The 42,918-nt window shown below is 32.7% G+C and carries 36 protein-coding genes (1 of these 36 cut by a window edge); 19 read left to right on the plus strand and 17 right to left on the minus strand.

Going from position 1 to position 42,918, the window contains the following annotated elements; genetic code table 11:
• Together BSF42_RS20280 and BSF42_RS20285 are read left to right on the plus strand one after the other, a co-directional pair.
• Nucleotides 1-382: the 3' portion of a GNAT family N-acetyltransferase gene (locus tag BSF42_RS20280; protein WP_095954918.1), read on the plus strand. It extends 104 nt beyond the left edge of the window; only the last 382 of its 486 coding nucleotides appear in the window; the start codon falls outside the window, past its left edge; the stop codon is at nucleotides 380-382.
• Nucleotides 383-584: 202 nt separating this feature from the next.
• On the plus strand, nucleotides 585-1,844 hold the full coding sequence (locus tag BSF42_RS20285; RefSeq protein ID WP_095954919.1) for an aspartate kinase: 1,260 nt from the start codon (nucleotides 585-587) through the stop codon (nucleotides 1,842-1,844).
• A gap of 72 nt (nucleotides 1,845-1,916) precedes the next feature.
• On the opposite strand, the gene BSF42_RS20290 is transcribed toward BSF42_RS20285, so the two are convergent.
• Nucleotides 1,917-2,231 (minus strand): helix-turn-helix transcriptional regulator, encoded by a 315-nt coding sequence (locus BSF42_RS20290; protein WP_172426731.1) that lies wholly within the window; start codon nucleotides 2,229-2,231, stop codon nucleotides 1,917-1,919.
• 165 nt (nucleotides 2,232-2,396) lie between these two features.
• Between BSF42_RS20290 and BSF42_RS20295 the strand changes: the two genes are divergently transcribed.
• The 5 genes from BSF42_RS20295 (at nucleotide 2,397) to BSF42_RS20320 (ending at nucleotide 7,159) form a co-directional block, all read left to right on the plus strand.
• Complete coding sequence (locus tag BSF42_RS20295) at nucleotides 2,397-2,612, plus strand: hypothetical protein (protein WP_141248488.1); 216 nt, start codon at nucleotides 2,397-2,399, stop codon at nucleotides 2,610-2,612.
• A gap of 346 nt (nucleotides 2,613-2,958) precedes the next feature.
• On the plus strand, nucleotides 2,959-3,588 hold the full coding sequence (locus BSF42_RS20305) for a hypothetical protein (RefSeq protein ID WP_095954923.1): 630 nt from the start codon (nucleotides 2,959-2,961) through the stop codon (nucleotides 3,586-3,588).
• A gap of 19 nt (nucleotides 3,589-3,607) precedes the next feature.
• Complete coding sequence (locus BSF42_RS20310) at nucleotides 3,608-4,123, plus strand: peroxiredoxin (RefSeq protein ID WP_095954924.1); 516 nt, start codon at nucleotides 3,608-3,610, stop codon at nucleotides 4,121-4,123.
• Nucleotides 4,124-4,150: 27 nt separating this feature from the next.
• The gene (locus BSF42_RS20315; protein ID WP_141248489.1) at nucleotides 4,151-4,969 is read left to right on the plus strand and encodes a DUF6625 family protein; all 819 of its coding nucleotides are present in this window, start codon (nucleotides 4,151-4,153) and stop codon (nucleotides 4,967-4,969) included.
• 21 nt (nucleotides 4,970-4,990) lie between these two features.
• Entirely contained in the window at nucleotides 4,991-7,159 is a 2,169-nt protein-coding gene (locus BSF42_RS20320) for a peptidase domain-containing ABC transporter (RefSeq protein WP_095954926.1), read from the plus strand.
• A gap of 410 nt (nucleotides 7,160-7,569) precedes the next feature.
• Here BSF42_RS20320 and BSF42_RS20325 read toward each other — a convergent pair whose 3' ends face one another.
• Nucleotides 7,570-9,810, minus strand: coding sequence for an outer membrane beta-barrel family protein (locus BSF42_RS20325; RefSeq protein WP_095954927.1), 2,241 nt, complete (start codon nucleotides 9,808-9,810; stop codon nucleotides 7,570-7,572).
• 113 nt (nucleotides 9,811-9,923) lie between these two features.
• On the minus strand, nucleotides 9,924-10,982 hold the full coding sequence (locus BSF42_RS20330; RefSeq protein ID WP_095954928.1) for an AraC family transcriptional regulator: 1,059 nt from the start codon (nucleotides 10,980-10,982) through the stop codon (nucleotides 9,924-9,926).
• Nucleotides 10,983-11,185: 203 nt separating this feature from the next.
• Here BSF42_RS20330 and BSF42_RS20335 point away from each other — a divergent pair, with 203 nt between their 5' ends.
• The 3 genes from BSF42_RS20335 to BSF42_RS20345 all read left to right on the plus strand — a co-directional run bounded on the left by BSF42_RS20335 (nucleotide 11,186) and on the right by BSF42_RS20345 (nucleotide 16,522).
• Complete coding sequence (locus BSF42_RS20335) at nucleotides 11,186-14,620, plus strand: hypothetical protein (protein ID WP_095954929.1); 3,435 nt, start codon at nucleotides 11,186-11,188, stop codon at nucleotides 14,618-14,620.
• Nucleotides 14,621-14,683: 63 nt separating this feature from the next.
• On the plus strand, nucleotides 14,684-15,238 hold the full coding sequence (locus tag BSF42_RS20340) for a hypothetical protein (protein ID WP_095954930.1): 555 nt from the start codon (nucleotides 14,684-14,686) through the stop codon (nucleotides 15,236-15,238).
• Between the two features lie 213 nt (nucleotides 15,239-15,451).
• Nucleotides 15,452-16,522 carry a glycosyltransferase gene (locus BSF42_RS20345; protein ID WP_095954931.1) on the plus strand — a complete coding sequence of 357 codons (1,071 nt, stop codon included), beginning with the start codon at nucleotides 15,452-15,454 and terminating at the stop codon, nucleotides 16,520-16,522.
• A 3-nt stretch (nucleotides 16,523-16,525) separates the two neighbouring features.
• On the opposite strand, the gene BSF42_RS20350 is transcribed toward BSF42_RS20345, so the two are convergent.
• The 3 genes from BSF42_RS20350 to BSF42_RS20360 all read right to left on the minus strand — a co-directional run bounded on the left by BSF42_RS20350 (nucleotide 16,526) and on the right by BSF42_RS20360 (nucleotide 19,991).
• On the minus strand, nucleotides 16,526-17,836 hold the full coding sequence (locus tag BSF42_RS20350; RefSeq protein WP_095954932.1) for a porin: 1,311 nt from the start codon (nucleotides 17,834-17,836) through the stop codon (nucleotides 16,526-16,528).
• Between the two features lie 163 nt (nucleotides 17,837-17,999).
• Complete coding sequence (locus BSF42_RS20355) at nucleotides 18,000-19,085, minus strand: cell wall metabolism sensor histidine kinase WalK (RefSeq protein WP_095954933.1); 1,086 nt, start codon at nucleotides 19,083-19,085, stop codon at nucleotides 18,000-18,002.
• A gap of 222 nt (nucleotides 19,086-19,307) precedes the next feature.
• Nucleotides 19,308-19,991: a response regulator transcription factor gene (locus tag BSF42_RS20360; RefSeq protein WP_095954934.1), complete on the minus strand. Its 684-nt coding sequence runs from the start codon at nucleotides 19,989-19,991 to the stop codon at nucleotides 19,308-19,310.
• A gap of 235 nt (nucleotides 19,992-20,226) precedes the next feature.
• On the opposite strand from BSF42_RS20360, the gene BSF42_RS20365 reads away from it, so the two are divergent.
• From BSF42_RS20365 to BSF42_RS20380, 4 genes are all read left to right on the plus strand, one after another.
• A complete protein-coding gene (locus tag BSF42_RS20365) occupies nucleotides 20,227-22,977 on the plus strand; it encodes a TonB-dependent receptor (RefSeq protein WP_095954935.1) in 2,751 nt (916 codons plus the stop codon).
• A gap of 141 nt (nucleotides 22,978-23,118) precedes the next feature.
• The gene (locus BSF42_RS20370) at nucleotides 23,119-24,318 is read left to right on the plus strand and encodes a hypothetical protein (protein WP_095954936.1); all 1,200 of its coding nucleotides are present in this window, start codon (nucleotides 23,119-23,121) and stop codon (nucleotides 24,316-24,318) included.
• 197 nt (nucleotides 24,319-24,515) lie between these two features.
• Nucleotides 24,516-24,854: a T9SS type A sorting domain-containing protein gene (locus BSF42_RS20375; RefSeq protein ID WP_095954937.1), complete on the plus strand. Its 339-nt coding sequence runs from the start codon at nucleotides 24,516-24,518 to the stop codon at nucleotides 24,852-24,854.
• A 139-nt stretch (nucleotides 24,855-24,993) separates the two neighbouring features.
• Nucleotides 24,994-25,974 (plus strand): acyl transferase, encoded by a 981-nt coding sequence (locus BSF42_RS20380; RefSeq protein WP_172426732.1) that lies wholly within the window; start codon nucleotides 24,994-24,996, stop codon nucleotides 25,972-25,974.
• 146 nt (nucleotides 25,975-26,120) lie between these two features.
• On the opposite strand, the gene BSF42_RS20385 is transcribed toward BSF42_RS20380, so the two are convergent.
• Nucleotides 26,121-26,465 carry a hypothetical protein gene (locus tag BSF42_RS20385; RefSeq protein ID WP_095954939.1) on the minus strand — a complete coding sequence of 115 codons (345 nt, stop codon included), beginning with the start codon at nucleotides 26,463-26,465 and terminating at the stop codon, nucleotides 26,121-26,123.
• A gap of 367 nt (nucleotides 26,466-26,832) precedes the next feature.
• A complete protein-coding gene (gene tyrS, locus BSF42_RS20390) occupies nucleotides 26,833-28,128 on the minus strand; it encodes a tyrosine--tRNA ligase (protein WP_095954940.1) in 1,296 nt (431 codons plus the stop codon).
• A 191-nt stretch (nucleotides 28,129-28,319) separates the two neighbouring features.
• Between tyrS and BSF42_RS20395 the strand changes: the two genes are divergently transcribed.
• The gene (locus BSF42_RS20395) at nucleotides 28,320-29,321 is read left to right on the plus strand and encodes an NAD-dependent epimerase/dehydratase family protein (protein WP_095954941.1); all 1,002 of its coding nucleotides are present in this window, start codon (nucleotides 28,320-28,322) and stop codon (nucleotides 29,319-29,321) included.
• Here BSF42_RS20395 and BSF42_RS20400 read toward each other — a convergent pair.
• Genes BSF42_RS20400 through BSF42_RS20410 form a run of 3 tightly spaced genes read right to left on the minus strand, consistent with a single transcriptional unit; the run spans nucleotide 29,316 to nucleotide 31,890 of the window.
• Complete coding sequence (locus BSF42_RS20400) at nucleotides 29,316-29,804, minus strand: DUF4296 domain-containing protein (protein WP_095954942.1); 489 nt, start codon at nucleotides 29,802-29,804, stop codon at nucleotides 29,316-29,318. The genes BSF42_RS20395 and BSF42_RS20400 overlap by 6 nt on opposite strands.
• Before the next feature lie 9 nt (nucleotides 29,805-29,813).
• Nucleotides 29,814-31,154, minus strand: coding sequence for a dihydroorotase (locus tag BSF42_RS20405; RefSeq protein WP_095954943.1), 1,341 nt, complete (start codon nucleotides 31,152-31,154; stop codon nucleotides 29,814-29,816).
• A gap of 10 nt (nucleotides 31,155-31,164) precedes the next feature.
• Nucleotides 31,165-31,890: a polyprenol monophosphomannose synthase gene (locus BSF42_RS20410; protein WP_095954944.1), complete on the minus strand. Its 726-nt coding sequence runs from the start codon at nucleotides 31,888-31,890 to the stop codon at nucleotides 31,165-31,167.
• Nucleotides 31,891-31,996: 106 nt separating this feature from the next.
• Here BSF42_RS20410 and BSF42_RS20415 point away from each other — a divergent pair, with 106 nt between their 5' ends.
• The 3 genes from BSF42_RS20415 to BSF42_RS20435 all read left to right on the plus strand — a co-directional run bounded on the left by BSF42_RS20415 (nucleotide 31,997) and on the right by BSF42_RS20435 (nucleotide 35,603).
• A complete protein-coding gene (locus tag BSF42_RS20415; protein ID WP_095954945.1) occupies nucleotides 31,997-32,665 on the plus strand; it encodes a DUF4271 domain-containing protein in 669 nt (222 codons plus the stop codon).
• 14 nt (nucleotides 32,666-32,679) lie between these two features.
• Nucleotides 32,680-33,429, plus strand: coding sequence for a uroporphyrinogen-III synthase (locus tag BSF42_RS20420; protein ID WP_095954946.1), 750 nt, complete (start codon nucleotides 32,680-32,682; stop codon nucleotides 33,427-33,429).
• A 1,703-nt stretch (nucleotides 33,430-35,132) separates the two neighbouring features.
• Nucleotides 35,133-35,603 carry an Lrp/AsnC family transcriptional regulator gene (locus BSF42_RS20435; RefSeq protein ID WP_095954949.1) on the plus strand — a complete coding sequence of 157 codons (471 nt, stop codon included), beginning with the start codon at nucleotides 35,133-35,135 and terminating at the stop codon, nucleotides 35,601-35,603.
• A 446-nt stretch (nucleotides 35,604-36,049) separates the two neighbouring features.
• Here the strand turns inward: BSF42_RS20435 and BSF42_RS20445 are convergent, their stop codons facing one another.
• The 3 genes from BSF42_RS20445 to BSF42_RS20455 all read right to left on the minus strand — a co-directional run bounded on the left by BSF42_RS20445 (nucleotide 36,050) and on the right by BSF42_RS20455 (nucleotide 39,477).
• Entirely contained in the window at nucleotides 36,050-36,736 is a 687-nt protein-coding gene (locus BSF42_RS20445; protein WP_095954951.1) for a zinc metallopeptidase, read from the minus strand.
• 107 nt (nucleotides 36,737-36,843) lie between these two features.
• The gene (locus BSF42_RS20450) at nucleotides 36,844-37,473 is read right to left on the minus strand and encodes a response regulator transcription factor (RefSeq protein ID WP_253251129.1); all 630 of its coding nucleotides are present in this window, start codon (nucleotides 37,471-37,473) and stop codon (nucleotides 36,844-36,846) included.
• A 15-nt stretch (nucleotides 37,474-37,488) separates the two neighbouring features.
• Nucleotides 37,489-39,477 (minus strand): sensor histidine kinase, encoded by a 1,989-nt coding sequence (locus BSF42_RS20455; protein WP_095954953.1) that lies wholly within the window; start codon nucleotides 39,475-39,477, stop codon nucleotides 37,489-37,491.
• 169 nt (nucleotides 39,478-39,646) lie between these two features.
• Between BSF42_RS20455 and BSF42_RS20460 the strand changes: the two genes are divergently transcribed.
• On the plus strand, nucleotides 39,647-40,048 hold the full coding sequence (locus tag BSF42_RS20460; protein ID WP_095954954.1) for an MmpS family transport accessory protein: 402 nt from the start codon (nucleotides 39,647-39,649) through the stop codon (nucleotides 40,046-40,048).
• A gap of 71 nt (nucleotides 40,049-40,119) precedes the next feature.
• Here the strand turns inward: BSF42_RS20460 and BSF42_RS20465 are convergent, their stop codons facing one another.
• From BSF42_RS20465 to BSF42_RS20475, 3 genes are read right to left on the minus strand one after another with little or no spacing between them, the layout of a single operon-like run.
• Nucleotides 40,120-40,713, minus strand: coding sequence for a hypothetical protein (locus BSF42_RS20465; protein ID WP_095954955.1), 594 nt, complete (start codon nucleotides 40,711-40,713; stop codon nucleotides 40,120-40,122).
• Entirely contained in the window at nucleotides 40,700-41,173 is a 474-nt protein-coding gene (locus BSF42_RS20470; protein WP_095954956.1) for an RNA polymerase sigma factor, read from the minus strand. The genes BSF42_RS20465 and BSF42_RS20470 overlap by 14 nt, the downstream gene beginning before the upstream one ends.
• A gap of 1 nt (nucleotide 41,174) precedes the next feature.
• On the minus strand, nucleotides 41,175-42,020 hold the full coding sequence (locus BSF42_RS20475; RefSeq protein ID WP_095954957.1) for an alpha/beta fold hydrolase: 846 nt from the start codon (nucleotides 42,018-42,020) through the stop codon (nucleotides 41,175-41,177).
• Nucleotides 42,021-42,918 lie beyond the last annotated feature (898 nt).

Consider the following 42,918-nt stretch of genomic DNA (forward strand, 5'->3'; position numbering starts at 1 on the left):
AGAGGATTTAATACATGACGGTTTTGGCGAAAATCCATTATTTCATGTTTTTGTGGCAGAGATTGAAAACGATCAGCAAAAAGAAATTGTTGGAATTGCTTTATACTATTACCGCTATTCGACCTGGAAAGGAAAGACAATACATCTTGAAGATTTAATTGTAAAAGAAAAGATGCGCGGCACTGGTTTGGGTTCTGCACTTTATGCCGAAATCATGAAGCAGGGAAAAAGAGACAATGTACGAAGAGTAGAATGGAATGTTTTGGACTGGAATACTCCGGCAGTAAAATTTTACGAGAATTCTGGCGCAAAAATCCTAGAAGAATGGAGGGTTGTTCAAATGGATGAAGCGGGAATTAATTCGTTCTTAGAAAAATTATAAAAGTAGTGTGCCACAGATTAAAAGGTTTTTGCCACGAATTTCACGAATTTTCACTAATTAATTCGTGTCAATTTTTGAAATTAGCGGCGAACCAGAAAAGATTTAAATCCTTTTAATTGAAATAATTCGTGGCAAAAAAATTAAAAAATATTAGGTTTCGACTTGAATCTGAAATCTAAAATTAAAAAATCTAAAATTAAAAATGAGAGTATTTAAATTTGGTGGCGCATCTGTAAAAGATGCAGATGGAATTAAAAACGTATATGACGTTTTACAGAAAGTGGGTTATGAAGATGTGATTTTGGTGGTTTCGGCGATGGGAAAAACTACAAATGCTCTTGAAGTTGTAATCAAAAATTATTTTGAAAAATCGGCAGAATTAAATTCTTCGGTACAAGAAATTAAAAAATACCACAATCAAATATTATTAGATTTATTTGAAGATGAAAATCATGAGGTTTTTGCAGCGGTAAATGCACAATTTGCAGAACTGGAATATTTTTTATCACATAATAAATCACCAAATTACAACTTCGTTTATGACCAAGTAGTAAGTTTTGGAGAATTGATTTCGACGAATATTCTAAGCTATTTCATGAATTTCATGGGAATTCAGACGCAATGGCTTGACGTTCGTAATTTCATCAAAACAAATGCAAACTACAGAGATGCAGAAGTAGATTGGGAAACGACGCAGCAGCTTATTAGTAAAAATGTTCCAAGAAAAACATTAAATATTACACAAGGATTCTTGGGTGCCGATGAGAACAATTTCACTACAACTTTAGGTCGTGAAGGTTCTGATTATACTGCGGGAATTTTTGCTTATTGTTTAAACGCAGAAAGCGTAACAATTTGGAAAGATGTTCCTGGAGTTATGAATGCAGACCCGCGTTATTTTGAAAATGCAAGTTTGTTAAACCAAATTTCGTATCGTGAAGCAATCGAATTAGCATTTTATGGCGCAACGGTTATTCACCCAAAAACTTTACAGCCGTTACAGAAAAAAGAAATTCCATTGTACGTAAAATCTTTTATCAATCCGTTATTGAAAGGAACTTGTGTTTCTAAAGGCGTTGATCTTGAACCGCAATATCCATGTTTTATCGTAAAAAGAGAACAACTTTTAATTTCTCTCTCCTCTATTGATTTCTCTTTCATTATGGAAGAAAACATAAGTGAGATTTTTGGATTATTCCACGAATTCAAAATCAAAGTAAACTTAATTCAAAACTCTGCGATTAGTTTTTCAGTTTGTGTGGAAGATAAATTTGGAAATTTCCCAGAATTGAATGCCATTCTTTCTAAAAAATTTAAAGTAGAATACAGCGAAAATGTGACTTTATATACCATTCGTCACTTTACAGAAGAAGCCGCTCAAACGGTTGAAACAAACAAAGAAGTTTTATTGAAACAAGTTAGCCGTGAAACGATGCAGATTGTGACTAAAGAACTAAATTAATTCTTTATAATCAGGTAATTATTTCAATTCAAATATATTTCAGAAAGGCTTCACCTAATTGTGGAGCCTTTTTTATTTGTTATCCCTCCTCTGTTTAAGATATTTTGCAATTTTTTTTAACTCCTTTAAACGATCATCAAACAACTCTTCTATATCTTGAGATGTCTCATCCACTACTAAAGCATCTTCTTCTTTAAACAGTTGTTCTGGTATAATATTATAGAGATCACATATCTTCTTAATGTAATTTGCCCATGAGCTTCCTTCTCCTCTTTCCATTCTTGCATACGTAGATTGAGAAATGTGCAAATAATCTGCTACTTGTTCCTGCGACCAATTTTTAGACAAACGCAATTTTTTTAACCTATTTCCTATAGTTATATTCATAAACATCATTTCAAACAAATATAAATATAAGAATTATTTTACAATTATGCGAATTTCGATTTTTAATAGTCAATTTTTGACTAAGAGGTTTTTCATTTTCATTCTAATTTTGTTTGCATTATAAACATAAATTAACAAATCATGCAAAAATTAAAAACAACGAAAATGAGCCTTGCTAACATTGAAGGCAAATTAACTTTAGAAGAAATGGAAAATGTTATGGCTGGAAGTGGCTTTTTGACAAGCTGTGCAGGGGCATCAGTCGGTTTAGTAATAGGATTTGCTGGACTAGTAGCAGGTGGTGCTTCCGTTGTTGGCGCAGGAATTGGAGCAGTTGGCTTTATTTATGCTTCAGCACAATGGGGAGCAAGTTGTCGCTAAAAAAGATTATTCATTAATGATTTAAAGTTTTTAGTTACAATTGTAATTAAAAACTTTAAATCTCATACCCTAAATTATGAAAATAAGAAAAAACATCTTGTTGCTATTACTCATTATAGCACTATTTTACCTAGGTCTAACTTTAAGTTGGTTATTTAAAAAGGAAGATTTTAATGATATTAAATTTTCGAATTTTAAATATTCAATCGCTCCGTTTCTATCCTCTATAGCAATTTTTATAGGATATATAAATGAATTAAATAAAAATAAATAATAAATTTTGACTTACTAAATATGGCTTAATTAAATAAAAGAAATTTCCACATTTGACTTAGTGCATTCATAGATGAAAAACCTATTTTTAAAATATTTAATAATATCCCTAGCATTTACATTAATTTCAGAAATAACAAACAATCTATTAAATGTTAACGGATTACTGCGTTACTTTCTTTCTGATTATCTAACTTTAAAAGAATTAAACAACTATTTTGAATTTCAGAATAAATGGCATTGGCTAACTTATTTTTTTATTCCCATAATAATTTTACTTAAAACTTCAATTATTACTTTAATACTTTATATTGGTTTATTTCTAAGTAGTAAAGATTTAAAATATAGCAAGATATGTTGCATTGTTATCAATGCAGAATTCATTTTTTTATTAGTACCCATAATTAAAACTATTTGGTTTTTATTTTTTCAAACCAATTATTCATTGTTAGATATTCAGAATTTTTATCCTCTATCTGCATTAAATATTGTGGGTTATAAAAATTTAGAAAGCTGGTTCATTTACCCTTTTCAGATTCTCAATTTGTTTGAGCTTTCATATATTATTTTTTTAGCATTCCAAATTGGCAAATTAACTCAAACAAACACTGACTATGGGTTAAAAATAGTTCGCTCAAGTTATATTCCAGTTTTATTCTTATGGGTTGCAACAGTAATGTTTTTCACTCTTAATTACAGTTAATTTTTAAAAAAGAAGAAAAATGAAAAAGCCGTTAAAAATATTTTTGTCCCTAACTGTTTTGATTCTTTTATCCTTTCTAATAACTAAAATAATTTTTAGAATAAATCAAAAAAATGAAGTTGCAAAAAACATCAAAATAATACCTGAATTTTCATTTCAGGATATTAATGGAGTTTTATTCAAAAATCGAAATTTAAAGGAAAACGCAGCTACGATATTCCTATATTTTAATACTGAATGTGAGTTTTGTAATTCAGAAACCGAAATAATACAGAAGAACATTGAGAAATTTGAAAATATAAAATTGATATTTATATCAATTGAACAGCCAGAAAAGATTAAAAATTTTGCTCAACATTATCAATTATTAAAATATGATAACATTCATTTTCTCTGTGATAAGCAAGCTAGTTTCGGCACTAAATTCGACGTTACTGCTTTACCTACAATTTTAATTTACAACAGTCAAAAACAATTAATCGAAAAAATAAAAGGTCAGGTAAAAATTGATTATTTATTACAAAAAATAAAATAAACAATGACAAAAACAACTTCTATTGCGATGCTTACTTGTTGGTATGGTGAGTATCCTTGGTATTTTCCATATTTTATACATTCATGTGCTTACAATCCTAGTGTAGACTTCATAATCATAACAAATAATCTCAATCCTATTGCAGATAAGCCTGAGAATGTAAAAATTGTCTATAAAACCCCAGATGACATTCGCAACTTAGCTTCAGAAAAACTTGGCTTTTCTGTCAATCTCGAATACCCATACAAACTATGTGATTTCAAACCAGCGTATGGTTTTATTTTCTCAAACTTATTAAAAGATTATGCTTTTTGGGGTCACGGAGATATTGATATGGTTTATGGTAATATACGAGAATTCATGACCGAAGAACTACTTTTAGAATATGATGTTGTAAGTAGTCGGCATGATTTTATAACAGGTACATTTTGTTTGTATAGAAACATAGAATTAACAAATACTTTGTTTATGCAAAGCATAGATTATAAAATGGTCTTTAGCAGACCTGAGCATTTTTGTTTTGACGAGTGCAACTTTTTATTTTATGAACTTCAAAACGGCGCTTCTATATTTGACTTTCCTGACCGCATACAGAGTATGACTTGGGTTGTAAAACAAGCAGCAAAAGAAGGGAAAATAAAAGCTTTTTTCGATTTCATAATTGTGGAAGGTCTTCCCGGAGATGTAAAATGGGACAATGGAGTTATATTGTATAAAGATGAATTTGAAGGAATGTATTACAATTTGATTCGGCTGAAGAATGTTTGCAAAGATCATGTTCCTCTAAATCCAATTCCAAACATTTTCTATTTTACACCAAACGATATTGTTAAAGATAAAATATAGTCTTTTATAATTGCTTCATCAATGATTTCAAAACATATAAAAAACACACATACATTACAACTCGACAGGTCAGATTGTGGAGTTGCTTGTTTGTTATCAATAATTAAATTTTACAAAGGCAATTATTCCCTTGAGAAACATAGAGAATTAAGTGGCACAACCTCACAAGGAACAACTATGTTAGGTTTGTACGAAGTAGCCAACAAACTGGGTTTTGATGCCGACGGATTTAATATTTCGATAGACATCATAAAAGAACATGGAGAACCTGCTATCTTACAAATCAAAACAAAAAATAATTATGACCATTATGTAATTTGTTATGGATACAATAAGCAACAAGGTTTTATAATTGGAGATCCTGCTAAAGGAGTAAAATATGTATCCGAAACACATCTTGATAAATTCTGGCAATCCAAAAATTGTTTATTTCTGTCTCCAAATTCAAAATTTGTAGCCGAAAAAGAAATAGAAAAAACTAAGAAAAAATATTTTATAAACTTACTCAGAGATGATTTTAAACTATTACTCTTTTCTACCATTATTGGTGTTTTTGTTGCCGGACTGGGAATGGCAATGTCTATCTTTTCTCAAAAATTAATTGACGATATATTACCTTCAAACAATATAAAAAAATTAGTTTCTGGAATCGCTTTATTATCCATTTTGCTTTTTGCCAGAGTTGGACTATCAATTTTAAGACAACACTTTTTAATTCAACAATCTAAAGATTTTAATAACAGAATAAATAATACCTTTTTTTCTTCATTATTACAGTTGCCTAAACTTTTTTTCAACACAAGAAAAATAGGCGAATTAATAGCACGATTAAATGACACACAACGAATACAAAATGTTATCAAAACTTTATCCAGTTCATTGGTTATTGATACATTAGTTGCACTTATTTCTTTAGTGTTTTTATTTAGTTACTCATGGGAGTTAGGAATAATTTCGTTACTAAGCTTACCTATTTATTTTTATATAATTTACAGAAACAATAAAAGCATAATACAATCACAACTTGATGTAATGCAAAACTATGCCTTGACTGAAAGTAATTTTATCAATACGATTCAAGGTATTTCAACAATAAAAAACAACAACAAACAATCTGTTTTTGATAAACTTAATCAGAATATTTTTTCTGGTTTTCAGGAAAAAATATTCAATTTAGGGAAAATAAATATCTCTCTATCATGGCAATCAGGTTTTGCAAGTGTTATATTTTTAATCGGAGTTCTCATTTATGCCTCAATTCAGGTTTTCAATAATGAAATTAAAATTGGAGAATTAATGGCTGTTTTAGGAATTGTAAGCACCCTACTACCTTCAATTGCTAATCTCGCATTAATTTCAATTCCAATAAACGAAGCTAAAATTGCTTTTAGTAGAATGTATGAATTTGCATCTATCGAAAAAGAAAATGAAGAAGGTCTCGAAATATTTGAAATAAATAAAATATCCATTCAAAATCTCTCTTTTAGATTTGCTGGTCGAAGTGTTTTATTTCACGATATCAATATAGAAATTGAAAAAGGGAAATTTATTGCAATTGTAGGCGAAAGTGGTAGCGGAAAAAGTACTTTAGGTCAAATATTAAAACGTTTTTATCAATTTGAGAACGGAAGTATAATCATAAACAATAAATACAAACTCCCTGAAATAGGTTTAAAAAGTTATAGGGATTTATTAGGGGTCGTTCCTCAGGAAATAGCAATATTTAACGGAAATGTGCTTGATAATATTTTATTAGGATCGTCTGAAACACTTGAAAACATGCTGGCTTTTATTCGAGAATATGGTTTCGAATTTTATTTTGACCAATTACCTCAAGGAATGCTGACAATTCTTGGCGAGGAAGGAATTAATTTGAGCGGCGGACAAAAGCAAATTATTGCATTAGCAAGAGCTTTGTATAAAAAACCTCAATTTTTAATTATGGATGAAGCGACATCTGCAATGGATCGTAACACAGAAAATTTTACCATTAAATTACTTCAAAAAATTAAAGAAGATTGTGCTGTGTTTTTTATTTCCCATCGTTTAAATAAGTTAAGAAATATTGCAGATATGATTTATATACTAGAGAATAAAACTATTCTTAGATCTGGTAATCATAAAAAATTGATGGAAACGAGTAATTTTTATAGTGAGTATTGGAGCGAACAATTTAATCTAAAACAATAAACTATGAATAATACTAGCCTAATTTTCTTTACTCTTGTTATAATAATCGCATAGAATATCAATACAATAAAAAAACAAAGTCCTTTTCTTTTACCAAATACGTATTACAACCAAAAAAATTACAATGCTATTTTTGAAAAAGAAACTCTAAAAGAAATTTTATTTTCAGACTTTAACCGTAACTCTTTTAAATTCTAATTATGAAAAAACCATATACAAAATTATTCATTGTTTGTTTTAATATTGCTGCATCATTATTGTTTTTTGCTAACGGAAAATTAATTCAAATTGATGAAATTTGGATTAGATTCTTACTTTCACTTCTCTTAATATGGAATGTTTTATTATTTTATATGTTGCAAAAAAATAATTCTTAACTCTTTGTATTTTATCACAATCCATCAGGTAATTTACCTCGCCCTATTATTCTCTGCCTGTTCAATTTCAGCTTTTTTATAAGTTGTCTTTTTTGAATTCCCGAAATTATATGTGGCTATTAATTTAAAGTAATTTGTGGTGTAAGTTCGATGGTAGTAAATCTCGGTTTGACCGACTTCGTAATCGCCTGAAACCATAAAATCGTGAAAGATGTCGTTTGCTGTAAAATTCAATTTTAGCGCATCTTTAAAAAAGTTTCTTTCAACACCTAATGTCACCGTCGAACGGCTATTATCTGTTCGTAAGCCATAACTTTTATTGCCTAAATACCAAGCCAATAATTGAATCTTGAAAACATTCGGAATCGTAAATGTATTATTCGAATAAAGATAGAGCTGCGGTGTGATTGGACCTAATTCGTATTCATAAAAATTATCAATAGCTTTAGTCAAATTCATACTTACCGTATTTGTCGAATTCCACCATTTGGCTGTAAAGGATTTTGAGAGTGAAGTAAAAAAAGTATGTTCTTTTTCTAAATTCAACGATCTTAAAATATAACTATTCGGCGTGTCACCTCTCAAAGCCGCACCAGAAATAGGATCTGTTTTATAGGTATATCCTATTTTAAAATCAAATTTTTTATACATCGCACCAATTTCAAAAGCATGAATTTTTTCTGGCAGCAAATTAGGATTTCCTTCTATCGTCGTAAACGGATCTTGATAAATAACATACGGGTTTAGTGCCTGATATCGAGGTCTTGTAATTCGGGAAACATAAGAAGCGTGTCCTTTTAAATCATCTGAAAAAGCCATATTTAAAAGTACATTTGGAAAAACATTCCCGTAACTTTTCTTAAATTTCTGAATTCCGTTTGCAGTTGTGTATAAGTCATAATTTGTCCATTCGCCTCGAGCACCAACCGAGAAATCAAACTTTTCGCCAATCGAACTTCCGTAATTAACATAAGCTGCACTTATGCTTTCCTGATATTTAAAATCGCTTGAAAGTTGATCATTCAATTCAAAACCTGCATCCTTTTCATCAGAAGTCAAAAAAGCGGTATTAGATTTTATAGTCGCATTGCTAAACTTGGCTCCGGTTTCAAGTTTAGTATTTTCATTAATTTTTCTGGAATAATCAGCTTGGGCAGCAATTATATCGATAGTATTTCCAACATTATTCTTGAGATATTTTTGTGAATTGATCTCATCAACCAAACCATTTTCGTGTATAAAATCTTTTATTTTCCCGTTATAATTTGAAAATTGTGTTCCAATAAATAACGAAGAACCTTTTGCATCGGTTATGGCATTGTAATTTAAATTAAAGAATTGATTTAATAAAACATCATTCTTAGCAATATCTGTAGCATAAAAACTATTTTCAGAGTTGTTTTTTATTGCATTTCTGCTTTCTACAACGCCGCCTAAATCTTCGATATTACCACTGTATGCCAGCGAAATATAATTTCTATCAGAAAAAGTATACTGCAGTCCAAATCCGAAATTAGAATAATTATTAAACTGACGTTTCCAGTCTGTTGTAAGTTCTGATCTCATATATTCATCCGGATTTGGACGCGTTCTAGTTGTGTATAACAATTCACGACCTTTTCCCAATTGCAGTCCGTAATTGGTTATAAAAGAGAATTTACCTTTTGTATAATTAAAATCAAGAAGTGTATTGGTACTTGTGCCTGCAAATTCTGAAACTGTAACCTGCTGGCTTGCTGTTCCCAATATTCCGTTTTCGATATTTTGCTTGGTGATAATATTGATAACTGCCTTTCCCTCGGCATCATATTTTGAAGATGGATTTGAAACGACTTCAATTTTTGAAATTTGGGAAACCGGAATTGCAGCAAAACGTTCGTAATTAATCAATATTCCATTTAAATAAATAATGGCTTCGCCTTTTCCTAGTACGCTGATTTGTCCGTCGGCAACCACAACATTTGGAACTCGGCTCAATAATTCATTCACAGAACTGCTTGTGGCTAGGACAGTTCCCGTAACATTGACATCAATTGTTCCGTTTGCGCCATATTTTAGTAATGATGACTGCCTTTTAATAATTACTTCGTTTAACTCATTTTGCTCTTTCTCTTTAATTACAGTGTCTTGAGGAAACTTTAATAATTTTCCTAAGAGCACGTCATCACTATAATAACTTTTATCTGTGACTTTTTTTATGCGTTGCGCTTTTATTTCTATTGATGAAAAAATCAGAATAAAAACATAAAGGATAACCAATTTTAGAAATCTCATAAATTTAACAATTAGCAGTTTGACTTTTATTTAAAACAAAAGTCATCTGAAAATCAATAAATGAGATTGCAAAAAGCGAAATCAGGAGTACGAATTTATAAATTGATACCCAATTAAGATTGTAAAGCCTGAAGCTGATAGTTAAGCGGCGTTGTTCCTTTATGTTTTTTGAATGCTGCGAAAAAGGTTGATTTAGAATTAAATCCAACATCATAACCAACGGCTTCTAAAGTTAATTTATCTGAAGAAGTGATAATTTTACACGCTTCGTTAATTCTGAATTCATTTACATAACTAGTAAAATTCTTTCCTAAATTAGTATTCAGAAACTGCGATAATTGATGGCTTGAAATATTAATTTCTTGAGATAAATCTTGAAGAGTCAGGTTCGGATTTTTATATAAACTTTTTTCAAACATAGCGTTCTCCAATTTTTCTGACCACATTATTGCATCTGCTGATTCTATTTTTTTATTCGAAGTCTTTCCATTCAATAAAAACAAATCGTCTGTTTTTTTTCGGTACAAAAGGATCGAAATTCCTAAATATAAAATAAATGAAAAAACAACCGCTCCACTTATATAGGTAGCACCTGGTGCTCCCAAAATGGATAGAAAATAAAATAGAAACAAAAGAAAATTACCTAAAAAAAGCATTCCGAACCACATTTCAGCTGGAGTTGTTTTTTCTTTTCGGCTGAGGATTTTTTTCAAAACGCCACGAAGTTCAAAACCAGCAAAAGCAATATAAACAAACCATTGACAATAAATAATTCTTATAAAATAGACGCCCCACAGTTTCGGATACACTTCGTACGGATATAAAATGCCAACAGCAACGATTAATGTTCCCCAAAATGCTAGAATAAATTTCCATGATTTAGGCATTATCTGCACTTCTTGAACTGCAGATTTGATAAAATAATACAAAAATGGCCCGATAAAGAAACAAGCCGTAAGCCCAAACTGAAGATACATTTTGGGAAGTTCGGGATGAAAATAAACAAATACAGATTTTCCGATACGGATACTTAAAGCAAACAAAAGTGCTCCAAGAAAATAATTGGTCAGGTATTTTTTCTTGGTAAAAAAGAAAAAATACACACCAAGAATAATTCCGTTGAAAGATCCTAAAGCACTAAAAAAGAATAAAAGTTCTTTACCCGTATCCATAATTTAAATTCGTTATATCCAGACAAAGCTAAAAAAAAGATTGATTTATGATACTGCCTTTATTTTAAATTAAAACACACAAGCTCTCAATTCATATTATTCAATAAATATTCTCTAGAATTTATTCTGAATTATCAAGGCGCAGCGGAAACTAATTTTCCCAATTATAAATACTACTTTTGACTTTTGAGAGTTAAAGTATTATGTTGAAAAAATTACTGTTTTTGACGGTTTTGATCTGGTTTTCTGCGCTTCAGGCTCAGGAAACTCAAACGCTGTACAGAACCAAAAAAATAGTAACATCCAAAGACACCATTCGACTGGAAAAAGTCAGCATTAATTCGAGTTTTTTTCAAATTTTAAATACTAAAAACGAACCAATTGATTCGACTTTTTACAAAGTTGATTTTCAAAAAGGATTTTTACTTTTAAATGAAAATTTTCAATCGGCTTCAGATACCTTAATTGTCAATTACCTTAAGTATCCCGATTTTTTAACGAAAGAATACAGTCTTTACAAATCAGAAAAAATTGTAAGCGGCGACGTTGGAACCGATAAATTGTATCGAATAGACAACAATGCAAATGCAAAAAAAGTAACACCTTTTGACGGCTTAAATACTTCTGGAAGCATTACGCGCGGCATTACCATTGGAAATAATCAAAGCACTGTTTTAAACTCTAATTTGGATTTACAGATTACGGGTAAAATTTCAGAAAAAGTCAGCTTGCGGGCTTCTCTTCAAGACAATAATATTCCGCTTCAAGATGGCGGTTATTCGCAAAAACTCGATCAGTTTGATAATATTTTTATGGAACTTTTCAGCGATGATTGGAATATTCGCGCCGGCGATGTCTTTTTAGAAAATCGGAAAACCCAGTTTTTAAGCTTCAATAAAAAAGTACAGGGAATTTCTGCCAGTTTTGATCTTGATACTGAAAAAAGCAAAACCAATGTTTTCGCTTCGGTTGCATTTGTAAAAGGACAATATGCCAAGAGTACTTTTACAGGGCAGGAAGGAAATCAAGGTCCGTATAAATTGAAAGGCCAAAACGGCGAATTATATGTTCTCGTGATTTCGGGTTCTGAGCGTGTTTATGTAAACGGTGTTTTATTAAAACGCGGTGAAAACAACGATTATGTAATTGACTACAATGCGGGAGAAATTGTTTTTACTTCGCTTTTTACCATTACTTCAGAAATGAGGATTAATGTGGAATACCAATATTCGGAACGCAATTATAACCGACTTGTAACGTATGCCGGCGCTACACACGAAAATAAAAATTGGAGTTTTGGCGGTTACATTTATTCGGAAAACGATTTAAAAAATCAGCCTTTACAGCAAAATCTTTCTACAGACCAAGTTCAGATTTTAAGTGAAGCCGGCGATGATATTAATTTAATGAAAGCGCCTTCTGCCTACGAAGACGCTTATGCAGACAACAAAATTTTGTATAAAAAAACGTTTGTAAATTCGGTTGAAGTTTATGAATATTCTAATAATCCAGCTGATGTTTTATATAATGTACGGTTTAGCCTTGTGGGCGCCAATGCTGGAAGTTACATCATTCAAAACAACAATTCCGTCGAACGTATTTACCAATATGTGGAACCGATTAATGGGATTCTGCAGGGAAATTATGAACCAATTGTACAGCTTGTCGCACCAATTAAACTTCAGGTTGCTACATTCTTAGGAAAATACAATCCGAATGAAAAAACTTTGGTTGATTTTGAATTGGCTGTGAGCAACAACGATCAAAACTTATTTTCTGGAGTTGACGATGGCAATAATGAAGGTGTGGCTTTTAAAACTAATCTTAAAAAACGTCTTTTTTCTCGAAGCTGGAATCTGGATGTTTTTGGAAATTATCAATATGTACAGCAAAATTTCAAATCGGTTGAACGTTTATATAATATAGAATTTAACCGCGACTGGAATTTAACGGGAACACTTTTGGGTAATCAAAGTCTTTTGGTTACAGGTTTAAATTTTGATTTATATTCTAAAAAAGAAACGTCTAATATTGGATTAATAACCTATCAATTTGAGAAATTAGATTTCAGTGAAAGTTATACGGGTGTGAGACATACTACAACTGCTCTTTTCAAAATAAAAAATTGGACAATTGAAAACAACGGAAGTTTCTTGAATTCTGATGCAACGGCTTCAACTTCCAAATTCATTCGAAACCAAACCAGAACCAAATATCACTTTGGAAAAAACTGGGTTGGAGGAACGATGCAGTTAGAAGACAATCAGGAAAAAGATAAAATTACCGATCAGTTTTCGGCTTTAAGCCAAAGATTCTCCGAATATGGCGTATTTACCGGGCGCGGCGACAGTACCAAAGTTTTTGTTGAAGTTGGTTTTTTACAACGACGAAACGACAGTTTGCAAAACGGATTATTGCAGCACGTAAATAATTCGCAGACGTATTATTTAAAATCGAAATTGATTCAAAATAAAAAAACAGACTTAGCGGTTTATGCAAGTTACCGAAATTTAGATTTCACAGATAACACTAGAAAAAATGAACCTTCTTTAAATTCGAGAGTACTATATAACGATCGTTTTTTTAACCAATTAATGCAGATTGGAACGGCTTACGAAACCAGTTCTGGAACCATTGCACAACAGGAATTTACCTATGTAGAAGTTCCAACAGGGCAAGGTGTTTACACTTGGAATGATTATAATGGAAACGGAATTCAGGAATTGCAGGAATTTGAAATTGCTGTTTTTCAGGATCAGGCGAAATATGTTCGAATCTTTTTACCGAATCAGATTTATATTAAAACCAATCAAAATAAGTTTTCGCAGTCTTTAACATTGAATCCGCTGCAATGGCAGAACGAAAAGAGTTTTAAAAAGCTTTTATCTTATTTTTACAATCAGACTTCCTTTATATTGGATCGAAAAGTGAGAAGCGAAGGCGAAAAACTAGAACTTAATCCGTTTGATTCTTCAGAAGAAAACATTTTAGGATTGAATTCGAGTTTTAGAAACAGTTTATTTTACAACCGAGGCCGTCAAAAACATTCTGTTACCTATTCTTATCTGGTCAATAAAGGCAAAAGTTTACTTTCTATCGGCTCGCAGAATGTCCGGAATTATTCGCATCAAATTCAATATACGCATTTGTACCAAAAAAGCTGGTTGTTTAATCTCTTTACCAAAACCGTAAAAACAGATTTAGTTTCTGAAGATTTTGACGAGAAAAATTATGATATTAAAGGCTGGCAGCTTGCGCCAAAGATTAGTTATTTGTTTTCTAAAAACACTAAATTGGATTTCTTTTATGAAATTCAAAACAAGAAAAACCAAATTGGAAATTTTGAAACTTTAGACCAAAATAGAATTGGAACTTCTTTTTCTTATGCGGGTGAAAAGAAAGTAACCGTAAATGGAGAATTTTCTTTTTATGAAAACAAATTTAACGGAAATGAATTTTCATCTGTCGGTTTTCAGATGCTGGAAGGACTTCAAGCGGGATCCAATTTAGTTTGGAAACTGCTTCTACAAAAGAACATTACGTCATTTTTAGATATTAATTTAAACTATCAAGGCCGTAAAAGCGAAACCGGAAATACGATTCATACAGGAAATGTCCAGCTTCGCGCATATTTTTAATGTGATGCGAAAAAGATGATAATAAATTGTTTAATTTTAATTGAAATTTAAACATATAACCCTATGAAAAAATTAGTATTAATCTGTTTATTAGTTGTTTTCTCTTCTAATTTCTACGCTCAGGAAACAACCTCAAAAACTGCGAAAAGTAAAACAGAAGCTTCCACAAAAAAAGCAAAATCAACCGCAGACAAAGCTTCGGCTGATGCCAAAAAAGAAGCTGTAAAATCTAAAAAAGCAGTAGATGATGCAAAACAGGCTTCGGCAAAAGCCAAAAAAGAAGCTGCTGACAATGCAAAGAAAACGGCAGACAAAGAAGCTGCAAAAGCAAAAGCCGATGCCAAAAAAGCAACTACTGAATCTGACAAAGCTAAAAGTGCTGCAGACAAAGCTAAAGCTGATGCTAAAAAATCGACTTCAAAAGCTGATGCTGCTAAGAAAGATGCTGCAACTGCAAAAAAATCAGCGTCTAAAACTTTAAAGGAAACTAATGAAAAAGCTCCTGCGGTTCCGGATAAAGTTACTGGTGAATACAATGGCAAAAAAGTATATACTGGACCAAGAGGCGGTAAATACTATATTAATAAAAATGGAAATAAGACTTATATTCAGGACTAGGAGTCTGAGGAACTAAGGGTCTGAGGTGCTGAGGGACTAAGTTTTAACACAAGACTTTGAAGCCGAACTTATGTTCGGCTTTTTTATTTGAACCAATAAACCTTAGAGCCTTAGTTCCTTAGTCCCTCAGAACCTTAAATTAATCATTTAGTAATACCCTCGAAATAACAGCCAAAACATATTTCTTTATCTTCGTTTTTAAAATCATTAAAAATGAGCATTGATTATTCTGCGAACAAAACTATTTTAGTCGCTCCATTAAATTGGGGACTTGGCCATGCAACTCGTTGTATTCCTATTATAAAAGCGCTTCAGGAGAATAATTATATTCCGATCATTGCCTCAGACGGAGTCGCGCTCGCTTTATTGCGAAAAGAATTTCCTTACATACAAACTCTAGAGCTGCCTTCTTATCATATTGAATATGCAAAGAATGGTAAAAACTTTAAATGGAAGCTGATTAAAAATCTTCCTAAAATGATTACTGCTATTTTAGATGAGAAAAAGATGGTCAATAACTGGATTAAAAAACACGGTATTGACGGCATTATATCAGACAATAGATTGGGAGTTCTAAGCAGAAAAGTTCCTTCTGTTTTTATGACGCATCAATTAAATGTGATGACGGGAAATACTACTTGGTTTACAAGCAAATGTCATCAATATTTCATTAAAAAATATACAGAATGCTGGGTTCCTGACACAAATGATGCAGTAAATCTTACCGGAGCTTTAGGTCATATTAAAAGCGATGAACTAAACTTAAAATATATTGGTCCGCTGAGCCGCATGAAAAAGAAGGATACGCCAAAAATATATGATCTTATGATAATACTGTCTGGACCTGAACCGCAGCGTACTTACTTGGACGAAAAACTGCAGAAAGAAGCAGCAAAGTATCCTGGTAAAGTAGTTTTTGTACAGGGAATTGTTCAAAAAGCACAAGAAAAATGGCAGGCAGGAAATGTTACGTATTACAATTTCATGAATTCCAAACAGCTGGAACAAACTTTTAACGAAAGTGATTTTGTTCTTTGCCGTTCTGGTTACACTACTGTAATGGATTTGGCAAAATTGGGTAAAAAAGCTTTTTTTATTCCAACTCCCGGGCAATACGAACAAGAATATCTGGCGATAAAACTTCAGGAAGAGAGTTTAGTACCGTATGCAATGCAAGACGACTTTACGATTGAAGATTTATCAAAAGTAAAGTCGTTTAAAGGATTGTCCCAATTTGAAAATACTATCGACTGGGATTCGTTATTTAAAGTTTTTGAAGATTAACCTTTAGAAGTTAAACTGCGCTTGCAATCGCAATAAATTTCCTTGTTGTCTGTTTATTGGAAGCGCGCTGTCTTCAAAAGTTCTATCTGCAATTACGTATTCTGCTGTAAGTTCAAAAGCTTTAAAAGGCTGCCATTCTACACCAATTTCATAATCTCTTACAACATAACTTCTGGCATCTTTCTCGTATTTTTTCCCTCCGTCATAATATTGAAATTTAGCGAAAGGGTAAATATGCTGTTTTTTGATGTCTAATTTATAATTGAACAGAACGTAACCTCCGTTTAGATCTGTCTCGTCTACAGTATTAGTTAACGTATTATAACGAGGTCCTGTTCCGATATTATATTCAGTCTGGATTCCAAATGGTCTTGGATATAAAACAAATGTTGCTCCTACCCTTTGGTCTTTTACATACTGCGGATCATTTACAATAACTCCTGATGAAATTTCTCCTGTAAATGCCCATTTTCCAGTGTAAGCCTGAATTCCCGGTTCGATAATCTGGCTTCCAATCACAAACGGATAAGTTACTCTTGCCACAACATTTAAATCTCTATTTCCGTCTAGTTTATTCGCAATTTGTCCGTTGTAAACTCCAAAGGCAAATACTCCAAAATCTCCTGATCCTTTGTAACCATCTTTTACCAGCATGTCAAAACGCTCTCTAATCTCGGCTGGAGCCCAGTAAAAAAATAATCCTAAATCACGTTCATTTAATATTGCACTATTCATAGCATCGTTACGGTCTAAAGCCAGACGCTGTGAACTTGACTGCATATTTTCGAAACCATAAGGTATTTTACTCTGCCCGACACGAACTCTATATTCCTTTTTCTTATCAAAAGAAAGATCAAAATACAAATCTCGAATTTGGACGAAATTCTGAATTCCAGTACTTGGCGAACTGGCAAAATCGGGCTGAAAGTAGAAAAACACATTTGGATGAACCTGTCCAGAAAAAACCAAACGCGCACGGCGAATAAAAAGGCCGTTGTTTGCTTTTGCATCTGGAGCGGTAGAAGTTGTTCCCCAAGATTTATCACACTGCTCGCACGAAACTTTGTCATTTGTAGAGAATAAACCATTGTATCTAATTTGCGCATAGCCTCTTAAAGAGATTCTGTCGTACCAATGTTCTTCTCCGCTAACTCCAGATTTGGTATCTGGAAGTTTAGCTTTATTGATTGAATCTAAAATACGAATTACTTCGTTTTTTACATCCTGTTTATTTATTTCCTGTTTATTTATTTCTTGTGCATTTGCAGCGCAAGTAATCAGCAATAAGACGGCTAATATTTTTCTTTTTATCATTAGTTCTTTAATTCCCTTAATTTCAGGATGCAAAGATGGAGTACCTATGTTAAGAAATCATTAACCAGATGTTACTATAATAAAAATTTAATGTTATGGACTAAATCCAAATGTTTATTTATCGTTAAAGACCTTTATTTTAAGGCTTTCAGCAAAAATGACCTTACGATTTTTTAACGTCAGATTTTGTGTTTTTGAATGCTTTTTCGAGCGTAAAAGAGAATTCTGAACCAATTCCGAACTCACTTTCTACATAAACTTTCTCTTTATGCGCTTCAATAATATGCTTTACAATTGCTAAACCTAAACCAGAACCTCCTTCAGAACGCGTTCCGCTTTTGTCTACTCGGTAAAAACGTTCAAAAAGTCTTGGAATGTTTTGTTTTTCAACACCTTCTCCATTATCGCTAATACGAATTAAGACTTTTTTCTTGGTTAGGTTTACAACACCAACTTCAGTTAGTCCGCCTTCTTTTCCGTATTTTATGGAGTTTACAATTAAGTTTTCTAAAACCTGCTGAATTCTGTCCTGATCGCCACGAATGATAACCGACTGTACATTTTTACTTTCAAAAGCCAATTTGATTTTCTTTTTATCGGCTTTCATTTCCAATAAATCAAAAACATTCTGGATCAGTTCCACAATATTAAAATCAGTCATATTCAAATCTAAATCTCCCGATTCTAATTTGGTAATCATATCCAGATCTTCTACGATATAAATCAAACGCTCTACTCCTTTTTCGGCGCGTTTCAAATATTTTTTCCGAATATTCTTGTCATCCATCGCCCCATCAAGCAAAGTTGATACATAACCTTGAACGGTAAATAATGGTGTTTTTAATTCGTGCGAAACATTTCCTAAAAACTCTCTGCGGTATTGCTCACGAATTTCCAGCATTTCGATTTCAAGTTTTTTATCTGTCGCAAACTTTTTCACTTCACGCGAAAGCGTTTCCATATCGGTATTAATGGGTTGATTAATCAGGGTTGTAGATTCTAATAATGAAACCTCATCGTAGATTTTTTTTACTCTTCGGTAAATAAAACGCTCTACGCGATATTGTAAAACCAAAAATGAGAATATATAGATCGCAATGATGAAAATTATTCCAAAAGCTATTTGATGTTTCAATTGGTTTTTATAAAATAATGACATCAAAATCAGTACAAAACCTGTAGAAAAAATGCTTATATACAATGCCGATTTTATAGCAAACTTGTATGTTTTTTTAAAATTAATTTTCATTGATATTATTTAAATAATAAATCATTAAAAGGTTGTTCTTCACCATATAAGTGACATAAGTTCATTTAAACAAACTTACTTTTTATGAATTACAAAACAATGTAAAAAAGTAAATCTTTGTCAAAGTTCAGAACTTTGACAAAGATAAATTAGATTTCAAAATATACACCTTATAATTAAATGAACTTATATCAATTATATGGTGCAATTTCAATAGAGTGTTTATACTTCAAATTTATAACCCACACCTTTTATAGTTTTAAAAAGGTCTTCGCCTATTTTTTCACGCAGTTTTCTAATGTGAACATCAATTGTTCGTCCTCCAACTACCACTTCGTTCCCCCAAACCTTATCTAGGATTTCGTCTCTTTTAAAAACTTTTCCAGGTTTTGAAGCCAGCAGATAAAATAATTCGAATTCTTTTCTTGGCAAAGCAATTTCTACATTGCCTTTAATGATTTTATATTCTTCGCGGTTAATTTCGATTCCGCCAACATTTAAAGTATCCGAAACAACTTCTTGTTCTTTTAACCTTCTTAACAAAGCCTTCACTTTAGATACCAATAATTTTGGTTTAATTGGCTTTGTAATATAATCATCAGCACCAGCATCAAAACCAGCTACTTGCGAATAATCCTCACTTCTTGCGGTAAGGAAAGTTATGATAACATTATTTAATTCAGGAATTTTTCTAATATGCTCGCAAGCTTCCATTCCGTCCATTTCTGCCATCATTACATCCATAATAATTAATTCAGGCAATTCTTTCTGAGCTTTAGCTATAGCATCTTTTCCGTTAGAAGCTGTAACAATCTGGTAGCCCTCTTGAGCAAGGTTATAGCCAACGATTTCTAAGATATCCGGTTCGTCGTCAACTAATAAAATCTTAGTTTGTGTTTTTTTCATAAATAGCAAAAATTGAGATTTTTACATCAAATCTTTTTAATTATTTATCCGATGTTTTTTATTTCACAGGGTAAATATAGTAACAAAAGAACCTTTAAAAATTGGTGTTAACGGTAATTTAATCTGGTAACAATTTGATAATCTTTAGCACACAAAAACATAACAAGTTGGTAACATCGACTTCACGGTGCAGTTATTTCTTTGCACAAAAATAAATTAACACAACACTGAACAAATGAAATTCAATTTAAAATTTCTATTTATTGCATTATTTATCTGTACGATTTCGATCGCGCAAAACAAAGGTACAATTTCTGGAGTTCTAACCGACAAAGAAATGAACAATGAAGTTCTACCATTTGCTAATGTTTTAATTAAAGGTACAAATATTAGCGCAAACACAGACATTGACGGAAAATATTCGTTGAGCGTAAATCCAGGAAATTATACTCTTATTTTTAGTTTTTTAGGATATGAATCTGTAGAAGCTCCAGTTGCTGTAAAGGCAGACGAAACTGTAGTGGTTAATCAAGCTCTTTCATCTGGAAGTTATACACTTAAAGATGTTGTTGTTCAAGCGACAGCAGTGAGCAAACAAAAAGAAACGGCTTTGCTTTTAGAGCAAAAAAATGCTGTTGACATCAAACAAACTATTGGTGCACAGGAGCTTTCTAGAAAAGGCGTTGGAGATGTTGCTGCAGCTGTAGCTAAAACATCTGGTGTTTCTAAACAAGAAGGAAGTAACAACGTTTACGTAAGAGGATTGGGCGACCGTTACAATACTACTTCGATGAACGGACTGCCGATTCCATCAAATGACCCACAGAAAAAGAACATTGCACTTGATCTTTTCTCAACTGATATCGTTGAATATATTTCAATTGACAAATCATATGGAGCAAAAATGTATGGTGATTTCGGCGGAGGAAATGTTGACATCATATCTAAAGATTACCGCGGGAAAGGAATGTTTGAAATTTCACTAGGATCTAAAGTTAATACTAATGCAGTATCAAATTCTAGCAACTTTTTATTGCAGCAAGGTCCAAACAAATCAGGATTTGTTTCATACGGAGTTCCTAGCAACCCTTTAACTAGTTTTAGTTTCGAAAACAGTTTAAATCCTAAAAAGGAATCTCCATATGGAGGAAACTTTAACCTGAAAGCAGGTAAAACTTTCAACATTGGTGAAGAAGGAAAATTAAGCCTTTTTGCTACAGCAGGTTTTGCAAATGGTTACGAATTTAGAGAAGGACTAACTCAAAGTGTAAATGCTCAAGGAGCTTCATTAAAATCTTTCCAACAACAAAAATTAACTTATAACACAAATACTACTGGTATGTTCAACGCTAATTATCGTTTGAATAAAAACCATAAAATTGGATATAACTTTTTGTTTGTAAATACATCTGATCAAACTAGAGATACATATTATGGATCTGACCGTGATTTTGATAATGAGAATGCAGATCTATATATTCAAAGAGGTACGTTTACACAAAATACCGTTTATATCAATCAGCTTCTAGGAAATGATAAAATAACTGATAAAATTGATTTGGACTGGGGACTTTCATACAACACTGTAAAAGGCAGTATGCCGGACAGAACTCAAAATAAAATGTTTCACAATCCTACAACTGACGTATACACACTTGCACAAAGAACCACTACTGACAACCAGAGATACTTCCAAGATCTTACAGAGGATGAGGCAGCGGCAAATCTAGCTTTAAGTTACAAATTAGGAGACAAGGAAAGCGGAGAATCTAAAGGAAAAATCACAGTTGGTTACAACGGTAGATTTAAAAAACGTGATTTTGAAGCTATTCAGTTCAACTTTAACATAAGCCAGACTGGACAAAATACAAGTGTAGATCCAAATAATCTAGACGCATTCTTCAATCAAACAAACTATCAAAGCGGTCTATTCTCTACCGCAGCTTTTGCAGGAATGACTCCTCAAACTTATGATGGAAAGCAAGATATACACGCAGGATTTGGTAATATAGAATACAAATTATCAGACAAACTTAGTGGTGTTTTAGGTCTTAGATATGAGAAAATTACTCAAACAGTTAACTGGAGAACACAACTTGATGCAGGTGGAGGAACCAATACATTTGACAGAAATGAGTTTTTACCAAGTGCTATCTTAAAGTATGAGCTGAACGAAAAACAGAATCTTCGTTTTGCAGCTAGTAAAACTTATACATTACCACAATTTAAGGAACGCGCTTTGTTTATTTATGAAGATGTAATGGAATCTGTACTTGGTAATCCAAGTTTATATCCTTCTCAGAATTATAATGTTGACCTTAAATGGGAGATGTTTCCTAAAAGCGAAGAGTTATTCTCTGTTACTGCCTTTGGAAAATACATTTTAGATCCAATTAACCAAATCATTATTGCTTCTTCTTCAAATGACATTTCTTTCGTGAATATTGGAGATAGTGGATACGCATATGGAGTGGAGCTGGAAGCAAGAAAAAACATCTTTGAAATAGAAGGTGAATACACTAATAAACTTTCTTTTGGTTTTAATGCTTCACTAATGAAAACCCACCAAGATATTGATGCTGACAAAGTAAGAGAAGAAACGGACGGAAGATTAAGCATCAATACTACAGATAGCAGTTCTGGTTTCACAGGAGCTTCAGATTTGATTTTAAATGCAGATTTATCGTATACTAAAAACTTCAGAAATGACTCTGGAATTATGGCAACATTAGCTTACAACCATTATTCTGACAAACTTTATGCCATTGGAAACGAAGGAAAAGGAAATTTAGTAGACAAAGCTATGGGATCTTTAGATCTTGTTTTCAAAACAAAATTGAACAAAAATTTAGGAATTGATTTTGGAGCAAAAAACCTTTTGAACCCAGAATTTAAAAGAGTTCAAGAAAATGCAGGTGGAGACATTTTAGTTTTCGACTACAAAAAAGGAATCAATTTAGGATTAGGAGTAAACTACCAATTCTAAGAACAGCATAAAAGTACATGTTGAGTTATCAATTTCTTAACATTCCAATAAAAAACAAATAACAAATAGATTACAACAGCTTAACGTTGATTCAGGCTTAAGTTCTAATCTTTGCATAAACACAAACTAATTAAAAAAGTAATGAAAAAAACAATTTCAACAATTTTCGGTTTAGCGGCATTATCGCTTGCAACACTTACAACATCTTGCTCTAGTGATGACAAAAATGACGTACCAACATCAGATTTCGTAGTAGTTAGAGACAACTTACAAGGAGAAATCAACAGTGGAGAGGTTATCTTAGAATCTGGAACTTATAAACTTACAGGAAAATTAGTAGTTAAAAACACAGCAAAGCTTACAATTAAACCTGGAGTTATTATCGAAGCAACTGCATTAGCAGCCGACCAATTACAAGCAGTAAGATATATTGCTGTTGCTCAAGGAGGACAAATCGACGTTCAAGGAACTGCTACAAACCCTGTAGTTATGACTTCAGAAGTAAAAAAACCTGCTGCTTGGGGAGGTTTAGTACTTTGCGGAAAAGCACCAATCAACAAAAACATTGGTTCAACAGCTACTGCGGAAGTTTCTGAGTTAGCATACGGAGGAACTGATGCTGCTGACAACTCTGGATCAATCAAATATTTAAGAATTGAGTACCCAGGTTTCTCTTACAGCAGTGATAAAGAATTCAATGGTATTTCTTTCTTCGGAGTTGGAAATAAAACTGTTGTAGATTATGTACAAGTTTTTGAAAGTTCAGATGACGGATTCGAGTGGTTTGGTGGAACTGTAAACGCTACTCACTTAGTAGTTTCTAATAAAGATGCTGCTTCTGTTGGTGATGATTTATTTGACTGGACTGAAGGATGGAATGGAACAGGTGAAAACTTCTACGGAATCAGAACTAACGCTGGTAACAGAGGTATCGAAGCTGACAACAACGCTAACAACCACTTAGCTACTCCAATTTCTTTCCCAACTATCAAAAACCTTACTCTAATTGGAGCTGGTGTAAATGATACAAGTGCAGAATCTCAAGCTTTCAAATTAAGAGTTGGTACTAAAGGTAAATTTGACAACGTTGTATTAAAAGGTTGGAAAACTGGTTTCGACGTTCAACATGATGAAAGTATCTCATACACTGGAACTGATTTATTGGCTACTAATGTGAAATTCGAAGACGTAACAGTTAAATCAAAAGCTACTGCTACAACTCCAGTAACGGGAGTAACTCCAGATATTTCTAAATTATTCACAGAATCTGCAACTGCAACTGGAGCAGGAAACGGATCAGGAGTTCCAACTTGGACTGCTGGATGGACAAAAGGTCTATAATCTAAAGACAAACATATTTAAAAACACTCTAATATAATTAGGGTGTTTTTTTTTATATCATTTTATACTAATGATATACTTGATCTGCAACAACTTCGAATATAAATGTTAAAAAACATCCTAAATATTTAGGATGTTTTTTTTTGGCGTACTTTTTGTAATTTTTTTTGTATATTTACAATAATCAAATACATGCGATGGCAAAAAACTACTTTTATATTACTTTCTTATTGGCATTTTTCTTTTCTGTAAGCGTCTCGGCGCAAGACAGCAGGCAATTACCAAAACCTCAGGAATCTACTTCTATTGAGGGTTTAAGTTTGTATCCTAACCCCGTAACGAATGGTAAAGTTTATATATCATCTAAAAACGATTTAGAGAAGGAAATTATTGTGTTTGACATTTTAGGAAAAAAAGTACTTCAGGCACATTTAACATCAAGAGAATTAAATGTTTCAGAATTACCTCCTGGTGTATACATAATTAAAATAAGCGAACAAAACGCATCGGCAACCCGAAAGCTTATTATTCGGTAAAACATAGAAAAAAAAGCTCCTTTTTAGGAGCTTTTTTTAGTTTACAATACTCAGTCACAGTTTTCAGTTAGCAGAATCGAAAACTGTGACTGAAAACTGCGACTGAAAACTAAAAACAATATCTTTGCAAAAAAAAGTTTTGATCACAGCCAGCGATATATTCACCATTTCGAGTCAGAAACAATTTGAGAAAATAGCACTAAAAGTGTTTCGTTTTCAGCACGAGAACAATAAAGTTTATCGCGATTTCTGTGATTTTTTAAAAGTCAATCCACAACAGGTAAAATCATTGCAGCAAATTCCTTTTTTACCTATTCAGTTTTTTAAAAGCCATGATGTGGTTTCTAATAACGAACCTGCACAGGTAACTTTTACCAGCAGCGGTACTACGGGAATAATTACCAGCAGACATTTGGTAACAGATGTCACACTATATGAAGAGAGTTACCGTAAAGGATTTTCTCAATTTTATGGCAATATAGAAGATTACGTTGTTTTAGCCCTTTTGCCGTCTTATTTAGAACGCGGAGGCTCTTCGTTAATCTATATGGTTGAAGATTTAATAAAACTCTCTAATCAGCCTGAAAGTGGGTTTTATTTACACAACCACGGAGAACTTACCCAAAAGCTAATTGAATTGGACAATGCTGGTCAAAATGTAATTTTAATTGGTGTTACTTACGCTTTATTGGATTTGATCGAAAAACAATCTTTCAATCTTCAAAATACCATTATCATGGAAACTGGCGGAATGAAAGGAAAACGTAAAGAAATGATTCGTGAAGAATTACACGAACAACTTTGCAAAGGCTTTGGAGTATCGTCAATTCATTCAGAATACGGAATGACCGAACTTCTGGCACAAGCGTATTCTTTAGGTGATGGTGTTTTCGAATGTCCTTCTTGGATGAACATTTTAGTTCGCGATCCAGAAGACGCGCTCACTTACGTGAAAGACGGAAAAACAGGCGGTATAAACGTAATTGATTTAGCCAATATAAATTCCTGTTCTTTTATCGCAACACAGGATTTAGGCAAAAAAAATCCCAACAACTCTTTTGAAGTATTAGGACGTTTTGATAATTCTGATATTCGCGGCTGTAATTTGATGGTTCTTTAGAATGGTTTAATCGTTGATTTAGTTAATCTTTTAATTGTTGATTTGTTTAATCGTTTAATCGTGTTTTCACTTTTTGATTAAACGATTAATCGTAAAAATTCCGATTAAACAATAAAACGGTTAACCAATTAAACAAAACGAAGAAACTAATTCTCATCACTTACACCAATACTTTCTATTCCCTCTTTTTTCGCCATGGCTCTTTCCTTTTGAACTTTATTTTCTAAAAGCTTGAAAACACCGTAGCATCCTAATGCTCCACACAGAACAAAAAATATATTCCAGCCTGGATTGATATAACTCTCTCCTTCAGTAGAATCTATACCATTAATAAAAACAGAAAAAAGACCAACCACAAATCCAGCAATAGCTGTACTTCCATAGTAAGCAATTACTCCAATAAAAAAGTAAGTCCATTTATTTTTATCATATTCAATAGCCAAGTTGGTATATGCTTTCCATATCCAATAAATGAGTAAAATTCCAATCATATCTTATTCTATTTTAAGGAAATAAACTTACTAAAAAAACATTTACATTTTCATAGAACAAATGGAATATATTATCGGTTAAAAAAAATATTATTTTACATTGTGTCTTGTAGGAACAACTATCTACTGTTTACACAACATAATCTCTCCTGTAAACCAAACGTTCCTACGGAACTTATAAAACACAATCCAAATTTTAGTTCTGCCAACGAAACATTCCTACCGAATGAATGGCTCTTTTTAAATAAAAAAATCCCAACAACTTTTTGAGTCATTGGGATTTTTGATATTATAAAATGTTTCTAAGTTTAATCGCAAAAACTCCGATTAAACAATTACACGTTTAACCAAATAAACAAATAAACACTTAAACAACTCTAATCACAAAATAATTCTTCTTACCACTTTGCAATAACACAAACTGATTATTGATTAAATCATTTGCTGTCAATACAAAATCTTCTTTAATTTTCTCCCTGTTTACAGAAATAGAATTTGCTGTCAAAGCACGTCTCGCTTCTCCGTTTGATTTAAAGAAACCCGTTTTCTCATTTAAAACAGAAACAATATCCAATCCGTTTTCAAGATCCACCTTTGCGATTTCAGCTTGCGGGACACCATCAAAAACTTCTAAAAAAGTTGCTTCGTCTAATTGCTTTAAATCCTCTGCAGTTGAGTTTCCAAATAAAATATTTGAAGCCTGAATTGCTTTTTCTAATTCTTCACGATTATGAACAAAAACCGTAATTTCTTCTGCTAATTTCTTTTGTAAAACTCTTAAATGCGGAGCGGTTTTATGTTCTTCGATTAAGGCATCAATTGTTTCTTTTTCTAAGAAAGTAAAGATTTTAATATATTTCTCTGCATCAACATCTGTTGTATTTACCCAAAATTGGTAAAATTTGTATACAGAAGTTTTATCTGCATCTAACCAAACATTTCCACCTTCAGATTTTCCGAATTTAGAACCGTCTGCTTTTGTAATCAAAGGCGTTGTCAAAGCATAAGCTTTTGCATTTTCGCCACCCATTCTGCGCACTAATTCTGTTCCCGTGGTAATATTACCCCATTGGTCAGAACCTCCCATTTGCAGAATACAGTTGTTGTTTTTATATAAATGATAAAAATCGTAACCTTGAATTAATTGGTATGTAAACTCTGTAAAAGACATTCCCTCGCCTTCTCCGCTAAATCTCTTTTTTACAGAATCTTTAGCCATCATATAATTTACGGTGATTCTTTTTCCAACTTCACGTGCAAAATCGATAAAAGAGAATTCTTTCATCCAATCGTAATTATTTACCATTACTGGTGCATTTGCTTCGGTTGAATTAAAATCTAAGAAACGAGACAAAACACTTTTAATTCCTGCTACGTTTTTAGCCAAAGCCTCTTCATCAAGCAAATTTCTTTCATCAGATTTACCAGATGGGTCACCAATCATTCCTGTAGCTCCACCAACCAAAGCAACCGGCTTATGTCCGAAATTCTTTAGGTGAACCAATAAAATAATCTGAACCATACTTCCGATATGCAGTGAATCTGCCGTTGGATCAAAACCAATATACGCAGTAGTAACCTCTTTTAGTAATTGTTCTTCCGTTCCAGGCATACTATCATGATATAACCCGCGCCATTTTAATTCTTCAACTAGATTCTTCATTTTTTTATAAAATAATTTGCGCAAATATAATCAATGGCAGGCGCAATCACAAAAAGTTATGCCACTAAGGCGCTAAGGCACAAATATTATTAAAACAATAACTTCGTGCCTATGTATCTTTACAGCAAAACAAAAAAAACTTTGCGCCTTTGTGCCTTTGCGGCAAAAACCAAAAAACTTATCTTTACAAAATGGTATTAGTAACTGGAGGAACTGGTTTAGTCGGCGCACATTTATTACTTCATTTAATTGAAAATGGAGAAAATGTTCGGGCTGTTTATAGAAGTCAAAACAAAATCGACAAAACAAAATCGGTTTTTGATTTTTACAAAAAGAGTCATTTATTCGAAAAAATCAATTGGCTTGAAGCCGATATTTTAGACGTTCCCTCTCTTGAAAATGCCTTTATTGATATTACACATGTTTATCACTGTGCCGCTTTAATCTCATTTGATCCGAAAGAGGAAGAAAAGCTTAGAAAAACAAATATTGAAGGAACTGCAAACATGGTCAATTTTTCGATTGCCAAAGAAGTAGAAAAATTTTGCTTCATCAGTTCAATTGCTGCTTTAGGAGATATTGCACCGCACGACACTTATATCACAGAAGAAACAGACTGGAATCCAGAAAAACCGCACAGCGATTACGCCATTTCTAAATATGGTGCAGAAATGGAAGTTTGGCGCGGACTGCAGGAAGGTTTAAATGTTATCATTGTAAACCCCGGAGTTATTTTACCGCCGATACAAATGATGACTATTTTTGAGGAGGGAAGTGTCGAAATATATAAAAAAGTTTCTAAAGGACTTCCGTTCTACACACTCGGAAGCACTGGTTTTATTTCTGTTGATGATGTTGTAAAAACTACTCTTGAATTAATGAAAAGCGTCATCAAAAATGAGCGTTTTACATTAATCTCAGATAATATTGTTTTCAGGGATATTTTGAATACCGTTGCAGACACTCTAAAAGTAAAAAGAGCCCATATTCATGCCAAACCTTTTTTCATGAACCTATTATGGATTACTGACGGAATATTTTCAACTTTATTTTTCAGACAAAGAAGCATTACCAAAGCAACTGCAAAAGCTTCGTACTCTAAAAATCTCTACAGTAATGAAAAAATAAAAACCGCTCTAGGAACGGTTTTTATAGATATTCATCAATATATTAAAGAAAGTTCTAAACTATAACTTTCTTCTATTTATTCTTTGCGCCTTTTTTATAGAATCAATATTAATTTTTGAAATTATTTTTTTAACTGAATCTTTCGAAACTTCTTTCAATTCTTTAGGCTTATTTTTCTTTTCTTTTGCTGCTTTTTTCTCATCGATTTTCGCCAGAGAATCTGCTGCTCTTTGATTCACGGCCAATCTCTTGTTTACGGCATCAAACATATCTTTATAACTCTCATAATCAGAAGCATAATACATATTATTCTGTGCAAACTGCAGACTATCTACTTTGTATTTTTTCAAAATAAACTTTGTCGGATCACTATCTACAGAATCTAAGGACAATGGTTTTTGATACCTCATTGCTTCCAAAAGAGACAAATCGTACATAATATCGACCATCTTCTCCTTGTCGATAAGCTTTGCAGGTTGTTTTACGATCTCTTTTTTACAGCTTATAGAAAGAAACAAAACCAGTAGTATTACTATAAAATTCTTCATAGTCGTTTTTTATCTGTCAAACAATAATCTTTTACCTGCTCTTGTATCTTTTACTTTGAAATTATTATATACTAATTCCCCGTTTACAAAAGTATGCGTAATTCTAGATTTGAAAGTAAAGTTTTCAAAAGGCGACCAGCCGCATTTGTATAAAATGTTTTCTGGTTTTACACTCCAAGGCAAACTTGGATTTACAATAACCAAATCGGCGTGATATCCTTCTTTAATAAATCCTCTTTTTTCAATTTTGAAAATCTTAGCCGGATTGTGGCACATTTTTTCCACTATCTTTTCTACGCTTATTTTTCCTTGATGATGTGCTTCAAACATTGCCACAACAGCATGCTGTACAAGCGGCCCTCCAGAAGGCGCATTTAAATACGACTGCATTTTTTCTTCTTTTGTATGAGGCGCGTGATCTGTAGCAATTACATCAATTCGTCCGTCATTCAAAGCTTTCCAAAGTTCAGCACGATCTTCTGCCGTTTTTACTGCCGGATTCCATTTTATAAAATTACCTTTTGTTTTGTAGTCTTCATCTGTAAACCACAAATGATGCACACAAACCTCAGCAGTAATTTTTTTATCTTCTAACGGAATTTTATTCGTAAACAATTCCATTTCTTTCGCAGTGGAAAGATGGAAAATATGAAGTCTTGCTCCAGTGCGTTTCGCCAAAGCTACCGCTTTTGAAGAAGAAATATAACAAGCTTCAGCACTTCTAATTAAATTGTGAGCCGTTACTGGAACATCTTCTCCGTATTGATCTTTAAAAGCAGCAAGATTATTTTTAATGGTAGTTTCGTCTTCACAGTGCACCGCAATTAACATTGGTGTACTTGAAAAAATTCTCTCTAAAACAGCCTCATTATCCACCAGCATATTTCCTGTTGAAGAACCTAGGAAAATTTTAATTCCTGCAACATTCTTTGGATTCGTTTTTAAAACTTCTTCCAGATTATCGTTTGTTGCACCCATCATAAACGAATAATTCGCAAATGATTTCTGAGCTGCAATTTGGTATTTATCTTCTAAAATTTCTTGAGTAACGGCATTCGGAACTGTGTTTGGCTGTTCGATAAAAGAAGTGATCCCCCCCGCAACAGCTGCGCGAGATTCAGACTCAATATCTCCTTTATGCGTTAATCCCGGCTCTCTAAAGTGAACCTGATCGTCTATTGCTCCCGGCATTAAATAACTGCCTTCAGCATCTATTACAATACAATCTGATGTTTTTAACGAAATGCTGTCTGCAATTTCAACAATCAAATCATTTTCTATTAAAACATCCCCTTCAAAAATTGTCCCTTCGTTTACAATTTTGGCATTTTTTATTAAAATCCTGTTCATGATGGCTGGTTTATAATGAATTGACTAATTTTCTTAATCTAAGCGAAATTACTCCAAGTATAGCTTCCTTAATAATAGCATTACTCATTTTAGAAACTCCTTTTGTTCTATCTGTAAAGATAATAGGAACTTCTGTAATTTGAAATTTTGCACAGTATGTTCTGTATTTCATTTCGATTTGAAATGCATACCCCACAAATTTGATTTTATTTAAATTGATTTTTTCCAGAACTTCTCTTTTGTAGCATACAAATCCTGCAGTTGCATCATGAATCTTCATTCCAGTAATAAATTTTACATAAACAGAAGCAAAATACGACATCAAAACGCGGCTCAAAGGCCAGTTGACAACATTTACCCCAGTTACATAACGAGAACCAATTGCAAGATCTGCACCACCAAAATGGCAGGCATCATACAATTTTTCAAGATCATTTGGGTTGTGTGAAAAGTCAGCATCCATTTCAAAAATAAATTGATAATCACGTTCTAAAGCCCATTTAAAGCCATGAACATATGCTGTTCCTAAACCTGATTTTTTAGTTCTTTGTTCTAAAAAAAGTCTCTCAGGAAATTCTTCCTGTAATGCAATTACTTTATTTGCAGTATGGTCAGGAGAATTGTCATCAATAATCAGCAGATGAAAAGATTTATGCTGTGAAAGTACTGCTCTTATTATACTTTCTATATTCTCAATTTCGTTATATGTGGGAATTATGACAATACTATCATTCATTTTTTCTCGGTAATTTCACCGCAAAAGTAAACTTTTTATAGCATTTGATTCATAATAAATATATAATAAAAGTATTGCATCAAAAAATTACTAATTTTGTAACGCTATGATTGAACAACTTCATCCTCGAATTCTTGAAAACAAAGACTGGGCAACATTTTTGTTTGTGCTGACCTTTGCTGTTGTTGCCATGACAAAATCTGCTTATGAAACTAGATTCAGTGAATTTAGTAAACTTATTTTTTCTGACAAATACGCTAAAATTTATCGCGACAACAACCATTTAAAAAGCAGCTTTACGGTTGGTTTATTTTTTGTACAAATTGTTTCGTATTCATTTTTTATTCTGCTTACCATGAACATTTTTGGAGAGGCGTCTAAAACCGACTGGATTTTGTTTATCCAGATTGCAACTTTTCTTCTTTATTTCATTTTAGGAAAGTATTTAATTGAGAAAATTGTAGCGGCTTCTTTCAATATTGACGATTTTGTAGAACTATTTAACTTACAAAAAGTAACTTATAGGACCTATATAGGCGTTTTGATCCTTCCAATCAATGCAATTTTGTTCTATTACAATAATATTCCACAAATCATACCGCTTGTAATCATTGGTATATCGCTGTGTATTAGTGTATACTCTTACTTTATTTCAATTAAAACATATCAAAACGTAATTATCGGTAAGTTATTTTATTTTATTTTGTATCTTTGCGCTCTTGAAATAGCCCCTTATTATTTTCTATATTATTGGATAACAAAAGGGAGTGCTTAGAAAATGTTTATAATATGAAAGTGAAAACAATTTTGGTGTCACAGCCTGAACCTAAAGTGGAGAATTCTCCTTACTTTGAGCTCCAACAAAAACACAAAATAAAAATTGATTTCAGACCATTTATTCATGTGGAAGGGGTTAGCGCAAAAGAGATTCGATTGCAAAAAATCGATCTTAATCATTACACTGCGATCATTTTAACAAGTCGAAATGCTGTAGATCATTTTTTTAGAGTTGCTGATGAAATGCGTTACAAAGTTCCTGAAGGATTGAAGTATTTTTGTCAATCTGAAGCTGTTGCGTTTTACCTTCAAAAGTATGTTGTGTACAGAAAACGTAAAATTTACGTTGGAGCAAAAGATTTTGCAGATTTATCTCCGCTTATTAAGAAGTACAAAGACGAGAAATTCTTACTTCCTGCATCTGATCAATTAAATGCAGATGCGCCTGTAACATTAAACAATCTTAAAGTAGATTGGGCACAAGCTATTTTTTACAGAACTGTAATGAGTGATTTATCTGACTTAGCTGATGTTTATTATGACGTTTTAGCTTTTTTCAGCCCAACCGGAATTAAATCTTTGTTTAAGAATTTCCCAGATTTCAAACAAAATGATACCAGAATCGCGGTATTTGGAAGCACAACTCAGAAAGAGGCTTTAGATCATGGTTTAAGAATCGATATTCTTGCTCCAACTCCTGAAACTCCTTCTATGACAATGGCTTTAGAAAAATACGTTGCCGAGGCAAACAAAGGAAAATAAAACCTTCAAAAATATACAATTTTTAAAATCCAAATTCCAACTTAATCACTTGGGTTTTGGATTTTTTTCTTTTTAATACCCGTGGTTGAAACCAAAGGCTATATTTTGAATTTGACACAAAACTTCAGGATAAAATTGGAATTTGGAATTTCTCCCGAGGCTTCGGGATTGGAATTTTCTTTTTTATTAGCCTTCCACGGTTGAAACCGCGGGCTATGTTTTTGGAATTTTGGATTCCTAAAACCCAACCCAAATTCTACATTCAATTTATATTCCATAGGAATATTTCATTGGTAGAATAAAATGGATTTGTTTCGTATGTGTCCTGTAGGGACACTTGTTTGCACGAAAAAATAAACCCTTCTCTAATCAAACGTTCCTACGGAACGTAAATTTATAATTCTAATTTAGTTCTACCGACGAGACATTCCTATGGAATGAATTATATCTGATTAACAATATCCCAATTGTGAAATCGAATTGTATCCCTGGTTGAAACAATGGGCTATATTTTGAATTTGATACAAAGCTCCAGGAAAAAATTGGAATTTGGAATTTCTCCCGAAGCTTCGGTATTGGAATTTTCTTTTTTATTAGCCTTCCACGGTTGAAACCGCGGGCTATGTTTTTGGAATTTTGGATTCCTAAAACCCAACCCAAATTCTACATTCAATTTATATTCCATAGGAATATCTCATTGGTAGAATAAAATGGAAATGTTCGTACGTGTCCTGTAGGGACACTTGTTTGCACAAAAATATACACATTCTTTAATCAAACGTTCCTACGGAACGTAAATTTATAATTCTAATTTAGCTCTACCGACGAGACATTCCTATGGAATGAATTGTATCTGATTAACGATATCCCAATTGTGAAATCGAATTGTATCCCTGGTTGAAACAATGGGCTATATTTTGAATTTGATACAAAGCTCCAGGAAAAAATTGGAATTTGGAATTTCTCCCGAAGCTTCGGGATTGGAATTTTATTTTTCATTAGCTTTCCACGGTTGAAACCGCGGGCTATGTTTTTGGAATTTTGGATTCCTAAAACCCAACTCCAATTCTACATTCAATTTATATTCCATAGGAATATTTCATTGGTAGAATAAAATGGATTTGTTTCGTACGTGTCCTGTAGGGACACTTGTTTGCACGAAAAAATAAACCCTTCTCTTATCAAACGTTCCTACGGAACGTAAATTTATAATTCTAATTTAGTTCTACCGAGGAGACATTCCTATGGAATGAATTATATCTAATTAACAATATCCCAATTGTGAAATTGAATTGTGTACCCGTGATTGAAACCATGGGCTATATTCTTAGAACTGGATTCGAAGCTTCCGAATAAATATTGGAATTTGGAATTTTATTTTTCACTCCTCCCAAGGTTGAAACCGCGGGCTATGTTTTGAATTTGATACAAAGTTTCAGGATAAAATTGAAATTTGGAATTTCCCCCAAGGCTTCGTGATTGGAATTTTCTTTTTCACTAGCCTCCCACGGTTGAAACCATGGACTATATTTTGAATTTGATACAAAGCTTCAGGATAAAATTGGAATTTGGAATTTCTCCCGAGGCTTTGGGATTGGAATTTAAATTCTCAAAATTTGGAATTTTCTTTTTCACAGCATTTTAACTACATTTGATTTCTATTCTAAACCCAAATCACAATAAATAGTTTCAAATTATAAGTTATGAAAATCAACTCCCTCTTAATTGAAATTGACGGTATCGACAAGGAAATCCTTCGTTACTTGATGGAAGATGCCCGAAAGCCAATTTTGCAGATTGCCAATAAAATCGGAATTTCCGGCGCCGCAATTCATCAGCGATTAAAAAAACTAGAACAATCCGGCGTTATTTCAGGATCTAAATTTACCGTTAATCCAAAAGTTTTGGGTTACAACACCATGGCATTTGTCGGTGTATACCTAGACAAAGCTTCCCGAAATTCTGAAGCCGTTAAAGATTTAAAAAAAATTCCCGAAGTCTTAGAATGTCATTATACAACAGGAAACTGGTCTGTATTAATTAAAATCATCTGTCGCGACAACGAACATTTGATGCAGCTTTTAAATACAAAAATTCAAGCTATAGAAGGGGTTTCAAGAACAGAGACTTTTATTTCGCTGGATCAGCAAATAGATAGACAAATTCAGCTTTAGAAAAAGAAAATTCTAATCCCGAAGCGTCGAGAGAAATTCCAAATTCAAATTAAAACTTGAACTTATAAATTCATGCTAAACATTCGATCTGAATACAAAACGTTATTCTTTTTTATAACCTATTTCATTATAACTTTTATTTGCACCAAAATTGACCCTGGTGGCCCTTGCGCACCTGGAACTGGAGCATTTCTTTTTTTTCTTGCCATCCCAATAAGCGTAATTTACACTTTAGCTCTTTTTTACAAATTATATAAATCTGAAGACAAACAATATCTTAATTCCATTTATACTCTTGCAGGACTTTGGATTTTACTTTTTCTTTTATTAAAATTAAATGAATAGCAATAAAATAATAAACCCGACAAGTTTTTTAACCTGTCGGGTTTATTATTTAATTTCCAGCTTTGGAATTTGGAGTTTAAAAAATTGGAATTTCTAAATCTTTAGTTCCTCCTGCTTCCAGAATAAATTGAGATATAGTACAACAACGTTGCTATAGAACCAATTGCAGCAACCACATATGTTCTTGCTGCCCATTTTAAAGCATCTTTTGCACCCGCTTGCTCTTCTTGTGTGAGCATATGTTTATTTTCCAACCAAGCCAAAGCACGATTACTTGCATCATACTCTACTGGAAGTGTAATAACCGAAAACAAAGTTGTAGCTGCAAAAATGATAATTCCTACCAATAATAATTGAGGAAAAACTTTAATCATAAGAATTCCAGCAATTAAAATCCATTGTACATAATTCGAAGCGACACTTACAATCGGTACTAATTTCGAACGCATTGTAAGCCATTCGTAACCAATTGCATGCTGCACGGCGTGACCACATTCGTGTGCTGCAACCGCAGCTGCAGCTGCATTACGGTGGTTATAAACTGCTTCACTTAAATTTACTGTTTTATCTGAAGGATTATAATGATCTGTTAACTGGCCTGGTGTCGAAATAACACGTACATCTGTAATTCCGTTATCGGCAAGCATTTTTTCGGCAATTTCGGCGCCGCTCATACCGTTTCTTAATTGTAATTTTGAATACAATTCGAATTTACTCTTCAATTGAGAGCTTACCAGCCAGCTGAACAACATTATAGCTCCAGCAATAATTAGATATCCAGATCCCATATTTCTTTTGTTTTTTTTTGATTTAATATTTAAAGTTACAAAACAAACAGCAAAATACGAACCAATTTAACAAAATGTCATTTTGGCATTTTTATGTCCATTTTGTCTCAATTCAACATATTGTTCTTGAGCAGGAAAGCAATTAATTCTGCTACATTTTTCATTTTATATTTCTGAAGGATATTGCGTCGGTGTGTTTGTACGGTTAAAAAACTCAAAAACAAATCGTCTGCAATTTCCTGAGTCGATTTTCCCTGCGAAAGCAATAAAGCAATATCACGTTCCCTCCTGCTTAGAGCAGGAATACGTTCCAAATCTTCAGACAAGGGCTGACTGATGATCGTTTTTACTTCTTCGCTAAAAACAATTTCGCCCTCAATAGCTTTGTAAATGCAGTTTTTAAATTCATCAAAAGAAGCATTTTTTAAAATATAACCATTTCCGCCATTCTGAATAAACTGCATCACCAAACTCCTTTCAGATTGACTGCTCATGCCGATAATAACAATTTTAGGATGCTTTTGCTTAATCGTTTTACATAAATCAACTCCATTTATTACCGGCAGGAAAATATCCATTAAAATTAGATCGACTTTATTATCTTCTATATATTCTAAAAGCTTTATACCCGATTCAAATTTTTCTACGATTTTTATAGTATCCAATTCCGATAATAATCCCGCTATTCCCGAAATCACAATTGGATGATCGTCTACAATTACTGTTTTATATGTCATTTTTATAGTCTGTAGTTATATCTTCAACTCAATATAAGTTGAAGTTCCTTTATTTATAACCGAATCTATTTCTAATTTACCATTTAGAAATGCAACACGGTTTTTTATATTTCTGAGTCCCATGCCTTCTCGTTTTTCGGCATGTTTTACATTAAATCCAACGCCGTTATCTTCTACAGTGATAAAAAAAACATCTTTATTCTGCGAACAGGAAACCAAAATCTGCGATGCTTTTGCATATTTCAAAGAGTTATTTAAAAGTTCCTGAATAATTCTGTAAATCATTATTTCAAGATGTTGCGGCAGTTTTGCTTTTTTAATTAAATACTGAAATTCCACCGTAGTTTCTGAATTGGAATGCGAGACACACAAATCTTTTAATGCATGTTCAAGTCCCAGTTTCATTAAACTTTCGGGCATTAAATTTTGAGAGATATTACGAAGTTCTTTGATCGAATCGTTGAGCATCTCATTAATATTGGGCCTGTTTTCCTGATTTTCGCGATCTGCAAGGTTCAAATGCATTTTTAGACCAGAAAGCATACTTCCTAATCCGTCATGGAGATCTCTTGCGATTCTTTTTCTTTCGATTTCTTCACCTTGAATCAACGCATTTGAAATAGAAAGCTTCTGCTGATTTTCTAGTGCATTTAATTCTTGCTGCAGATTCACCTCTTTCTGAAAACTTAATTTCTTTTGATAATTACTGTAAAGCCATAAAAACAAAACGGTTAAAAACAATAGAAATGAAAGCACCGCAAAAAGCATTGAATTTAATCGGTTATTATTGACTTGTAAAACTGCCTTTTCATTCTCGGACTGCAGCAAGGAAATCTTTTTCTCGCTTTCCGCCTTCTTGTATTTTGCTTCTAGTTCTACAATTTCGTTTTTTAAATTGGCATCGTTTAAACTATCATTTATAACATTGTATTTATGCGAATAAAAATAGGCTTTGGAATATTCTTTTGTCGCATTATAAACTTTAGACAATTCTTTGTAGTAATTCTTCTTGTCGATAATAAATGGAGTGTTTTTTACTAAATATTCCAAATTGGCTTTTGCTTTATCGTAATTTTTGAGTTTAAAAAGCACTTCATATTCCGCAAATTTCAATCGGTTTAATGCGATGAAATTACTGTGTTTTGCGGCCGAAATGATTCCTTTTTCAAAACTAATAAGCGCTTCGCTGTGCTTATTCTGTCTGGCAAAATAAAGTCCTTCTGAATAGAAATAAGAATCATTTAAATTGGACTCTGGATATTTTTTTAAAATTAAAAAAGCTTTATCCAAAATACTTTTTGCATCATAAAAATGCTTGAGTTCTACTAAATTCTCGGCATTAATAATATAAGTTTCCATTTTGGACTCTCCCAGCGTTGCCGATTTTTTAGTGGTATTTTCGATATATTTCTGGGCTTGATCCAGATATTCCGCCGCTTTTTCCCTTTCGCCATTATTCATAAAAATAATAGCAACCGCTTTATTCAAACCACTGATTAATTCAAAATCGCCACTTCGTTTAGCAATAGGAATTGCTTCATTTACCAGCAATCGCATATACCCATTTTCATTATTCTTCCGTTGCTGCATAATACCGTAATTCTGAAGTATAACAGCCCGAAGTTTGTAGGCTTCTTTGTAACGGTATTTTTTAAGTTTTTCATTGGCTTCTAACAAAGCTTTTTCAAAACCATCTAAATCACCTTTTTCAACAAAACTATAAGCGTTATAATAAAGAGATGCATCTTTTAAGAATGGAGATTTTACTTTTAATCGATTTCCTTGTTCCAGATATTCCTTAGAACTTTTTGCATCCTGAACCATTAAAAACAATTTGGACAATCGGAAACTATTCAAACTTTTAATACTATCCGACTTTACATTTTTTGTCAACTTAACAATACTGTCAATGTAAACGGTATCATCATCTAATGAAAGAATGACCTGAGAATAGGAAACAATTGAAAAAGATAAACAAAATAAAAAGGCGTAGATTTTCTTCATAAATGGGGGGCATTTACTCAAAGTTATTAAAGCTTAATGACTTTCGAAAAAAAAATAACCTTTTTTACCTGATATCAGGTAAAAAAAAATACATTTTATCAGGTATTGATATCTATTTAGTAAGGGTCTAATTTTGTTTAACTATGAATTTTAATTAAAGAATTTTATTATGAAATCGATTTTAAAAACTTTAGCAATTGTATTGACTCTTGCTTTTACAGCAGTTTCTTGCAGCAGCGACAACGACGATAATGGATCAGGAAGCGGTTCAAGAGACGTGAAATATGAAATAACTGGAAATTATACTGGAAAAACATCTGCTACTTATTTTGAAAAAGGCGGAAATGCTTTAAACGAAGACATTACCAGCCTTCCTTGGACTAAAGAGTTTACTGCAGAAGCAAAATCTTTAGGAGCAACATTAAGCGCTAGTGGATACGGAGGTTCTGCAGGACAAACACTAACTGGAAAAATTTACATTGGCGGAAAATTAGAAAATGAATTAACTGCAACAGCAAACAGTGAAGGAATTATCGTATTATCGCTTACACCTTATGTTTTCCCACAATAAATCTTAGTATTAGAATTTAAATTTTTGTTTTTGGTAAAAGTAAAGCTTCGCAATTTTGCGAAGCTTCTTTTTTATAACTCTAACTGATTGTTGATTTCTTCAAACTTTGCAATCAGACTGTTTATTTTTTCCTGGTGTTTTTTAACTTGTTTCGGACGAATATAAAACCAGTTAAAACCAATCCAAAGCAGCGTAACACCATAGGCAATCAAAGCATATAAAACAGTCATTCTGGAAGCATATTCATACATGTACAAGCAGATTCCCACCATCAGCAGTACAAAATACCAGCTTAATACTGTGGACTGCATAAAATTCTGTTTCTTTTTAATCTCAATCAATTGCTGTAAATATTCGTGATTGGTTTGATCGGTATCTATATTTTTATATTTATTCATTAGTTTGTTATAAAAAAATAAATAAAACGCCATGGACAAGATTGCCAAAACGATTCCGATTTTTGTCGAAATAAACTGAGGCTGAAAATAACACCAAATAAAAATAATAAATACAGAGGTTATTGAAAGCAGAATATTAGTAACCCATAAGCCGCGAACTGCCGATTTTTTAAACTGTCTTAATCTCGCCATCAAATCTTCGATATTAGGCTGACTTACGGTTTGTTTTTTCCATAAATCTTTGAAGTCTATATTATTGTTGTCCATTTTCTTTAAATTTTTGAGTCAATTTTTCTTTAATTCTGTGAATTTTCACTCTTACATTTGCTTCAGAAAGTCCCACGATTTTGGCAATTTCTGACTGTCTTACATCTTCTAATTCCAGCGAAATAATGATACGTTCCGTTTCTGGTAATGCAGCAATACATTTGTATAAAAACTGAATTTGAGGTTCTAATGAAATTTGCTTTTCTTCTGAAAGGTGAACAGGCAGATCTGATTTCGGAAAACGTTTTTGTTTTTCAATCTGTTTCAAGCAATTGTTAGAAGCAATTCTGAAAATCCAGGTTCCAATAGAAGATTCATTCCTAAAAGTTTCCAGCTTCTGCCAGACAATTATAAACGTTTCCTGGGTTAAATCCTGCGCTGCATCATAATCGTTTACAAAACCCATGCAAAGCCTGAAAATCCGTTCCCAATATGTTTTATAGATATCTTCGAATTCCATTTTAAGATTTTATAAAATTATTTAATTGTGCCAAATACCATTCTTTATCGTCATACATTATAAAATGCAAACCTTTACCCGCATATTGAAATTTAGCTGTTTTCAGCTTTTCATACTGCCCTTCAATTGCCGGTTTTAAATTTATAAAATAAGATTCTAATAAAATTAATGAAGGACATTTTATAGTCGCAATTCTTTCTCTTAAATCAACATTAAAGAAATCACAATATACTTCTGAGAAAGTTTTACGATCAGATTTTACACTCCAGTCCACAACCATTTCTAGTTTTGAAGTATCTTGCAAAAGTCTTGGCATGGTTTGTTTCTGCATATCATAAAACTGCGTTTCGTTCATCGCTGCCATTTGAGTTACCATCGGAGAACAGTCATTATTTTCTTTTGATTTAAAAGAAGGATCACTCAAAGCTGCCAAACACGGAAGTGCGTCTACAACGACTATTTTACCAATTAATTCCGGATAATCTGAAGCGATTGCCAATGCAAGTCCGCCGCCCATACTGTGGCCAACCAGAATTGGTTTTTCGATTTTATTGTCTTTGATATAATTGGCGATTCCCGCTTTCCAATTTTCAAAAGAAGGATTTGGCTGTGGTTTTACTCCGGCAAATCCGGCCATTGTAAGCGTATAACAAGTAAAATCTTTTTCGAATGCCGCTTTGGTGTCGTTCCAAACATCTCCTGAAGAAGCAAATCCAGGAATGAATATAATGGATTGTTTTCCTTTTCCTGTTTTAATTACTTCGAAAGGATATGATTTTGTTTGTGCAAAAACATTGATACATAATGCAGAAAATAAAAGGGCGATAATTAAAATATACTTTTTCATTTTTTAATAGTTTTAAGTTGTTAATTTAATCGGATCCGCCCTTTGGATACGAGAACTATTAAAATGTTACAACGGAAATGAAAATTTCAATAAAAAAAATCCAAATTCCAATTATGGGGAGGGAAATTCCAATCCCGAAGCCTGGGATAAATTCCAAATTCCAATATGGTGAGGAAAATTCCAATCCCGAAGCCTCGGGATAAATTCCAAATTCCAATTTGAATTCGGGGCGAAAAAGTCAAAGAAATAACGCAATCTCGTCAATCCTGACGGAGGAAGGATCGCACTAGAAGCTCGACAAAGAAAATCTACAGCCATAGTTTTGTCATCCTGAGGAACGAAGGATCACACTAGGAACTCAATAAAGTAATTCCGTAAAGTAAAACAGCCAATCTTTGTCGATCCCCGCGTGTGATCCTTCGTTTCTCAGGATGACAGACTGGAATTAAAAAAATCCCAAATTCCAATTGTGGGGAGGGAAATTCCAATTAAAAAAAATCCAAATTCCAATTTGAATTCGTGGCGGAAAAAGTCAAAGAAATACCGCAATCTTGTTATCCTGACGAAGGAAGGATCACACTAGAAGCTCGACAAAGAAATCTACAGCCATAGTTTTGTCATCCTGAGGAACGAAGGATCACACTGGAAACTCAATAAATTAATTCCGTAAAGTAAAACAGCCAATCTTTGTCGATCCACGAGTGTGATCCTTCGTTCCTCAGGATGACAAACTGGAAGTAAAAAAATTCCAAATTCCAATTATGGAGAGGGAAATTCCAATCCCGAAGCCTCGGGATAAATTATAAATTCCAAATTCCAATTTTACGATTGGGGTTTGGGATTTTTTTTGTGCAGTTGTCATCCTGAGCGAAGTCGAAGGACTTTTGCATTATTAAAG

This window comes from Flavobacterium sp. ACN6 (genome assembly GCF_002304005.1).
In the GTDB taxonomy this organism is placed as follows: domain Bacteria; phylum Bacteroidota; class Bacteroidia; order Flavobacteriales; family Flavobacteriaceae; genus Flavobacterium.

Coding starts and splice junctions, on each gene's coding strand:
- BSF42_RS20285 (WP_095954919.1), top strand. CDS start 585: ATGAGAGTATTTAAATTTGGTGGCGCATCTGTAAAAGATGCAGATGGA.
- BSF42_RS20290 (WP_172426731.1), bottom strand. CDS start 2,231: ATGAATATAACTATAGGAAATAGGTTAAAAAAATTGCGTTTGTCTAAA.
- BSF42_RS20295 (WP_141248488.1), top strand. CDS start 2,397: ATGAGCCTTGCTAACATTGAAGGCAAATTAACTTTAGAAGAAATGGAA.
- BSF42_RS20305 (WP_095954923.1), top strand. CDS start 2,959: ATGAAAAACCTATTTTTAAAATATTTAATAATATCCCTAGCATTTACA.
- BSF42_RS20310 (WP_095954924.1), top strand. CDS start 3,608: ATGAAAAAGCCGTTAAAAATATTTTTGTCCCTAACTGTTTTGATTCTT.
- BSF42_RS20315 (WP_141248489.1), top strand. CDS start 4,151: ATGCTTACTTGTTGGTATGGTGAGTATCCTTGGTATTTTCCATATTTT.
- BSF42_RS20320 (WP_095954926.1), top strand. CDS start 4,991: ATGATTTCAAAACATATAAAAAACACACATACATTACAACTCGACAGG.
- BSF42_RS20325 (WP_095954927.1), bottom strand. CDS start 9,810: ATGAGATTTCTAAAATTGGTTATCCTTTATGTTTTTATTCTGATTTTT.
- BSF42_RS20330 (WP_095954928.1), bottom strand. CDS start 10,982: ATGGATACGGGTAAAGAACTTTTATTCTTTTTTAGTGCTTTAGGATCT.
- BSF42_RS20335 (WP_095954929.1), top strand. CDS start 11,186: ATGTTGAAAAAATTACTGTTTTTGACGGTTTTGATCTGGTTTTCTGCG.
- BSF42_RS20340 (WP_095954930.1), top strand. CDS start 14,684: ATGAAAAAATTAGTATTAATCTGTTTATTAGTTGTTTTCTCTTCTAAT.
- BSF42_RS20345 (WP_095954931.1), top strand. CDS start 15,452: ATGAGCATTGATTATTCTGCGAACAAAACTATTTTAGTCGCTCCATTA.
- BSF42_RS20350 (WP_095954932.1), bottom strand. CDS start 17,836: ATGATAAAAAGAAAAATATTAGCCGTCTTATTGCTGATTACTTGCGCT.
- BSF42_RS20355 (WP_095954933.1), bottom strand. CDS start 19,085: ATGAAAATTAATTTTAAAAAAACATACAAGTTTGCTATAAAATCGGCA.
- BSF42_RS20360 (WP_095954934.1), bottom strand. CDS start 19,991: ATGAAAAAAACACAAACTAAGATTTTATTAGTTGACGACGAACCGGAT.
- BSF42_RS20365 (WP_095954935.1), top strand. CDS start 20,227: ATGAAATTCAATTTAAAATTTCTATTTATTGCATTATTTATCTGTACG.
- BSF42_RS20370 (WP_095954936.1), top strand. CDS start 23,119: ATGAAAAAAACAATTTCAACAATTTTCGGTTTAGCGGCATTATCGCTT.
- BSF42_RS20375 (WP_095954937.1), top strand. CDS start 24,516: ATGGCAAAAAACTACTTTTATATTACTTTCTTATTGGCATTTTTCTTT.
- BSF42_RS20385 (WP_095954939.1), bottom strand. CDS start 26,465: ATGATTGGAATTTTACTCATTTATTGGATATGGAAAGCATATACCAAC.
- tyrS (WP_095954940.1), bottom strand. CDS start 28,128: ATGAAGAATCTAGTTGAAGAATTAAAATGGCGCGGGTTATATCATGAT.
- BSF42_RS20395 (WP_095954941.1), top strand. CDS start 28,320: ATGGTATTAGTAACTGGAGGAACTGGTTTAGTCGGCGCACATTTATTA.
- BSF42_RS20400 (WP_095954942.1), bottom strand. CDS start 29,804: ATGAAGAATTTTATAGTAATACTACTGGTTTTGTTTCTTTCTATAAGC.
- BSF42_RS20405 (WP_095954943.1), bottom strand. CDS start 31,154: ATGAACAGGATTTTAATAAAAAATGCCAAAATTGTAAACGAAGGGACA.
- BSF42_RS20410 (WP_095954944.1), bottom strand. CDS start 31,890: ATGAATGATAGTATTGTCATAATTCCCACATATAACGAAATTGAGAAT.
- BSF42_RS20415 (WP_095954945.1), top strand. CDS start 31,997: ATGATTGAACAACTTCATCCTCGAATTCTTGAAAACAAAGACTGGGCA.
- BSF42_RS20420 (WP_095954946.1), top strand. CDS start 32,680: ATGAAAGTGAAAACAATTTTGGTGTCACAGCCTGAACCTAAAGTGGAG.
- BSF42_RS20435 (WP_095954949.1), top strand. CDS start 35,133: ATGAAAATCAACTCCCTCTTAATTGAAATTGACGGTATCGACAAGGAA.
- BSF42_RS20445 (WP_095954951.1), bottom strand. CDS start 36,736: ATGGGATCTGGATATCTAATTATTGCTGGAGCTATAATGTTGTTCAGC.
- BSF42_RS20450 (WP_253251129.1), bottom strand. CDS start 37,473: ATGACATATAAAACAGTAATTGTAGACGATCATCCAATTGTGATTTCG.
- BSF42_RS20455 (WP_095954953.1), bottom strand. CDS start 39,477: ATGAAGAAAATCTACGCCTTTTTATTTTGTTTATCTTTTTCAATTGTT.
- BSF42_RS20460 (WP_095954954.1), top strand. CDS start 39,647: ATGAAATCGATTTTAAAAACTTTAGCAATTGTATTGACTCTTGCTTTT.
- BSF42_RS20465 (WP_095954955.1), bottom strand. CDS start 40,713: ATGGACAACAATAATATAGACTTCAAAGATTTATGGAAAAAACAAACC.
- BSF42_RS20470 (WP_095954956.1), bottom strand. CDS start 41,173: ATGGAATTCGAAGATATCTATAAAACATATTGGGAACGGATTTTCAGG.
- BSF42_RS20475 (WP_095954957.1), bottom strand. CDS start 42,020: ATGAAAAAGTATATTTTAATTATCGCCCTTTTATTTTCTGCATTATGT.